This window comes from Streptomyces sp. NPDC088252 (assembly GCF_044740965.1).
Lineage (GTDB): Bacteria > Actinomycetota > Actinomycetes > Streptomycetales > Streptomycetaceae > Streptomyces.
This window is the reverse complement of record NZ_JBIURS010000026.1, coordinates 54,948-107,309: the sequence shown is the minus strand read 5'-3', so window position 1 is coordinate 107,309 and position 52,362 is coordinate 54,948. Positions and strand designations below refer to the sequence as shown.

Below are 52,362 nucleotides of genomic sequence, written 5' to 3'. Positions count from 1 at the left end.
ACCGCGCCCTGGCCGGGCTGGACCTCACCGGTATCGAGATTGGTGCGCTCCATCCAGAACATGATTGCGATGCCGTCGCGGTCCGGGTTTGTGGTGTTGCAGAAGGCGTCTCCGGTGTAGCCGGTGACGAAGAAGGCCCGCACTTCCCCCCGAACATTGCTGCTGGGGTCGGTGACCGGCCAGGGATCCGGGATGACGACCATGGGGTTGATATGTGGGAGCCGGTCGAACAGACTCCCCGGCATTTTGCCGATTTTGGATTTGTAGAGTGCTGCGGCGAGTTCTTCGTTGAGGTCGTACGCGACTCGGCCGTTCCGCTTCCACAATTCAACCGCCGCGATCTCACCGACACGGTCAGCCACACTGATGAGATCGGCCTGAGAGAGCTGGTTGCGGTAATCCGGTGGCCAGCTGAACGGAATTCCTCGCGTCATTCCTTCAATGCCACGGGCGACATGTGGAATCGTTTTGAGATTACTAGCGTCCTGCTGGACAAGTTCGAGAATCTCCTCGACGGTCGCGCTGGCTTTTTCACCACGGCGTACACGCTCGGACGTCATGGGTTCCACCCCCTTCTACCCACGAAAGGCCCGCCCCAATGGGGCGGGCCTCAGGCGGAGTCTAGGAATTTTGAGCAGCCGCGAAGGCTTCGCGGACCAGGGCAGGAACTCGGCCCCGGTCGCTGACCTCGTGGCCGTTGTCCTTGGCCCACTTGCGGATTTCAACGCTGTCCTTGCTGCGAGCAGGCGCGGACGCTGCACCGGTACGTGACCGCTTGATCCGGCGCCCGGCCTTCATGAACGGTGCGAGGGCCTTCAGCAGCTGGTCGTGACTGCCGTCGCCGAGGTCGATCTCGTATGTAGTGCCGTCGAGGGCGAACGTGTGGGTAGCGACATTGTCACCCTCCGTACCTGTCAGGTCATCGGTGTAGGTGATATGCACTCGCTGTGCCATGTGCTTAAGCTCCCGAGTTGGTCCAATAAAAGGTGCGGGCGATGGGCAAACCTTACTCGTCGAGCAGGTAGACCTTTTCCGCGTTGCTGATCGGGGCACCCTCAGGTCCCGCGATATACGGCTCGATCAGCTTGGGCTTGTGCGTCCCCTGCGACGGGTACCACTGCCGCCGGGTGAACGGACCGACGATACGCCGCTTCTTCCAGCGGTAGGCAGGCTCCTCGGCCTTGGGCTTTTGAGACCGGATCTTCTGCCCGAGCTTGATGATCTGTACCCCGGCAGAGCTGGCCGCCGGGCTGACACCGTTACGGCGCTCAGCCTTCCGAGTCCGAGGGGGTGTGGGCAGCTCTTGCGGGGCAGCCATCCTGGACGCCATGAGGTGCCAGGTGGCGACGAGCGTCTTCGTCATCTGCTCGACCATGGGGAGGACTTTCTGATCCCGCAGGACGGCACTCTCCTGGCCTTGGCGAGCACCGCTGTTGGACTGCGCGGTCATCTCCAGGCGGTCGTCGCTATCGGAAGTAAACCAGTCGATCTCCCGGTCCAGCGGGATCAGTTGCTCCCGCTCGTACATGAGCGGGGGAGCGAACTGTGACCACTCCTCGTATTGCTCCGGCGTGAACATCTGTTTACGCGCCAGGTCCAGCCGATTAGTATGGAACCAGACAAAGACGTCGCCCCCCTGCACTTCCCAGGAGGCCGCAATGACTGGAATTACAGCCTCCCGGTCCATCTTGAGATACCACTCGTCGAGTACCTCGCCGATGACCTCTCCATCGAGCGAGATGGTCGGCGGGTAGAACTGTTCGGCAGCCCCAATGGGCTTGCTCCAGACGATGAGTCCCCGGTCCGACGGGATAACCTCCCTCGGGAGATGACATTTGGGCATACCTGTTTTGGCCGCCAGATATGTCATCTCGTTCGACACCGCATAGAGCCGGGCGTTCGCCAGCTTCCGCGCCTCCCGCTCTGTCATTTCAGCGAAAGCCATAGGCAGAGGCATTTCCTGAAGATCCGGCGGGATATAGTAATGAGTTCCACTCGTGTGGGCGGTGTACCAGATTTTGGCGGCGTACTCATTCACCCAGTGGAGCAGTTTCCTCCTCGCGTCAGGAAGCTCGCGAGGCTTTACCGTGGTCATACATTCCCCTTTCCTACGCACCCGGCTGAGGAATTGAACCTCACGCGCCCCCTATTTCGGGGCCGGGTTTTCGTTCAGTGCCTCGGATAATCCGTAGGGTGCTGAATTCCGAGACGGTGGTAGTCGTAGATCTCGTTCTGGTTCCTGAAGAATTCACGGGCGCTCTGGTCCGCCTGATACCGGTCGTGCTCTTCCCCGACGGAGACGGCGAGCATGAACAGATTTCCTATGAGTCTGAGAAGTGCCATTATCCCTCCCTCCGTGCCCGGCCCAGGATTCGCACCTGTGCACCCCTGACTTCTCGGGGCCGGGCGGACACGCTACTTCACGTCACCCTTGACGGAGTCGCCGATCAGGCCGTCCGTGTAGGTCACGTACGCGGCGTCGAACTTCCCCTTGCCGGTGATGACGCCGGTGATGTTCTCGCCGGATGCGAGGTCCGTGGTGTCCATCTGGTTCTCGTCCACGGCGAGCTCGGCGGTGTGCTTCGAGCCGCTCTTGTCCGTGATTGCGAAGTACAGCGGGTTGACGCCGATCTTCTTCCCAGAGTTGTTCGTGATCGTCACCTTGACGCTGGTGTACTCGCCACCGCCGTGGAAGACGCCGGGGCTGAACTTCGTCGGTGTCGCCGTGATCTCGATGGGGGAGTCGGCCGGAGCCTTCTCCTCCTTCTTCCCCTGCGGCTTCTCGTCCTTCTGCGCGGTGCTGGACGAGTTGCCCGACTTGGTGTTCTCGTCCTTGGAGTCGCCACCCCCGATGACTGCGGCGATGATCCCGATCAGGATGAACAGGACGATGATGCCGAGGCATCCGAGGCCGAAGATCTTGCCCTTGCTGGACTTCTTCGGCTGTTGCGGCGGCATGCCATACGCCTGCGGCTGCTGCGGTCCCCACTGCGGCTGCCCAGGATTGTGCTGAGACATGAACCCCCCTAGGTTCACTACTGCGAGCAACATGCCCGCATGGCGCCTGCCCTGGGAGTTGATCCCACCGCCGACTACGCGGGGCAGACTAGGCTACTGAGCCCCTAAAAACGCCCGAAGGCCACCGGGCCCGTCACGCGGCGAAAGGGGGATAACTCCGCGTGACGAACCTGATGACCTTCGGGAGTGTAGGCGGCTACGCAGCCCTATGCTTTTTTAGCGCGATCTCGGTGAGTGCTGTTTCCAGATCACCATGTGTCTCCACATATTTGTTCAACGTGGTTACCGTAGTCGAAAAAGTGCGCGCCCACGCCGAGAGCGGCTGAGAACGCCCAAACGCAGCATACCGCGCCGCGTTCTCAGCCACGTGACGTTCGCGCTCAATCCGGTCCTGCTCCCTGCGCTCAATGCGCTCACGCGCCTGAGCGATGTCCAGCGCGCAAATGTCCGGCGGAGGAAGATGCGGGGTACGGTCCCGGATCCGCGCCTCGAAGTAGATCTGAGCCACACCCGTGAACCGGCCTCGCTTCTGCCGCTCCATTACACGAGCGGGCGCGGAAAGTACAGCGAACCTGCGGCCGAGCCCAAGCTCCACGAGGATCTCAGGAAGAGCTCTGATCAAATCCATCGCGTCCTCTGCCGTGTCGAATACACCGGCTGCGCGAATAGCAGAAGCCATCCGTAACCCCCTCCTAGTCTCACCCCGCCCTTCGCGGGCCCCTATTACAGGCAGATACCCAGCAAGTCCTCCAGGTCGGCAGCGGTCGTACTCTCCGCGATCTGGAGGGCGTGCACGTACCTCATGGTGTGGTTGATGTCCGTGTGACCACCACGGGTCTTAGCCTCCCTCACGCTACCGGTAAGGATCAAGACCGCTGAGATAAACGAATGCCGCAGATCGTGCGGGTGGAGCCGCCCCGCCAGGTGCGGGAGCGCAGCATCACCACATCGACGCACCATACGCCATACCACATGCCGACTGATGGCCGCACCACGCTCCCCGAGAACAAGCGGACCAGCCGACCGTCCATCAAGGTACGTGAGGAGAGTACCCAGGGCTCGGGAGGGGATCTCCACGGTGTCCCGCTTGCCCCCCTTACGGACGATCTGAAGACGCACCTTCGTGCCGTCCGGAACGAGTCCCGCGACATGCGCCTTGCACAGTTCCGAGACACGCATGCCCGTCGTCATGAGCAGAGCGAAGACGACTCGGGTCAATATGTCCTGCCCCTGCACATGGGCGGCCAGGCGCTTGAGGTCTTCCACAACCAGGCCTGTGTACTGGACGTTGTCACCGACGGACGGCCGGTCAACGGCGTACTCGGGGTTACGGTCGTGGAGCTTGGACCGGAGTGCCCACTCGTACATGCTGCCGACTGCCGACATGCGCCTGCGAACCGTGGAGTGCTCCCAGTCCTTGATCTCCAGCATGTACGTCTTCCAGTCCCCCACGTGCCACTCCTCGGCCTCATAGAGGTCAAGTCCGTGACCGCTCTCATCGCGCAACCACTTCCGGAAGTACGCGATGTCCCGCCGGTAGTCGTCGACCGTGGTCCCGCTCTTCAGAGCCAGGAACCGCCGGACGAGCTCGTCCTCGGAGCACTGCCGCGAGACACCCGGGTCCGACACCAGCGCCAGCCGGTCCGGAACTCGGCGGGAGAACAGGTCAATCACCTGCGCAGTCATACTGCTTCCCCTTCTTGAGTTGTAGTACTGCGTGCCCACTGAGGATTCGAACCTCGTACCCCCGAATTCGGGGCGGGCTGGGTGCTACGTGTTACTCGCGTCGTTCTCCTGCTTGGGTCGTTTATCTCTACAGGTCCAATACGCGGACCACTTTAGTCGCGGCAGGAAGACTCAGCGGGTAGTCCCCTGTACCGGTTCCGATTTGCCACACGCACAACCCTACGGAGTGAGCCCGTACCACGGGGGGAGGCATCACACGCAGCCTTTTACCTGCATGAAGAAACTCGTCTTCAGGTTGCAGTTCCCTTGGCAAGACCGCATGGGACGTAGCCTCTTTCGGGGCGGCTTCCTGCTGGCAAGCGGCAAGCAACTCTCTAGCAGCTTGCTTACGCGTGAACGCTTCTCCCGGATGTTGCTCCGTGAGCCGCCCCTCATGGTGCCAGTAGAACCAGCGGCGCGCTTGACCATCCGAACCTTGGGCTTTGCCCGACTCGATAGGTTTCCACGCGCTTTCAACGAACCCGATGGAGCGCGATATGAAATTCTCCATAAATCGCACTTCGTATCGCGCCAAAACCCGCCCGGGGCGCGTAGTAGGGTGCGTTTGCCGTTTCCATACCAGTACATAGGTGAATGGCTCAACGGTTACCTTGGTGGCCGCTCCTATTTCCACTACTTCCCCTTCCGTGGTTACTACGTGCCCAGCCGGGAATCGAACCCGCGAGCCCCCAAAATCGGGGCTGGGCTGTTCATCACGCCAAGAACAAATAGCGCTCACTTCGGGGCAGCATGTGCCGAATTTCATCGGCGATGATCTTCGCGCTCCCGAGCTTTGCCGCTTCGTCCAGCCCGTGCCCACTGGGGGCCATATTCTGGGCAATGACGCTGCGCGTTTGCAGGTTGCAGTCCTCGACCAGGCCTCGGATTACGGTGGCGAACGGTGTGTCGTTCTCGATCATTCGCAGAGCCTTCTTGGCCAGACGCGAGGCACCGGCCAAGTTCATGATGCTTCCGGCGTGGAACCGAAGTTCACTTACCAGTGAATGAACATCTTTGGCCCGAGACATGAGCTGCTCGTACGCCTCGTCCGCCCCGGCAACGATTCTCTGGAGCACCTTCGGCAGATCCTGAACCTCGTCGGCCCAGCCCTGAAGCTGTTCGTTGGCCTTCCGTACCTTGCCGAAGGCCTGGAACGTCTCCGTCTTCTGCCACTTGAGGCGGACCAGCTCGGTAATCAGATCAGCCTTCGCGGTTGATGCCCTGGCTTCACCGCCCGCCCGCTTGATCATCTCCAGCAGAGACGTCTTCGGGTAGGACCCGTAACTGTCCGCACCCTCACGTGCTGACCAGGACGCCAACTCGTCCTCGTAGCTGGTGGACAGTTCCTGGAACCGGGCAGCGAAGCGCGGAGCCTTGTCCAGGATCTCGTCCAGAGTGACGACCTTGGCTTGCAGCTCGAACAGCTCCGCACCCGAGAAATTGAACCTTTCCACTTTCTCCCCTTTCCTTGGTATTGCGTGCCTGCCGTGGCTTTGAACCCACCCCCGAAATCGGGACGGCAGACTGACCGTCATCGGTTCTTCCAAGACTCCGTCTCGAAGTCAGTGAGAATGAGGTAGCTCATGTCCGGGTTCTCAGCCATGTCCCAGACAACCTCGAAGTCCGCCCCCATAGCCTTGAGGAAAGAGCGAACCAGCATCACATTGGCCCAGTCCTCGCCGACCCAATAGGCCATCTTCCAGTCCCACGACGGCGCGGTGTCGAAGCTCTTCGTGGTGTGCTCGAATCGGCCAGCTTGCACGGCCCAGCTACGCCCCCACCGCATGGAGGTGCGTGTCAGCCGCTGGAAATCGTGCTCATCCATCTCGATGCTGATCAGTGGCATTAGCTCCCCTTACTATTGATTGCGTGCCCGCCTGCGGATTCGAACCTCGTACCCCCGAATTCGGGGTGGGCGTACTATCTATTTGAACTCGACTCCGCGACCGGTCATCTCCCACCAGAGCTGTCCGGCGTACCGGCCCAGTTCTGCGAGACCTGTCGTGTTATTGGTCCGGGTCATGTTGTCCATGACCGAGCAGAACGTCAGAACGAGCTCTGCGGTACCTGCCGTGGTGATGTCACTGTCGTCAGGGAGTACGCGACCGCTGTACTCCGGCCGCTCGTACACCCCAGCACCTGTGAAGCGTTCCGTAGGCTTGCCGCTCGGGAATCCGCCGACCATGTTTCCTCCCCTTTCTCTGCTGCCCCGATCTTGCCGGAGGCATGGTGCCCACCTGTGGGTTCGAACCACTACACCCCAGAACTCTCGGGGCGGGCTGCATGTTTATTCTTCTCTTAGAGGAGTGCTCTACTCCTCCGTGATCTGCACTCGATGCACTCGCGGCGTCCCTGCCGGATCAGGGGCGGTCACCTTCAACTCAACCGCCTCACCGGGCACAGGTGGGATCGGCTCCACAGTAAGGACGTCCCCGTACTGTGTGCCCGCCTTCGCGTTGAGCGCCGCGTGAATGATCGTGCGGAGTTCGACTGCGTTCACGAATTCTGCCCCTTTCCAGACGCCCCCCAAAATTGGGGGCTCGCACCCAGTGCGGACCTCGCATCCGCAGACCCTAACGGGCCGGTCTGACACCCTGGGCTGTTCTTCAGTTGTCTGTACGCATGTCCGCCACGAGAGCGGCGGCTGTGGTGTACACGATCCGACTGGTGGTCCCGCCCTTCGTCGCCGGGACATTGGGGCTGTTGGCAGCCCGATCCAGAAGCATGTTCTCCACCTGGGACAGCACCCCGTTCCGTGCCTCCTCGGCCTCGCCGGAAACCGGCGCCAAGACGAACTTCGCTGCGGGGTCTACCCGGAGGATGATCTCCATCGATACCCGCTCACGGACGTGCCGCTCGTGCGTATCGAAGAAGCGCTGCACCTCCTCGGCGGGATACCGCGCGCACAGATCCTTGTAAATGGACTCGTAGTCGGCCATCTGTTCCCTACCTCAGCCGCGACGCGGACCGTTGCCGTTCGACGAGCCCTTCTGCGACCCGCCGTTCTTGATCTTCTTGCCGCTGCCGTTGCTGGCCATATGGTCTCCCCTTTCCAACTGCCCTCGAATTTCGGAGGCATGGTGCCCGCCTGCGGATTCGAACCGCTGAACCCCAGAATTCGGGGCGGGCTGTCTATCAGTGGTCACCCTCGGACTTAAGGGGGACTCCAAGCATGCTGAGCTCGTCCAAGCCAGTGACGACGCCCTCCAGAGCCTCGATGATCTCGTCCCACTTCGAATTGCGTTCGTCCGCCGCGTACTCCCGGTCTTCGAGCATGGACTCCAGCTCATCGAGCTCCGACTTCACGGTCTCGATGTTCTCAGGCAGGGATACGAGTGCGCTGTCCGGCTCCGGGACGAATTGCTGCATCGCCTCCGTCAGAGCCAGCATCTTCTCCTGCACTCCCTCGCCGAAGAGGGCGGCATCGAGTGCACCAGACTTCTCTTCGAAATTCGCGAGGGCATCGCGGACTTCGCCCGCCGTCTCCAGCCACTCCTCAAGCGCCTCGCGGTACTCGTCGACCTCCTCGATTGCCGTCTGGATCTTCTCCATGTTGCGACGGCTACGCGAGGTCTGCACAAGCTTCTCAAGACCAGCGATGTAAACCATTTCTTATCCCCTTTCCTCAACTGCCCGCTTGGGCATGGTGCCCACTGAGGATTCGAACCTCGCACCCCCAAAATCGGGGTGGGCGTATAACCGCCGGAACCTATCCGACGTCTTCTCGGGGCGGCAGCCCAAGGTGAGCCCGAACCAGAGCAGCGGCATCGCCGTCCTCGTTGAACGGGTACTTCGGGTTGAACAGGTCGTCGTGCACCCGGACCTTGGCAAGGCCTTCCCACGCGAGCTGATCCGCCCGGTTCTCGTCCACCAGCCTGGCGATGTCCTTCCGGGCCTCAGCAGGCCACTTCTGGGCCTCCAGACCGGCTGCGAACTGCCTGGTGGCGTCCGGCATGGCAGCACAGGCCTTCCGGATCTTCGGGAAGTCGTCCGGCGAGGAGGCCATGGACTCCATGATCGGACCCACGAGGCCCATGCACTTGTCGAGAGCGTCGTTGTACGGCTTGACGAGCTCCAGATACTTCTGGCCCCCCTCCTTCCGCGTGAGACTCTTGGCGTCGGCTGACACCGAAGGCGTCGTACTGACCAGGCTCGGGCTGGACGGAGCGGACTCGCCAGACTCCTTGCCCGAACAGGCCGAAAGCCCCAAAACGGCCGCCACTAGGGCAGCCGCCACCATCTTGTTGGACACTAGGTCCCCCCAATCTGCTGATGCAGTTGTACTGCGCGCCCACCCCCGGTCGTGAACCGGTGCCCGCCCGAAGCGGGGGAGTGGACTGCACTTCAGACGTGCAAAGAGACCGGCTTGGTGTCGCCGTCCGGCAGGTCCGCGTAGAGCTGCTCCAGGTCGTGACTCATCTGCTTGAGCACGCTCTCCTCGAACGGCGATCCCGCGCCACGCCAGAAGGTCGCGGGGCAGTTCCTCTCATCGAGGCCCCGAACCTCCAGGACGATCCACGGCTCGCCGCGCCGGGCGGACGGCCTGAACGTAACGAGCGTGGCCTCCGGGAACTTCACCTTGACGGCGAGCCGGATCCGCGCCCTGTACAGGTCGGTGTAGTAGAAGCCGGTGCGGATCCTGGGCCCCTCCTTCTCGTAGGTGTCCAGGAAATCCGCCAGCTTCTCGGAACTGGTCACCCGCTGCCACGAGATGTCGTGGGCGCGAGAGCCTTCCTCGGTGGGAGTTCCGACATGAGCGGTGCCACCGTCGTCGTCGGACCCGTCCACCAGCGTCACCACAGAGGGACCGTAATCACCGGTCAGCTCGGCGTAGCTGTAGACGACTTCGGTCGGCCGTTCCACCGCCATGAACTCACGACGGTCGTAGTGACTGCCGTCGCAATCCGTGCCGTGGTAGTCGACCTCGTAACTCCACAAGTTCAGGTACTTGATGTCCATTCTTCCTCCCCTTTCCAGTCCCTCCGAATTCTGGGGACTTCGTGCCTCTCTCCGCCACGACGCGGATGCCCTACCGAATAGGGGGAGAGGCAGTGGTGCTGCAAGAGGCAATTTCAGGCGCCGAGCCACACCCGGTTCTCATCAGCCCAGTTGTAGAGATGCTGAAGCTCCTGGTTGTACTGCTTCGGTGTCACGGCACCTTCGAGCCACTCGATGATGTTCGCAAGCACCAGCGCCGGACCGCGCTCGGCGGCACTACGCGGCAGCAGGGCCAACTGCTCCGGGGAACGGTAGAACATGGACTCTTGCAGGGCCGCCGTGACCTGGTTCTTGATCTCCTCGAATTTGGACACCCCCGCATCTGTGGAGGTGTCGATGTCATGATCGAGCGTGATGAACTTCTTGATGTCGATCTCTTCGTGCCAGACATTGACCGGCATTGCCTCACCTTTCCGGCACCCGAATTCCAGGCGCCTCGTGCGCCGGGCGGAGTCGAACCGCCCCTACGACCATCGGCGCTGTCTACTACTTGCTGTGCTGCTCCAACCGGTACTTACGCAGAAGCTCCTGTGCTTGCTCCTGCACCTGCGTATCCATGTCCGCGTCCATGGCGGACTCGAAGTACTGGACGTGCAGCGGGACACCGGACCGGTCAAGGGTGTCGACCGTCTCCGTGACGGTCTTGCCAGAGTCGATGTACTCGATGGCGATCCGCAGCCGGACAGGCTCGTTGGCGTTTTGCGAACCGTCCGGCACCACCGTGAACCGCGTCATACGCGGAGCCATGAAGGTGCACCAGGCATGCCACTTGCCAAACTGGTCCGGACCGGCGATGTGGTCGGCGACGTCACCGGCACACTCGGGGCACAGCTCAGACTCGAACAGATCCTCTAGGAACTGCCTGCCGGTCTGCCCGTCGATGATGTGCGTGTCCTGGAAGTGCTGCATGACCTCCGGACTACCGAGATTCGACCTGTCCATCAGCCGGTCGAGTTCATCGCTCATGTTTTCCCCTTTTCTACACTCCGAATTAACGGGCCGGAGTGTGCCCAGTGCCCACCGTGGCGTCGAACCTACCCGCAATTTCCGGGCGGTGGGCGGTTGTTCAGCGTTGTGCGATCAGCTCGGCGATCAGCTTCTCGCGCTCGGCCGGGGTGAGTACGACGTGCGCGGCCTGAACCCATCCGCTCTCGCCGGACGTGTGGTTGCCGACACGAAGCACCGTGTTGCCCGCGTTGGACTTTTCGATCGCACCGATGACCCCGAGGGTGACGCTGTATGCCTTGCTGAATCCGACCGCGAGACCCAGCGGCATGGTGACCACCTGCTCGGCGTGCTCGATGATGGCGGCGTCCCACATCTCCTGGACGAAGCCCCGGAGTCCTTCGTTGGCGATCTCCGCCGGAGACGAGTACGTACCTGTGAAGCCACCGGCATGGACGCTGGAGCCGAGCGAATCGACGCTCTCCCAGCCACCCGCGACCGCACGCTCCACGAAGATCAGGTAGCACTCCCACTCACCGGAGTGAGTCTTCTCCTTGGTCTCGTCCGAGATGGCCTTGACGTCGGAGTAGCTGCCTCTGTCGATTTTCATCTGGCCGTCCTTATCGAGAACGAGCCGGATGCGAAATTCCTGTGCTCCCTGCATTTCATATCCCCTTTCTAACTGCCTCCCAATTTCGGAAAGCATGGCACTCCGACCCGGAATCGAACCGGCTAAAGACTCCCTGTTGAGCCCTCGGAGCTGACGTTCAGATGTTCAGTTCCGCGATCTGCTTGAGAACCGCTTCGGCGCCTGCGACTTCACTTACGACGGAATCGTCAGTGTTCGCGATGATGCAGTAATTCGCATATTCGCGAAGGAGCCGCATGACTGTGGCAGAGCCCGTCACGGCGAGGTAGTACTCACCATCGACTTCCTGGGATTCTCCGGCCTTATAGGCGAGCCGCGTCTCCTTGCACTCCGGATCGCTGTCATCCGTACCCTGCGCCAGTCCCGTTCCCGCGAACCAGTTCACGAAACCGTCAGGCAGTGCGACCGTGTATTGCACTTTCTTCTCCCCTTTCCAGGTCCTTACGAACCAGCACCCCGAGCCGGATTCGAACCGGAAAGACTCCCTGTTGAGTCCTCGGGGCTGCCAAACTACAGCTCGTCGTCCGCGTCGTCCCTAGGGAACTCAACGCTGGGGTCGAACTGCTCGACCTTGTACTCCAGCTCCCGCGCCTTGCCGCCGAAGATTCGGAGAAGCCACTCGTTACGCTCCTCGTTCTTGCTTCGGACCGGCATGCCGATGTGCTCCTTGGCCATTTCCGGCGTCACGAGAACGTCCTCGCCGGTCTCCGAGTCTTTGAAGAAAGCGCCACCGCATTTGAGCTCCATGATCTTGACACGGACGTAGAACTCGCCCCAGTTCTCCTTCGTGATCTCCCACATCCCAAGGGACGCGGAGATCAGCTGGAGCGGGAACTCCGGGTTGACGTGCGGCGTGATATCAATCGTCTGCGCCATTTCCTTATCCCCTTTTCTCGGGCCCGGAAATCGGGCCGCGTGCGCTGGGAGGAGTCGAACCTCCCTGCGACCATCAGCGCGGTTTGTTGAAGACGTAGATGCCAGAGAGGGAGTCTTCCTCTACCCAGATTTCGGACTCGCGTGTGACGCCGTCCTCCAACGCCTTGCGGCCCTCATCGTTGAGCCACCTCACTTGGATGCCGTCGTAGTGGTCGTCCAAGTAGTTCTGGAACGCCTCATCGAAGTCGTCGTAGCGGACGACTCCGCCTTCCACGAGCTTCGTGAACCAGTCGACGTCCCAGGAGTCCAGCTCCTTAGAACCAGCCTCGATGGCCGCCGTGACCGCTTCCTCGTCGTGGCCGAACTTGTCCCACGCGTGCACCAATGCAGTGCCGATGGGACCAACATTCTCAGCAACGTCCACGTCGTCGAAGGAGTGCCCAGAGGCCTCCTCCAGCGCCTCACGCCATTGGTCAGCCGTGTACGTCATTCCATCCCCTTTCAACTCCACACCGAATTTCGGGGGAGTGAGCGCCCCGGAGCGCATTTGCAACGCTCCTACCGCACCTAGCGGGGCTTTCTCTACCGCTTTTCCCTGACGCCGTCGTAACTCACGATGAACGTCTTTCCTTCGATGTACAGGGCTTGCCCTTCGCCGTTGGTCAGGTCCTCACCCAGGTTGTCCAGCGCACTGAGCGTCTCAAAGAGGGTGGTGTAGAGCTCGCTAATCTTCATGCGCGTCGGGTCTTCGAGTTCCGCTTCGCGACGCTCGCGCTTCGCCTGAAGCTCCGCGATCTCCTTGTCGATCTCCGACAGGACCGGATCCATACTTCTCATCCCCTTTCAGCATCCGATTTTCGGGGCAATCGGATCAGCCCAGCCCCCGCCCATGCATTGCACATGGGAGCCGCTTGATTACGGCCGGGGTTCTTGCATCAGTAGTACTGACCCTCACTGCGAATCCAGCCCCGCAGTTCGGTGCGCACGTAGTCTTCCGGGTCCTCGGTCTCGGGGTCGAACTCGTCGCCCGTCGTGTTGATCGGGGCGACAGCGTTGTGTCCGTCGGGCGGGTTTTCGCCCCGGGCGTCCGCTTGGGCCCCAGTCTCGCTGCGGTAAACATCGATGTACTCGCCGCCGTGCCACGTCGCCCAGAAGCCGTCGACCTCGACGACAACGGGCTTTTCCAGCTTCGGCCAGTCCGGCATACCGATTTTCATGCTTTCCCCTTTCCATCTGCGGATGGCTCCGCATGGCGAGTGTCCGGGAATCGAACCCGGAACCGCGTGAGCGGTCTACCTAGCCCCCTTACGGCGTCGTATCCGTCTGCACTCCATACACCGAATACGTCCGTTCTTCTCGAATGTGGCGCCTGTCGCCTTGTAGTCATGTCCCTTCTTGCAAGTGACACGGCGACGAAGCTTTGTGCCTTGCTCGACCGCACTCTTGGCCTTGTGACACTCCGTGCAGAGCGGCTGGCACTTCGCGAGTTCCTCGGCCCGCCGGACTTCGGACCAGCTCCATATGTTGGCCGTCACCTTAGTCCTGGGGTCGATATGGTCCAGCTCTAGGTCTTCCCAGGACCCGCACCATATGCACGGGCCGTGGGCTTCGAACCATTCACGACGTCTACGGGCGAACCACTCGCGTTGGTATCTGCGCTTCTCTTCCAGGGTGTATGCCATAGCTCCGTTCGTAGCAGGCGCCCTGGGAAGAGTGTTAGCTCCCGGACTCCGCCGCGTTCTTCTCCGCCTCGGCAAGCCGCTGCCTCATGAGCATGATGGCGTTGTCGATGCCCGACACCTTCTTGTCGTGCTCCGGCAGCGGACCCGAGAATACGAAGTACTCGGCGCCCTCACCCGGCGACGTGGCGTACAGGTACGCCACGTCGCCGACGATCGCCTTGTATTCGGCGTTCAGGGTGTGCAGCTCGTGGAGCTTGTCATCCCGGATCGTCATATTTCTATCCCCTTTTCCAGCGGCCCGAAATTTGGGGGTCGGACCATCCCCCTCGCACCCCATCCGGGGATCGAACCCGGATGAAGGTCACCAGACCTGGGGTTGTTACGCCTCAGCCAAGAACCTCGCCGACCGCGCACGGTTTGCGGGAGACATGTACTTCTCGTAGTTCTCCCTGTTCGGACTGCGGCGCCACTGCTCCCGCGCACGCGGAACGTAGTCGGACCAGGTGTACTCACACCACTCGGTCGCGATCACGTCCACGATCAGCTCGGGCGGAAGACTGGCCTCGAACAGGACCAGCGCCTCCACGGCATCCTCGCCGGACAGATCCGGCGGCGTGAGGTCACCGAAGAGCTGCACGGCGTGCAGACCCTTGACGATGTGCGGGTCCATCGTGAGCTTGGGCCGGACCACCGGCACGCCGCGCTTGTCGTACTGGCTGGCCACCGGCTTCGAACCTCGGACGTAGCCGAGCTCCTTGCTGATGTACGGGAGCCCGCCCAGACGGACCGGGTACCGCTCCCGAGGCCTGCTGTAGACGTCGTGGAACCAGTACCACTCATCAGTACTGAGAACCTGCGCCGGAGGCAGGAAGACCATGTGGTGGTCGCGGAAGGCGTACATACCGCCCTGCTCTACCTGCATCTCTCTCCCCTTTCCAAACCTAGGCACGCAGCCTAGTGGGAGGCTGTGACAGCCTCTCGCGCCCTGGGTGGGAGTCGAACCCACCGCCCCGGATTCGGGGCCCCAGCAGGGCTGTGTGTCAGCCGTAGACGAGCTCACCGAAGAGACCCGCCTGAACGATGTTGTCGGCATCGCCCGCGTCGTAGTCGTAGTCCTCCTCGGTGAGGATCCCGACCGCCAGGTTCTGCACGGCCTCGTCCTCGCCCACGTTGTACTTCACCTCGTGGGAGACGATCTTGCGGAGGCCCTGGCGGATCGTCTCGATCGTGATCCGGTACTCCTTGTCATCGTCCTCCGAGTCGTGGATGACGGCGTACACCTCGGACGGCGCCAGGCCCTCCCGCTTGTACTCGGAGCACGTCGACCAGTAGCCGATGCCGCCCTCCAGAGCGGTGTGGAAGATGTCCTGGAGGCACTTATCGGACGGCGTCACGGTCAGTTCGAACGTGATCGACTTGTCCTGAGCCTCGGTGTTCTCGCTCACTACTCTCCCCTTTCCTACTGCACCCGAATTTCCGGGGGCATGGCGCCCTGTACCGGTCTCGCTCCGGCTGTCCGACCGTGTCGGATCAGGGCTGAATGTTCAGGCACCACGGCATGACTTCTGGTGGTCGGCCCACCAGTCCTTTCGCTGTTTGTCGGCCATGCGCCATGTCGTACCGCCGGATACCCGGGCAATCTCGTTGGGCACCCATACGATTTCGACGGTTTCGTTGCACACGCCGCATGTCCTGGTGAGGAGCCTCACCTTGACCGCAAGGTCAGTGAACATGTTCTCCCCTTTCCGGTATCTGAAATACCGAGCGCCCTGCCGGGAGTCGAACCCGGCAAGATCACCAAATGATCAGGGCTTATGGGGGCTGAAGACTCGGTCCCACGGGACGTCCTCGTTGCTCTTCATGCGCTCGCCGAATACTTCCAGAGCGCGGGACCACGTAAGGCCGTAGCGTCCGTTCATTGCCTGCCACGCGCCGCACTCGACGTTTGGATTCGACGCAATGTACCAGACGATGAACTGGTTTTTGGTCCCGGCGTTGAACTCTCCATCGTGATCAACCACGATGACCACGCCCTGATCGACGTGCTCACCTTTACCGGACGGAGTGCGCACGGCAGCCATAACCGGGTACCCATTGATTTTGGAAGGAAGCTCCTTCACGACATCCCCTTTCCACTCCACACCGTATTTCGGGGGGAGTGAGTGCCTGCCTCCGGTCACGAACCGGCGGAGTCATACTCAGACAGGCTGACGGACGTCAGATACTCAACGGATCGCCCTTGTAGGTGCCGATGAGCGTGTACCGCCAGTTGATGGTGCCGCCGACTCCATCGGGCAGGATCTCCGGCGGAGTGCTGGCCACCAACTGAGCGTCGGTGGACCCGAAAGAAGTGAACTTCTTGTCACCCAGCTCGGAGTGGCAGAGATCCTGATTTTCATAGATCGCGATGCCATCGCCTCGCTGGAGCCACATGTTCATCTTCTTCGTGGTCTCCCACAACCAAGCAAACGCTTCCGGGGAGTCGTCCGTACCACCCCATTCGCGCAGGGTGGCGATGACTTCTTCGGCACTGAATTCTTTCGCCATCTCATATCCCCTTTCCAACTGCGGATCGTTCATCCGCATGGTCCCACTCTCGGACTCGAACCGAGTGCCCCGCCCGAAAATGCAAGGGAGTGGGTGAGGATCAGCCGTATACGCTGCTGAAAGTCTCATCGCTTGCATTCAGCTTGTCGGCAATTCGCTGAGCGTCTGCCTCAGTAATATTGCCGTCTTCGTCGTAGTCATCCTCGTCCACCAGATCAGCCACGATGCTGCACGCTACGAGGACACACCCTTCCGGATCCAGCTTGCTGCGGATGAACAATTCCTGACGCTCGGGGTAGAGCACGATATTCGAGCTCCAGAATCCACCGTTCACCAGGTCTTGGACGAGCTCAGCCGTGATATCCGGGATGTTGTCGCGGATCCACTCTTTGCACTTGGCTTTGAAAGCCTCGTACGTGGACTCCAGCGTGATCTTCCCGGAGGCGTGGTCGTAGACGCCGATCGACTGATCCCAGACCCGACGCTCCGCAAAGTCTTCGTAACGACCGACTTCAATGCAGGAGCCACCGGACCACTTGAAGATCAGGTTGAGCGGCTTGCAGATCCATTCCATCGGAGCCATATCCGGCTGCAACGGCATGTGATTATCCCCTTTCCACTCACCCGAAATTCGGGGGAGTTTGTGTCCTGCCGGGGGATCGAACCCCGGCGAGATCACCGAACTGATCAGGACTGATCGAGCTTGACACCGAGAGTTTCGAGCTCCCGGACAAGCCGCTGATGCTCCGGGCCATCCACGGCGCGGATCTTCGTGACGAACTGCAAGCAGCCGCCCATGCCGCACTCGATGTATTCGAGCACGCACGCCACGCACCACGTAGAAGCGACAGACGATTCCTCGGTGTTCACCGAATAGTCGGCATCCCGCATGTCGTCGTGTCGCGCTGCACCAGTGGAGCTGTGCATACACATTGGCATTCCTTTTCCCCTTTCCACTCCGCCCGAAATTCGGGGGAGTTTGTGCCCTAGCCCGGAGTTGCACCGGGCAAGGAGATCTAACGTCTCTAGGGCTGTAGCGGAGCTACGTAAATCGGGCTGATGTTGACTGTGTGGTCCCAGCCGTCGGGCTTGACGCAGACACGTCCGTCGGCCATTCGGCCAACCGTCACGGTGCCTTCGCTACCTTCCTTACCGGTGACGGCTTCGAAGACCTTGACGCGATCGAGCGCGTAGTAGTCGCGGAACGTGTCGCCGTTCTCCTCGCACTCGCCCGGGTATGTGCAGCCGGAGCCGTCACAGTGAGCGGTGAAGCAGTGCCAGGTGGTGGTCATGTCGCAGCCTTCACCGGCACCCTCACCGTCGCCGTTCTTGCACCCGCCGCACTTGTCGCCGGACACACCGATGATGTCGACCCCACAGCACGCACACGCGATGTATCCCGGTGTGGTGGTGAGTCGGACTGCATCGTTCATTTCCATTCCCCTTTCCACTCACCCCGAAATTTGGGGGAGTTTGTACCCTAGGCCGGAATCGAACCGGCCCGTGGACCATCTAGGGCTGCGTGCTTCCTTGGATTCGGTCCAGCTCCTTGATTACGTCCTCAAGAACCCGGATCTTTGCCTCCTGTACAGCGACACCCTGGCGCTCACCGCGCGCCTGCCACGAATCCCGCAACTCGGCTTCCCGCACAATGCGGAAATCCAGACGTTCGCGAAGATGCGCGTGCGCATCGGTGTACTGCACCTCGACGGTGTCGCCAGGCGCGAGCGTGATCACCCTTTTAGCCATTCCATCTCCCCTTTCCACTCCACCCCGAATTTCGGGGGAGTGAGCGCCCTAGCCCGGAATCGAACCGGGCCGGAGGCCACCAGGCCTAGGGATGTTGCGGATGGCACGGAGCCGACAGCTCCTGGTCGCAGTAGAAGCACGCTTCACCGTCGCCATAGTCCCACCTGTCGTAGGGGTGGGGGACGGTTCGGATGGCTTCCTTGATCATTGCCTGATCGACGTCGTCGACCCTGCTCACGCTGTGGGCTTCGAACAGGTACTGCTTGACCTGCGCGCAGTACTCGTCATCATCGTCGCCGGGGTAGCCTCCGAGCTGGCTGCTGATGTACTCCTTCAGCTCCTTGGTCTCCGCCTCGGAGTACCGTTCGTCATCAAGCACGCCAGAGTCAGAAAGCGCACCGATGAAGTTCTGAACCTCCCGGAGTGCCACGGCGTCGTCGATGCGGACGTAAATCCGCTCGTACCATCCGTGCCCCCAGTCACCGAAACGCATTTCTTTGACGGTGCTGGGGAATTTTACCGAAAGGTTCTCACTGAGTACCTCCCAGTTGCACTCATCGAGCAACTCGGAATCCCGGTGATGCGAGAACGGCGTAGCCAGCCAGAGCGGAGTTGCGTCCCAGCCCTCTTGAGAGGTGAAGAGATCATCAGCGTAAACCTGCTGCGTGTACTCTTCGAGCTCTTCGAGGATGGGCAGTTCCCGCCGAATGCGCTTGATACGCCGAGCGCGCGTTCCCAATGCCATATCCATTCCCCTTTCCACTCCGCCCGGAAATCGGGGGAGCGAGCACCCTGCGCCGGATTCGAACCGGTCACTATCTCCACACAGGGTTGACGGCTAGCGTGCCTGGCATGCCGGACATTCGCCCGTTTCCTTATGCCAGGCGCATGCGCCGTGCCGATGGTTCCAGTCGTGTCGGATCTCATCGACGACGTGCAGGACCCACCAGTGCTTGAACTTGTTTTTCCGCCAATACTTCCGAGCCAGATACGCGTATCGCCTCGGGCGGAGCCACATTTCTTTCCCCTTTCCACTCCACACCGAATTTCGGGGAGTGAGTACCCTGCCCGGACTCGAACCGGGGCGGAGGCCTTAACCTCCAGGGCCGTTGATGCTACCGAATCACCTTCGGGCCGGTCGGCGTCCGCTTCACCGAGGCGTACCACTTGCGCGACGTGTACGGGTCCGGGCCGGTCACCGTGAGCGTGTCCGTCTCCGGGATGGCGTCACCGGCAATCGCCTTGCCGTCGCTTCCGTCCAGCGGGGACGTACGATCGAACCGAACCGACCCGGGGTTGTTCGCCAGAGCGTCCGTAAGCGCCTTCTTGGTCTTCGGCCGCTCGCCATCGATGTACGCACCGACGTTGATGTATCCCATGATTCTCTCCCCTTTCACGTCTCCCGTAATTCGGGAAACGTTGCGTGCACCGGAGGAATCGAACCTCCCCCTTTCGGGAACCGTTGTGCACCGCCGGACTATGCGGGCAACCGTGCGGGAAGCGGAGGAACCAGCGGAATGCCGTTGGTGCAGTGTCCGCAGAAACCTCGCGTGTCCATACCACATGCGATGCGCTTGATATTTTCGTTCAACTCCGCATTGCCAGGTGCAGCCGCCCACCAGGAAACAGCCTTTGAGTTGGTGTGGAAGGTGACGGGGTTTGCCACGTCGTCACGCTTCACAGTCCAAGAAGTGTAAAGGTGTTCCATCGCTTCATTCCCCTTTCCAACTCACCCCGAATTTCGGGGGAGTGAGTGCCCGACAGTGGCTTTGCGCCGTACGTCTATGGAAACCGTCTGTCGGACACACCATCACGCGTTCCAAAGCATCTGCAATGATGATTCGACGTGCCCGGGGATCACGTGTTCAGCGATGGACCAGCCGATATCACTCACGCACGGACCACCGATCACGGGGCATTCTCGTGGATCACCCCAGTAAGAGTCATCCGGATTGGGTTGCGTACCGGGTGCGTAGTGAATAACGACACACGCCGGATCATCGGAAACATCCAAGCCCGCCGGAGCGGGACGCGCAGGGATGTACTCATACGCTTTACGGTCGTTGCCGTACACGTATGAGGTTTCCCCACGGTTGTTGACGAGCTCTCGGAACGTAGGTTCCATTCTTCATCCCCTTTCCACTCCACCCGAATTTCGGGGGAGTGAGTGCACCCGCTCCGGACTCGACCGGAGTAGTACCGCCTTGACGGATTTCGGGTGCCTCAGCGTACTAGCTACGCAAGCTCGGGTGAGTGTGAGCAAGCGAATACCGGATGAGCCAGTTCTCCAGGCTCATGGCGTACGTGCGCTGCTCTCGGGTGTAGAACTCAGTGAAGTTCCGTACCTTGCCCGCCACATCTCGCGCCGAGTAGACATATTCGTCCGTGCCCTGAACCGGGACATGGTCCCAAGGGATCTCTGAGACGTCATGCCACATCAGATCGCGACTCACGGACAGTGCGCGGAAGTCGAGACGCTTTTTGTCATCCATTGAAGCTTCCCCTTTCCACTCGCCCCGGATTATTGGGCGAGTGCGCATCCGTGGTCGGAATCGAACCGATGTTGAACCCTCCCCGGAATTCGGGGCACGGACTTACCTAACAAACACCGTCAACGCTGTACGACATCACAGCCGCACGGACTATCCAGCGGGAGCGGGCAAACTTGCCTCTCGGATTCCGAGAGACCCCAGAGCCCAGCGGCTGACGTCCAGCCAATCTCTGCGACTGTGTGCTGATTAACAACGCGATACCGATTGTTGGGGTGAAACCCCTTGACGGTTGCGTGTACGTACACGTTTTGCGCTGTCATGTGATCGGATCCCCTTTCATGCCTTGCGTCGGATTGACGCATGCACCCTAGGCGCGAACCCATGGCGGATCCGCGCCTAACGCATAGGGCCTAAGTGCCTGTTTATAGTCGCCCTATCGACTTGTCCGGACTCCGAAAGGAGTCGGAAGCTCTGCGCAGGATTCCAGACCGATCAGTGAGCAGTCGCCGGTGTAGTAGATGCCATCGGCCACACCGGAGAGGTACACGAGGTCACTGGACGCAGCAATCACGCGAACTGCACGGGGTCCGCTGTACAGGACCACGGCATACGCCTTTGCGCCGAGAATTTCGCGCCCCGCACACGAACCGACACACTCTCGGTGCATGATGCGCACGCTTTCCCGGATGGTCCGGCGCACTTCTCTTTCAGCGGTCTGGAATGACTCACTGATGCCCATGATCTTTACCCCTTTCAAGGCATGCCCGAAATTGGGCACGCCAGTGCCCCGGTAAGGCTTGACCCTTACCGGGGCTGGGCGCCTAGCTCACTCGCCCTGGAATGCTTCCTGCAATGCCGCTGTCATGGCATCGGCGTTCGCCTTAGCAGTCTCCGCGCGGTCGGTTGCGCTCAGTTCCGCGCGCATTTCCTTGACAGCCTCACTAACCGGCGCGGCGACACAACGCGCATTCTTGACGCGCGCTGTCTTCGTACCCTCACACGCGGGACACCGACCATCCGTCTGAATCGAGCGCGCGTGATCATGCTGGGCACGCTCCGCGTCCGTCATGACCCGCGAATAAACCTTGCCAGCACTGCGCGTAAGGTCGACGCGCTTAGGCGCACGATTACGCTTGGGTCCGGGGTAAATGCCCGTCCGGTCAATGACCTTGACCGGGGGAAGAGCCTTACCGATTACCGCGCCACCGCGTGCGGCGGTCCGCAGAATTTCGCGATTGAGCCACGCGTGAACCTTACGGGCGGCGGCGGCAGCAATGGCTTGCGCTTGCGCGTAGTCATCCGTTCCACCGTGCACACGAACGCACTTACGTCCGGCGAATTCGACGATGCCGAAAGCGCGGGACATACGCGGGTTACGCACACCCTTAGTGCCCCCCTTGAAACCGGGGGCAATGAGCGCGCGCCTGTCACCCATGAGCGGATACGGGACCTTGTGGCCGATCATGATCACGATTTCTCGCTTTTCGCCAAGATCAGCCGTTCCCTTGCCACGCTTACGAGCGGCAGGGGCAATGTCCTTTGCCTGCTCTCCGTGGCGGTCCGTAGACACACCCTTAGGCGCCTTGCCCGCTTGACCAATGACGTTAGTCACGATCGTTTCCCTTCACTCTGTCCAGTACCCCCCGCGCGTTTGACCACGCGGGGGGTTAGGGGATTGGGGACACCCCCCGAAAATCGGGGGATGCATAGCGAACGCTGCTAGCCACTTACACCCATATGCCTATGGGGCGGACTAGGTCTTAGCGTCCCTACGTGTGACCGACTTGAGTACGGCGCCTGCATAAGCGCCCCAACGGGGTGACCAATGGCTATGCACGGCTTATCCACGCTTGCGCGCGGTGCGGGCAGTCTGCGCCATTGATCGCTAACCCGTGGCTATCCCTTGCCCTTTGAAAGCGACTCCCCTTGTTCCCCCCTGTGAAAGCGGGAGGGGCGATAGTCCCTAGTCGATCTCCACCCGGTACCGGCTTTCGCCGCTGTCCCGAGACCCCGTGTTTGGGCGGGTGGTTCGTGCTGTCGTGCTGTCGTTCGGTGTTGCGTGTCCCTTTGTGTCACGCCCCCCGCGTAGGTGCAACAACCCCTGAAGAATGATCATGAAGTTCGTAAGTGATCAAGCCCTCTGACCTGCGGTTATGTAGCTCTCAAAAGATCTTGAAATTCTTTCTGACGACACGTCAAGTTACTGCTCATTAGTGTCCGTTTCGCCCTGGAAAATAAGGACAAACGCCTAGGTCACCGGGGCAAGTCCTATCGTGTCCCGCTATAGGGGTGGTCTGGGCTTTATGTCCGTTCTTTGAATCCATGGTCAGTTATGGTGTTGGGGCATGGATGTGAAGGTAAGTACGCCTGAAGTCCAGCGTTTGCATGGTTGGTGCGCTCACCCCGTGGCGGGCAACTCAAGATCGCCGCCATGGTGTCCGTTATGTGCATGCGAGCGGCTGCGCGCCGTTCTGAGACGCCTAATCCTCTGCCCCGGTACCTAGTGCCAATCGGGGGCTGAAAGCGGCCCACAGGGCCACGGGGCCCATTTTTCGGGGGAAGGGTGAGCGGTGCCATCACTCCCCTAGAGAGAGGGGGAGGGGTAAGGGTGTCGTCCTCGGTGCTGTCCAGGGTGCTGGCTACTGGTGCCTGGTGCTGTCTGCCGGTGCTGCGTGGCCCGTGCTCGCCGGGCGAGCGGTCGGCCCTCCGGTCGGCGTGATTTATTACCACGTCTAAATATTCAATTAGGCGCTGTAATTAGTTGCTAAGTCTCGCTAACTATGTGGTGTTTTCCGGGTGGCGCGAGTGCATTTACGTGTGGGCAAGTGATCATGTAACGCGGGTGTTGGGTTTTGATGCGTCAGTTTGCTTGACTTTACTCATGTCCGTGTGATCGTTGGCAGCTAGCTTGGTTGGCCATGGTATTTAAGGGTCCTCGGCACCATAACGAGTGTTATGGTTCACCCTCTGCCCGGCATGTCCGGTGTGTCCGTGGTGTAAGGCACACGAAATAATCTGCAAATTTACTTGACAAAGAAGCGCCCCCCACCCTTAAAAAGTTTTTTGTAATTAATCCGCCCTGATGTCCCACGTAGCTACATATCGGGCATACCGGGACAGTAACGCAGGGGGACTTAATCAGTTGGTCGAAGGTGACTGCGAGTGGTCAGACCGGCATACTCTGCGCATGACAGATGACAGGAAGAACATGTCCCCGGAGCAGCGTGCAAAGTTCGAAGAATTGCTCCGTTCGTCCCGGAGGGAAGCATCCACGGTGGCGGCCCATGCGGACCGGCTGCGCGCGGCGATGGGACAGGACACCGTGCCGCCGATGTCTGACGAGCAGCGGGCCGAGGCTGAGCGCGAGTACCAAAGGGCCGCAGACCTGCACCGCACGGTGCTCGAAGACATTCGCCAGGTAGAGGAGATGTTGAAGGGGGCAGAGGGGGATGGCGCGGGCCACGAGTGACAGCACAGTGTCGGGCCACGAGCTCAAGGAACTGGTAGCACGCTGGCAGGAGTTGGAGGTCGGTGTCGACTACCCGGTGATCAACAACTTCTGCAAGTACTGCCAGAGCACCCAGTTGGTCTTCGTGGTGAAGCTCGTCGCGGTACCGGGGGCGCTGGCGGGCATGCAGGTGAAGGCGTCGGGACAGGCCTGGCCCTATCTGCGCTGCACGGGCTGTGGGCACGAGAGTAAGGGGAAATAGGGGATGGCAGACAGGAAGAAGACGGCTCGATCGAGCATCAAGATCGTCACTGTGCCGGACAGGCCGGACTGGTGGGACTACGGTCCGAAGCAGGCGACCGATCCGCACAAGCGTCAGGCCATGGAGGACACCGGCCGGTACCTCGGGGAGAGGCGGGACGTGTGAGCAACTTCGAGTTCCAGCAGCTTGGGCCTGACACCGCTGAGCTGATCACCATGAACGCAGACGGCGTGACCCGTACCATCTGGGAATTCGAACTGGTGGTCCCGACGAGCTTCAAGTTCACAGACCTGAGTACGCACATCTGCATGCGCTATGGCAGCGGCTGAGCACCAGCGACGGCTTCGGGGGTGTACTGGAGTCGGCGTTCCTCCAGTTCGACATGAACCCGGGGAGCGAGACCATCCTTGCGAAGCTTTGCGCCGTCGCAGCCGACGCTGGCTGGTAGCGTGGTGCTTGGTCGGTGTGGCCTTTTCTCACCTTCACGTGAGCGGCGTGTCTTACCGGGCATGAGACCCACCACGACCCCCGGGGAGTCCTCCCGCCGCACCTGGCCCTAGGAAGCATTGGTGCGGCGGGAGGACTCCCCAAAGTCGTTCTGAGGCACCTTCAAAGAGACTACGTAGACACCCGCTCCACCGACGTGTACCGGTCCGTCGTTCGCACTGTTCGGCTGGCGGGTGACGTGACTGAGGCAAACACAATGACCCTCAATGACGAAAATCGAGATTAGGGGAGAGGCGGGACGTGTGACGCCGGAAGAGCGGGCAGCCGCCATCGCAACACTGGACCGGGCCTCTGAGTTCCGCTTCGTGTACTGGGCAGGCGACGGCAAGGCGCAGCGGTACACGGTGAAGCGGGACTTGGACCACAGGAGCAGTAAGTGGGGGATCTTCGAGGGGGAGTGGCTTACGTGGACAGGGGAGCGGTGGGAGGAACTGGGCCCGAAGCCGGAGGCCTTCCACTGGCCCCTCGATGAAGCGCTCAAGATCGCGGAGAAGCTGGCGTACAAGGAGAACCAGTACATCGTCGAGACCATGGAGCGAAGGTTCCCGGGACGATTCAGGGGTGGTGAGTATGACTTCGCAAGGACGTGGACCGGCGCCAGCTGAAGAAGCCGAATGCGGCGTCTGTCGCGGCGGAGAGATCTTCGACCTCCTGGGACACGACGGTTCGGGACACCGAGCCTCCTACCCTCTCGTGCGCGCAAACATCTGGACCATTGATGCGCTGGCCAGTACCTCCGAAGAAGAGCTTTCCAATATCCGGGGGCTGGGAGCGGGCGGGATCAGGCTGATCAGGGAGCGGCTGGCCGCTTTGCACGGTGAGAGGAGAGACGAAATGAATGCGTCGTGCGGGAGTAACCGGCACTGCGTCGAGCACGGGTGGTGTCACCGATGCGACCCGGAGCTGGCCGAGTTAGGCAGTCGTCTGAACGTGAAGCTCGATGAGTACGGGCTCTCTACCGAGCTTCGGGGCCGCCTCTACACAGAGCTCATGCAGATGGTTCACGAGTGGGACTCTGACTGGTCTCGGGCTGCGGCCCCGAGCAACCCACCAGAAAACATGGGAGAGTTGGCCAGGCTTCAGCTCATGCGGCTCGGCCAGAAAGTCGCCGCGAACGAGGCGAAGCGTGTGGAGGTAAATCCCGAGCCGCTCAAGGGCGTTGCGGTCAGTGCAGGAGTCACGGGCCCGGAGCAGAAGTTCCTCTTCGCGCGGCGCTGGCGCGGGGAGCGGCTGGTGGCTGCGAGCATCCATCGCGATGGCTGTAAGCGGGCGCCGGAGGACGGTCATGTGCTGCGGGACAGCTCGAACTGGACCGTTGAGAAGATCCCACGGGACCAGGTGAATCAATCCGTCTTCTGGGTGGCCGATCAGCACGTTAGGGCATGGGTCTGGTGCCCGACATGCGGAGGGTGGCGGGTGTCATGACGAATGAACAAGTCGCGTGCGAACTCTGCCGAGGCGGAGAAATCTTCGACCTCCTGGGACATGATGCTGAGGGGCACCGTACTGCCTATCCCCTCGTGCGCACGGACATCTGGACCGTTGCTGAGCTGGCCAGTATGTCCGATGAGGAGCTCTGTGAAATCCGGGGGCTTGGCGTCGGCAGGCTCAAGTTGATCCGGTCCGCACTGGCCAGGGCGCAGGGACATGAGGCGATGCGGCAGAGCAGGGGGAAAGCATGAGCCGGAGGAAAGATCCGCCAGATGCTGCGGCGGAGGCAGTCGTGGTCCTGAAGTTGTTATCCGAGGCCACTGAGGAGCTTGGGACTCTCGACATGACGAAGCTGTTGGGGAGGGAGAACATTGTCGGAGTGATGGCGGGCGAGGATGAGCTCCTGCGACGCGGACTTGTCTCCCGACGGTGGGTGGATGACGAGGTGAGGTCTCCCTTGATGCTCATGGGCACGGAGATCAAGTTCGGCGCCCACCTTTACCGGCTGACGGCCGCTGGGTGGGATGAAATGAAGGTAATCGAGAAAGGGGAGGGCAAATGAGCTGGGGCATAAGCGGTTTACATGGCAAGGCGGCCGAAGAGGAGGGTATTGAGCTCACCGAACTGCTGGCACTTATCCAGCAGTCCGAAGTGATCAAGGACGGCAGGGTCGAGTGGGATGCCTAGGAAGGCTCGTACTCTGTCCAGCTGACGACGACGAGGCTGGGGCTCCACCTGTACTTCAGTGCGGAGGAGTTCCGGGCGTTGGCCCAGGGGCTTGCAGTTATGGAGCGGCACGTGTCAGGGGAGAAGGGGAGGGGATCTGATGGAGCGAATTGAGCAGTACGTCGCAGGTGGGCTGAGGGCGGTGTCACCTGCGTTGTACGGGGAGATCGTAGCCAGCATTACCGCAGCGGGAGCCTCGGCGAACGACGCGGAGATTATGGCGGATGCGGTTCTTGGGCCGCTGCGTCTTGTGCCTCCGCCGGATGAAGTGCCGCAGTGGCTATGGGAAGACCGGGACGACGAGAAGAGCGAGGATGATTTCTGTTTGGCTCGTTACTTCACGTCACAGGGGGAGTGGAAGTGGTGTGGAGAGGAGCCGGGCCACGAAGAGGTGAAGAAGCACTATGCCTTCAATCCGGATGACCGTCTGAGCTGGGACGATCACGACCTGCGTGCAATTCCGAGGGACTACGCATGAGCTACTACGACAAGAACGGCAGCCCCATCGACAGGGGCGAGTTCGAGCGGCTGTCGGACGACCGCGTGTATGTGCGTGTCGGGGCCACCGAGCTGAAGAGCGCGGGTCCGCCGGAGAAGCACTTTGTGGTTTCGACGGTGTGGACGGGTGCAGACACGGGAGGCCGGGAGGTCTTCGAGACCCTCGTGGCCAAGAACGGCGAGAACGACTCCGAGGTGACGAAGTACCACACCTGGGATGAGGCAGTCGAGGGCCACAACGCCCGCGTGGGGCAGTGCATGGTCGAGCTCGGGAATGGTCCCAAGATGGTGCGCGAGATTCCGGCGGAAGAAACGTGAGGGAATTTGTGGAACAGATCCCGGACGATGCCCTGGAAACGCGCCAGAGGTTTGAAGCTTGGCTGAAGGACGCTGTGGCGATGGGCGTTGTCCAGCCGGGGTGGGATATCCGGTGGGAGGCGCAGGAAGAGGAATTCTGGGTGCGGTTCACGACCGCGACTGGAACTGTGCGAGATCTGGTGGACGTCAAGTTCGTCGGGTATCTGGAAGGGATGGCGGATATGGCCGCACACTTCGCGAAAAAGCGAGGTCGGTGAGATGACATTCTTTGTGCGATGGCCGGAAGGGTTCATCCCCGAGGACCACGGGTGGATCAAGGACGAAGCCAACAGCAGCGTGGGCGGCGGTTCGGTATGGGCCCGGTGGGAGATCCCATTCCGGCATCCGGCGGTGCTGACGGAGACGCTTCATGACGAGGCGACAGGTGCGATCGGCGGTTGGTACAACGGGCCGGTCAATGGCGTTTTCCCGGATCCGGTGACGGGCCAGGCGTCACTTGGGAACATCCATGCAGAACTGTTGCGAACCGATCTGAGAGGAGCAGCTGGTGGCCAGTGAGCGTAGTTTGGAGGAGGTCACGGCGATGGTCGAGACCCTGCTGGCGACGGCGGTGGCAAAGGGGGCTCATGTGCACAGTGGGCCGACGTGTCTCAGTGGCCACTGCGCGGCGCCGGAGCGGATGCCGGAGGAGCAGGTGCTGTCGGCTCAGGTGCTGGCTGTCCTTCGGGGCGGGGGCAGTCAGGCCGAGCAGGCGGCGGCGATCGTTCAGATGGTCGAGCAGAAGCACCACTGTCAGTCCTGTGACGGCCACTCATGTCCTGACCTGGGTACAAATGTTGAGGTTATACATCCGGCATAGTCCACTTTCTCCGGCGGCGTAGGTTTCTCGGGAGAAACGTTGCGGGCGGGGGGTGGAGGCTGCTGTCATGTGAGTGCCCCGGCCGGGAACCATGCAGGGAACCCAACCGGGGCGAGTCCGGGCCAATGGCCCGGCACGTGCACAACGGTGTGAGGGAAGGCCTCACGCCGAAGTACCCGAGGAGATGCCATGACGGCAACCACGCCCAACAGTAGCCTCTACAGCCGCCCTGTCGAGGGGGAGTTCTCCTACCTCTGCAACGGCAACGGCACCGAGGAGAACATGGAGTCCTGCCTCTCCCTCGCTCAGCTGAACGGTGGCGGCTACGCCATCCGTGACACCAAGGCGGAGGGCGCCGGACGCGAGCTGCGGGGCACCAGCACCGAGCTGCTGAACTTCGCGCAGCACATCCTCGACACCGTCACGCCGCCGACCAACGCGTGACACCACTTCGCTGAACGCGGGTGTCCCAGGGCTGAATCTCAGTCTTGGGGCACCCGCTCCGTCATCTCAACAGCAGGAGTGCCCCATGCAGTTGCATGACCTGGTCGGTTCCCTCGACAGTATCCGGACGAGCTGGCCCGACCAGCCACAGGTTTTCCCGCACGACCCCGTCGCCTTCCGGGACCTTCTCACAATGAAGGAGGTCGACGAGCTCATCGATACCGGCTGCATCGCCGCCCGCAACATTGTCCTTCTCCGCGACGGCGCCGTGGTCGAGCCCTACGAGTACACGGACGGCGACATGCCCAATCCAGGGGCTGTCCGTGCGCACCTTGACGAGGGAGGCTCGATTTCCCTGCGTCTGCTGCACACGCTCTACCCCAATCTCGCCCATCTCAAGGATGACATCCAGAACGAGACCGGCTGCCGGGCGCACGTCAACGCCTACCTCACGCCGGGCGACCGACAGGGCCTGCGCTACCACTACGACCCGTATGTGACCCTCATCGTGCAACTGCACGGCCGCAAGGTCTGGCACCTGCACCCGCCGATCGTCGAGCGCCCCACTGAGGAGCACGACAACTTCCGCCTGCGTGGCTGGACGGACGAGGAATACCGCTACCTCAGCACCACCTCGCCCCGCGATGTCGTCCTGGAGCCCGGCGATGTTTTCTGGCTGCCTCGCGGCTGGGTTCACTCTCCGGAGACGAAGGGCGCGGTCCCCTCGCTGCATCTGACGTTCGCGCTCAAGGAGCGTACCCACGCCTGGCTTGTCGAGCACCTCGTCGAGATCCTCATACGTCACGTGCGCGCCGACTTCGACGCACGCGAGGTAATCACCCCAGCTGATCTTTTTGACGGCACTGACGCGCTGGAGTGGGCCCGCAAGGTCGCAATCGGGGCCCTGGCGGCAGTCGACGGCGAGGCAGCCATCAACTCGGCGCGCCACAAGGCACGCACCACGTAACCCACTGCACCACCCCGCAACTGCGCTACCTTCGTCTTCTTCCGATCTGCCAGCCGGAGGCCACCATTTCTGCCACGCACTTCCATGCCTACGCGTACACCGGTAGGGGGTTCTCCGATACTCAGATCCGTAGAGGGCAGGCGCCTGGAAACTATCCGCCGATCGAAATCCGTGACCGGGCGAAGCCGGTGGCCCGACTGGAGAGTCTCGATGAGTCCATGGCGTGGCTGGACAAGGAGTTGACCGGGCACGTGCCGGTCGACGCGGCATCCTTTCCGGTGGCTACCCGGTTGGAGTACTCCAGGGCCCAGTTGCAGCAGACGGCAGCCCGCGAGGTGATCTACGGCTACTGGTCCGTCTCCGGCCAGTACGTCTCCCGGCAGGTGTTCCCGTGTGAGGATCGCGCCTGCCGCGTGTAGCCGACGCGAAAGACCCCGCCCACGTGTCTCCCCCGAGGCATATGGGCGGGGTTCTTCCGTGCCACCTCCTGTGCAGCGAAGGAGTATGCGCCTGGCATAGTCCATTTCTCCTCGAAGGTGGAGTTTCTCTGGGGAAACGTTGCGGGCTGGGTGTGTTGCCTGATGTCATGTGTGAACCCGCTCGCGGAGACATTCTGCGCCTTCTCCGCGAGCGGGAGTCAGCCCCGGTTCGGGTGAACCTTCCTGGCGATTTGGCCATGGCCAGGGCGTGGCAAAGGCCGACTGTGCTGTTGCCACCGCCGGGGCTGCGATGCACTCCTTGTGAGGGACCGTTCCCCCCTCTTGCAAGGGGGCCCCGTTCGCCTGTTGGTACGCGGCAGGCGGGCGGGGCTTTTCGTGATCACGAAAACTAACACTCAATGCTGTAAGTCTTATTGGCTTGGAGCATGACTACTTTCAATCCTCGGCCCGGGGATTTTGGGCTCACGCAGATTGACGGCACTGTCGGGCGACTGGTGAAGATCGGGCAGTGGCTGAATGGTGACGGCTTTCATGAGTGGCAGCATGTCTTCGTCTATATCGGTGACGATCGCCTGATCGAGGCGGCGCCTGGCGGAGCTCGTGTTGCTCCGCTCTCTCGGTACATGACCGAGGACACTCTCGCCTGGTCGTCTGACGCTCTCAGCCTGACTGACGAACAGCGTCAGAGCATTGTCTTCGCGGCGATCCACTATCTGGGTACTCCGTACTCGGCCGCGACCTATTTCTCCCTCGCAACCGCGCGACTGGGAATTCGCCCACGCTGGCTGAAGAGGCTGGTCTCGGACACGGGTGCGATGATCTGCTCGCAGTACGTCGACCAGTGCTACCAGGATGCCGGAGTGCACCTGTTCACCGACGGCCGGATACCCGGTGACGTCACCCCCGGAGACCTTGCCCGCCGGATCGGGGCTGCGTGATGGGGCATGTTGTGAAAGTCGAGCTGCTTCAGACCGCCGGTCGAACGCTGGAGATCACTCCGGCCGAGGGGATTCGAACGTCGGCGCCGGTCCTGCCTCGCGGGGAGATTCTCGTGCTCGGGGGCGCTGCCTACGTGGTCGTGGCGCTTCGTCAGGAATTGTTCTGCTGGGGCGAGTTGACCGAGGGCGACGCGGTGACGACCTACCTCGTTGACGAGGCGGTGGATGACGGGGAGGGGCAGCTTGTTGGTGCGCCTGAAGACCCCGAGTTCGTGGAGCTGATGTCACAGGTCTGGCCGGAGCAGCCGGGGGAGGCGGCATGAGCGACCGTGTGCTGGCGCCGGGTGGCTTCTTCCCTGAGTAGCCGAGACAGGCACTGAGGATGCGTCAGATTTCGATGCGGCGTGGGTAGTTCATGGCGGAACCCATGTGGAGTGGGTGACGCGGGCTGTCTTCTGGGTATCGAGTGGTGGACGGGACTCAGGGCAAGTCATGGCCGGATCATTACGGTGCGTCATATGGCAATGTGACGTTGGTCACACCGCTTGAGTGCAACCGTTTTGTGTGATGCGCATGACCTGGTCTGCTCCGGCAACTAAAGGAACCTCTACGTCCGTTTGCGGTTGTTCGCCACCTTGACAGTTTCGAATGGGCGACCGGAATATGCAGACGTTGCGTGAGGCCTTGCGGGGAACTCGTGAAGGTTCTGCCTCGTTCTTGCCCTGACCTCGGGATAGACGTCGGCTCGTAGAGCTAGTCGGCCGTGGCTGGCTGTAGTAGGTTGATCACACAATCAAGGGAACAAGTGTTCGAGTGCGTGGGTCGACGCCTGCGCCAAGGGGGCGTTCATGGGTTCAAGTTGGGACCAGCGGCTGGCGGATCGAGTCATCGCGGTCTCGAAGGCAGCAGGTGAACTTGTCGAAGTTGTTGACCCTCATACGGGGGAGTCCTACTACGCCCCTGTCGACCGGTATCCCACTGTTCTAGTCGCATCTGCGGCGGACGAAACTAAGACAGTGGCGGCAGAGCCGCCTAGTCGGGAGAAGCCGCCAGTTCGCAGGCACGCCGCCCGGAAGGCGCCCACCCGGCTTCCTGGGGGCACCCTTGCAGCAAGCGTTGTCGGGGTCGTCACCCTGGCGCTCGGTATAAGCGTCGAGGGCGGAGTCCGCCCGGCCGCATCTGTCACGGAGCCGTTCCTCCCGGAGGGGGATGCCGCCGACGAACACCCGGAGAGCCCGTCCTCTGAGTACTTCCCCCTCATGGCTCCCACTTCTGTACCGGTGGCGAGACCGGGCCCCACCTCGGCGCCGGGAGGCGTGGCCAAGCCGTCGGCGCGTCCCAGCGCATCCTCACGAGCCAACGTTGCTCCTGAGCAAGCGAGTCGGCGCGCACCGGAGAAGGAGGCGAAGGGGAAGCGGGGGCGTCATCGCAAGGTGAAGGTGCGGCGTCCCGGGCGAGAGGGGGACCGGCGCTCCGAGGGGGAGTGGGAGCAGGTAGGTGTGCGGGTGCCCCCCCTGGTGCCCGTCTTCTGACGTACAGTCACTGACCACATAGTTGCCAACTATGTGGTCAGTCGTTATCTTGGTGGCACCCGCCCCAAGGAGGACTGTTGTGCGAAGATTCGGAAGACCCAAAGAGCGGCCTGGCTATGCACTTGCCGGGCAGTTTACCTGTAAACGGAATTGGCAGGACCCCGACACGGAAGATATTACCGTGTGCGGTAGGCTGGTGCCTGAGGGGGAACTTTCCCACCTCGCCCTGAATTCCAGGAGTGGTTCGTATCTGGCGCTCTGCGCGGACTGCCGGACCGACCTGGAGGAGGAACTGCTTCCCTGGCTTGCCGCTCGGGTGGGAGTCGGCCGCCTGCTGTCCGACCTGCTGGAGCTCCCGAATAAGGAGCTCGTGTCGCACACCGATCTGCGGAAGGTGCTGATCGAGCAGGATGGGGCTGTGATGAAGCCCGGCCCGATGACCACGGAGCAGCAGTTGCGCGCGGTTGAGCTGCGTGACGGCCGCGAGGCGCGGGAGTGGGTCGAGAACGGAGGGTGACCACTTAGTTGACATCTAAGTGGTCGCCCTCGTAGGGTTGGCGCGCACCCAGTGCCTTCCCTGAGGAGCCCCATGCAACGCCAGCACTACCGTGCCACCCTTGCGCAGTTTCACCGGGCCTTCGGGGTGGAACCCTTCGCTCGACTGACCCCCGTCGAGCAGCTCGCTCTGATCCCCCTGCGCGCCACCCTTATCGCCGAGGAAACGCGCGAGCTCTTCGAAGCAATCAGCGATACGCAGCAGGATCCGACAGAGCAGAACCGGGCGCATCTCGCCAAAGAGGCAGCCGACCTGCTTTATGTCACTGCGGGAACGGCGCATCTTCTCGGGCTTCCCTTTGTCGACCCCGCCCCCGACCCTTTTTTCGCCAGCAGTGGCGCATTCGTGCACGACCTGGTGATCGGGCAGTTCAGCCGGGACGCGCAGAGCGAACTCGACTGGCTCTTCCGAGCCATGGATCACGGGTACTCGCAGGAACACCTCACCCTCGCTCGGGGAGAGCTGGCTCCCACACTTCAGTCACTGGCACGGGCTCTCGATGCCTTCTGCGTATCGCGGGGAATTCCGCTGAGAGAAGTGTTCGACGCCGTTCATGCCAGCAACATGTCCAAGCTTGATCCCGTGACGAAGAAGCCCGTGCTGCGCGAGGACGGAAAAGTGCTCAAGGGCGCCGGGTATTTCGAGCCGGACGTGCATCAGGTACTGCGCCAGGCAGCATGAGCTAACTCCAGAAATACGCCCAACCGTAGGATTGATTACGATCGCCACGGTTGGGCGTATTTCTGCTTTCTGGAGGGTGCATGTCCACAGTCAAGAAGCCGGTTCCGCGCAGGGAATCGACTGAAGAGAAGGACCCGATCATGTGCGACAACCACCCTGACGTTGCGGCGGTCCACACGACAGGCAGCCAGCTGCACCAGCCCATTTCACTCTGCGCTCCCTGCCTGAGCCGGGTCGAACACCTGAGGCACCGATGACGGCCGACGTTCCGATGCCCGAGGAATTCCGCCCCCGCGCCGACACGTACTCCGGCATCGTCCCTATGCACGTGGACGGCGACTACTACAAGGACGGTGTTCTCGTCCAGGCAGCTCTCCGCACGAGCCCGACTGACGCTCCCGAGGACGAGCCCGGCTGGACTGTGCAGGGAAGGTAGAGCATGGCCAATCCCCGGCGGCGAAAGCGCCCCACGTTGGCCTCACGCATGGCCGAGGTCAAGCCGATTCCGAAGGTGAAGACCGTCAGGTCGGCAGGCTCCGCCCGGGACGTCTACGTAATGCGTCAGACGACCCTCCAGACGCCTTCTGGGCCCCGCGACGCCGGGTCGGGCAACGGCAAGGGCGCCTATGGCCCCAACCGCCTCCACGGCCAGGCGCAGGCCAAGGCCATCGCCGACGCGAAGAAGAACTCGTGGCCGCGTACCCAGCGAGCCATGGACGAGTTCCTTGCCTCCGGCGGCGCCGATACCTCGAAGCTGATGCCTTTCCGGCCCACCAACACCATCGGACCGGAGATCGGAAGGCGGCGTCGAACCCAGGCAGCCGGATACGACGGAAAGTCCAAGACGGTGAGGATCCTCTTCTCTGAAGGGGAGAGCGCCACCTCTCTGAACGGCCCCATATACGAGTACTACGACGTTCCGTACCGAATCTGGCGCATGGTAAAACGAAACGTCTCCACCGGCCGGACCATCAACCGGACGCTCAACTCGTACCGATACGCCCGAATCCGCTGACTACAACCGTTCTCCCGACCCCTCTTAGGATTCGGAATATGAGGACAATGGACATCTTCGGCAGCTACATCGGATGCACCTGGGTCAAGCCGCGTACCCCGCTATTCCACCGCTTCGAGCTCAATGAGATCGACGGGGAGTGCCGGACATCGCAGGCCACATTCGTGCGTATATGGCCCCTCCGTGTAGCTTTGCTGTTCGGCCGGTGGCAGGCCACTGGAATGACGCCAGGCGAAATGTTCGCTCATGTCTTTACATCCCGGGAAGTTGCCATCCATGACGAGGACGGAGAACTTGATCCTCGGTACGTAAGGGCTGCGCGTGAAAGGATCGCCGAAAATGCGCAGGATCCCGATGAGGAATGGGAAATTCTGCGCATGATGGGATTGGACTCGTGAAACTCGCCCAGCGCCTGACTGGCCTCGTCTCCCCGCTGCGCCGTCGAGTACGCAGTATGCCTGCCGAGCAGATGGGAGTGTGGCTCGACGTCGCCGGATCGGAGATGAGCCGCGCCTTCACCGACTATCTACGAACCCGCGAGGCCAGCGCGCTTGCCGAGTTCGACCGGGGTGTAGCCACGCTGGTGGCCATGAGCGACGAGCTCCACCGCCGCAGGAACGTTTGACACTTCAGCTGGTGTGCACAGACACTGAAGGCATGGAACAAGTGCCGACGGAAGTCCGTGACCGCGTGTTCGGTCGATACAAGGTGTCTGACGAGCTGGAACTTCACCTGCGGGTCAGGGAGGCCGACGATCTCCCTCGGACCCTGGACCTCAGCGGGTACAACACCCGGGAAGGAGCCTACCGCATGGCCTGCTTCTTCCCCGATGACCCCAGGCTCGTACGCAGCCTCATCCGGGGCCTGAGCCGCTATCTGGAGCAGGAGCACGGAGAAGACGGCAATGCCGATGTATGAGCACTGCTGCGCCGTCTGCGGCACGCTCCTCTTCCTCACCCCCCACAATCGCCGCGTAGGCACCGTGTACTGCCCGGACCGTCCCTGCCGTCTTTATCCGCCCCAGACGGCCAAGGACGCTTCCCTGGGGCCCTGGGCGGTCGCCCTGCATGAGGGCTGCGGCGTCAGCGCAACCGCCGTCGGACGGGCAATCGGAAGAAGCGCGGGATACGGGGCCTACCTGGTGTCCACCCAGAATGAGCGATGGAAGAAGACGGCCTGACGCCTCCCGCCGCGCCTCCGGACTAACACTCCGGGGGCTTTTCTTTTTAGCCTCAAGGATGCGGAATGCATCGATTGGGGCAATATGCAGGAGATAGTCGACGACAAGATTCTCGTGGACGCCGTCGCGTCGGACGAGACTGAAGCGGAACGTCAGGCGAGGATCGATACCGAAGTTGTCCTGGACGAGCTCTCCCGGGAGTTCGTGGATGACATCACGGAGAAGATCCTGATCCTTGTCGATGAGATCTCTGGCCACCCGCTTCGGCCCTACCAGACGCCTATCGCCCGTCGCATTATCGAGTCACTCATCATCGGCGACGGCGCCACCATCACCGCGCTCATCAGCCGCCAGGCCGGAAAATCCGAACTCGTCGCCAACGTCACCGCCGCCTGCATGATTCTGCTGCCCCGCCTTGCCGTGATGTTCCCGGACCTGCTCGGTAAATTCGCCGAGGGAGTGTGGGTAGGAGCCTTCGCGCCGGTTGACGAACAGGCGGACAATCTTTATGGGCGCATAGTGTCCCGGCTGACGTCGGACGCGGCACTAGAATTCATGTCCGACCCTGAAATCGGCGAAGAAGTCATCGGACGGGGAAAAGAACTCAAGCTGAAGAACTGTGGAAGCCTCGTCCGTAAGACCACCTGCCATCCCCGGGCCAAGATCGAAGGCCGCACCTATCACCTGATCCTGGTCGACGAATGCCAGGGCGCTGACGAAAAAGTCATCAACAAGTCCGTGGCCCCGATGGGAGCCTCGACCAACGCCACAATGGTGTTCACGGGAACCCCGACGTACACCAAGGGCGTCTTTTACAAGACCATTCAGATCAACAAGCGCGCGGGAACGAAACGCGGAGCACGGCAGGACCACTACGAGGCCGACTGGAAGACGGTCGCCAAATACAACGTAAACTACAAGAAATTCGTCTCCAAGGAAATCCTCCGCATTGGCCAGGAGTCCGACGAATTCAAACTGAGCTACAGGCTGATATGGCTGCTGGACCGAGGCATGTTCACGACCGCCGAAAAGCTCGACACCCTCGGCGACAAGAGCATGCAGATACAGCACGCATGGATGAAGTCACCCGTCATCGTAGGTATCGACCCGGCCCGGAAGATTGACTCCACCATCGTCACGGTCTGCTGGGTCGGATGGGATTACCCAGATCAGTTCGGCCGCTTCGAGCATCGCGTGCTCAGCTGGCTGGACCTTACCGGCGTCGAATGGGAGGAGCAGTACTTCCGTATCGTGGAGTACCTCTCCAACTTCCATGTCTTCGCTATCGGAGTCGACCAGGGCGGTGTCGGCGACACCGTCATATCCCGCCTCCGCGTTCTCATGCCGGGCGTTGAAATCGTTGCCGTTCCAGCGGACCGAGGCGCCCAGTCGAAGCGCTGGCGCTATCTGATGGACCTCATGCGCGACGGAAAGATCGGCTGGCCCGCACACGCGAAAACCCGGGCTCTGCGGGTATGGCGCAAATTCCGGCAGCAGATGGAAGACGCAGAGATCCGATACGAAGGTCCCAATGTAATTGTGGAAGCCCCGGACGAGACCGGCGCGCATGACGACTTCGTGGACAGCCTCGCGATCTGCACCAGCATCTCGGAGCAATTCGCCGTTGCCGAGGTCGAATCCTCTGAGAACGTGTTCTACGCCGCTTAGGAGCGATCATGGAAGGCTACAACCCCAACGACGCCTGGTGGCGCCCCGGTTGGACAGTCCAGAACCACACCTTCATCCCGCCGGAGGGAGAGGAGCCGGACCCGCCGTACCCGGCAACCATCCCTGTGGTGAACGTTGTTGCCACCTATCTCGACGACGAGGGCGCGCCTCTCAGCTCTCGCCTCCTGATCCGGCCTAACGCGACCTACCGCGATGACGCTACGGGAACCACCATCATGCCTCGCGTACGCGCCTACAACATCAAACACGGAAGGCTCGATATCAACCTGCCGTCGTCCGACTCCGCCGCTATTGAGAAGCCCTTCACATACACGGTCCGAGAGGCATTTCCCGGCGGGCGGCAATTCGCCATCAACGTCCCTTCGGCCAAGGCTGATACCGGCCCGGTACCCCTGCATACGCTCAAAGTCGACGACGCGAACATCATCCCGATCGACTCCATGCCGCCCACGTACGGCTGGCAAACCCCGACTGCCTACTAACAGCCATATAAGCCGCGTCTCTACCCTGATAGAGACGACGTCATCGAAGGAGCTACCCCATGGCTGGAAATCTGGCCCCCTCTCCGGGTTTCCCGGAGCAGGCGGGCGTCCACTACGAGAGCGAGCACGCCACCCCCACTCCAGGACGGCGCGGACCGCTGCGCTTCCAGGAGGGCCTCGTCACCGACCCGAACGTCCCCTCCGGCTTCATGACCGGCGCGATGCAGGGATACGAGACCGGCCCGCACGACACCAACCGGTCCGTCTACATCAAGACGGCTGCCGAGACCATGAGCGAGCGATCCCACCCGGGCTCCGCCGCATGGACCGAAAGCCCCACGTTCCTCGGGGAGTTCGGTCACGGAGTCTCCCCGGCGGCTGAGGTCAGGTACGAGACCGTTCAGCGCGACGGCGGGCACTACGAGCGCATTGCGCCGACCGTCATTCGCGACTGACGCTGACAGCACGAGGCCCCCTACCCAAGCTTGGGTAGGGGGCCTCGTTGCTTAGATCAGACAGCAGGCGCCAGCTTTGCGTTGTCGACAAACGCCTGCCAGGCCGTGGGCCCGACAATGAAGGCACCCAGCTCGCGGTCCTTGGTGTCGCGCACCGCGTGCGCGCCGGTCGAAAGCTGCGCGTGCTCGACGCAGTTGTCCCCGGAGCCGTTGCTGTAGCTGCTCTTGTGCCAGTTGGCGTCACTGAGGGCGTGGGTCATGATTGGTCCTTGATTATCTCGCGGATGAACAGTCGGGACTTGTCCACGTCGAGAGCCTCGGCGCGGAGGTGGTTGAACGCAGTCTCATAGAGTTCCACGTCCTTCTCCTCTTCAAGGTACAGAGAAGAAGTCATCGGCTCTACAACGACAAGTGGCGGTCCCGCCGGGAAGTAAAGGACATGGAACGGTCCGTCGATTCCGGCATTTGGCCCGACGCTGAACGGTAGCACCTGTATTGCCACGTTCGGCGCGTCTTCCGTCACGCTGGCCAGTTTCTCCAACTGTGCGCGCATTACACCAGATCCGCCGACTTGCCTGCGAAGGGCAGCCTCGTCGAGAACGCACCAGACTTGAAGGGGAGCGTCGCGCCGGAGCGCGTCCTGACGAGCCATCCGCAGCTCTACCAGGTCACTCACCTCCTTCTTCGTCCGCCACCTGTGGCTTCGGCCGACCAGAGCGCGGGCGTAGTCCTCGGTCTGCAACAGTCCGGGGACAACCAGGCTGTACGTGTCGTTCTTGGAAGCCAGCTCTTCCATGTTCAGGTACTGGGCAAAGGGGCCGGGGACCACGTTGCCGTACTGGTCGAGAAGGTTCGACCGTTTGCCGCTCGACGCCATGGTGGCCAGCTGTCGGATCTGGTTGGCGCGTGGTGACCCGGTGCACTCGTAAGCCTCAAAGTATCCAGCAAGCGAGATCGGCGGAACTCTCTGCTTACCGTTTTCGATCTTGCTGAGCGCGCTCTTGTTGATCCCGAGCATTTCAGCGGCTTCGGTCAGGCTCAGACTCTTGGCCTCCCGTAGGCCTCGAAGAGCCGCGCCGAGCCTGCGTCTGTGCAGGTTGGGCTGGGCGTCAGTCATCGATCTACCTCCCTTCGCGGCAGGGTACACGGCGACAGGTTCCACCAGGCTTGTCATATGCCAACTCTCTTCAGCGATACCCCCTTTGGGGCCACATCGCTTGCGCGAAACGTTTCTAGCGAGCAACATGACACTACATCAACGCAGGCGCCCCCAGCAGACGTTGCGGGCCGCTTCATCGACCCCCACTGTCTGGAGGAGCCATGACCCCCATGGCGCAGCACCAGTACGTCGAGATGGTCACAGCAACCCCTGATGCCTTACAGGGGGTGCGTAGAAACGTCGCCAAGTACCTCGCCGGACACCTCGCCGGAGCGGCCCTGGTCTCCGTAACGGGCGACGTTCTGCTGGTCGTTCAGGAACTGCTGAGCAACGTGTACAAGCACGTCGCGTGTCACGAAGCTGAGATCCGGCTCGTTCCCCAAGACGCCGCCTTCCACGTCTGCGTCAGCGATCAGTCCTGGGACCTCCCCTCTGTCCGGGAACCCGACTGGGACAGCACCGACGGCCGGGGCATGTTTCTCATCTCGCAGATCGACCCCGACTGGCAGACCACCATCACCGGCACCGGCAAGAAGATCAGCTGCACCGTCCGCGTGCCGGGTGCGCCGCCGAGCCTGCGGTGATCACGTCTACGCGCCTGCGCTGGTGGGTGGACGCCGAAGTGCCCAAGTTCCTTACCTACGCCTGCACTTCGGTGGCGGTCATCCGGATGGGGACGCCGTCGAGGCGGAGGGTCAGTACATGGTGTCTTGGGCGGTACCAGGCGCCGACCTCGCACGACGCCGTCCGCTGGCTGCTTGACCACATCGAGATGCACGAGCTCAATGCGGAGATCGAAGCGGCGTCCGTCGCATCCTGGTGGCTGAACAACCCGGACGCCCAGGAGCACGCCGCACACCGGCTGGCGGCGGGGGAGCTGCTCTTCCTGCGTTTCCCGTCGCCTGGGGTCGACTATCAACTCCGGATACGTCCCCGGTATCGGAGCTCCCCTGATGCTGGAGAGGATGTCCGTGATCACTGATCAGTTTCAGCTGCTGACCCCGCCGATCCGAGTGACGTTCACCTGCTACCTGAACGGGACTGGCGGGGCGGAGGCTGTCGAGTCGAGTGCCCAACTTCCGCACCACGGAGTCGCCATTCGGTGGATCCGAAAACGGCTCCGCAGCTCGCTCCCCTTCCTGGAGGAAAGTGATCGGGAGGAACTCCAGAACTGGCTCGATGATGGGGCCCGCACCCTCAGTGCTCGTGCAGAAATAGCAGGAGGGAAACACTTTGAGTACCTCTCAAACCACGAGGGCGTGTGCGTCCGGGCTACCGCTCAGCGAATGAACCTGCGCTGACAAAGACCGCCCCCAGGCGTTCGGTGATGTTCAACCCGAACCCTGGGGGCTTCCATATGCCTCACGCACATATTGCCGTTATTCTGGAGAGAGTGTGACTTTCTGAAACGAGGGGCTAATGTCGACTCCGATCGAATGGCCGGGGTACACGCCCCCGGAAGAGGGATCCAGTACCAACTCCGGTACTCACCCGCTCAGTTCCTACGTAGACCTGGAAGCTGCCATCCAGGAGCAGTACGCCACGGACGGCGCGGACGTCTCCCAGATGCCTCCGCAGTACTACGAGGGCGGCTGGACCGCGCAGAGGCGCAACGAGGAGGAGAAGCACAGCTACGGCTCCTCCGGCGGCGGACCGATCACCTCGGACCAGATCGCCGATGCCACGGCCACGGGACGAACGCTCCTGACCGCTGCCACTCAGGCCGCTGCCCGAACTGCTATCGGGGCGGGGACTTCCAGCCTTGCCCTCGGCGCTACCTCGTCCACCGCCGCAGCGGGCGACCACACCCACACTGCTGCCGCGATCTCCGATGCTTCGGCTACCGGGCGAAGTGTTCTTCAGGCCGCCGACGCAGCGGCTGCCCGAACCGTGCTCGGCGCTGGAACCTCCAGCCTGGCCCTAGGAGCCACCGCGACGACCGCAGCGGCTGGCAACCACGCCCACGCCTTCAGCGCCATCACAGGGACAGCCACGGCTGCTCAGCTGCCCAAGGGGACCGCCGTCACCACCACGGCGGCGACCGCAACCAATGCCACTGGTGGAACAGCGGGCAGCGGCACCATCACCGACGCGCAGTACAACGCACTGCTGACCGACGTGAATAACCTGCGTACCAGCCTCAACAACCTTCTTGCACAGCTGAAGGTTGGCATTCAGCCCTAATTACCCCAATTTCATAGGTACTCCCTATTCTGGCATTACTACGCGTAGGCCAATGTGATGAGGTAACGATGACTGAGTGGCCCGGCTACACCCCGCCCGCAACCGGATCGAGCAAGAACAGCGGCACGCACCCCCTGAGCAGCTACACCAACCTCGAAGCCGACGTGAGGGCCCAGTACGCGGCCGACGGCGCCGACACCACCCAGGAGCCGCCGCAGTACTACGGTGCCTGGACGTCCCAGAAGCGCAACGAGCCGGAAAAGCACTCGACCCCGGCGCAGTAAGGAAACTGACGGAGCAATGGGCCCCCAATCTTGCGGGGCCCATTGGCATGTCCGGCCCTTACCAGCGCCATCAGCACCTATGCGAGGATTGGCGATAGCGCATTCGTGAACACCCCTTGTATTCAGCGCCCACGTAGCGAACCCCCGCCGGGGCTGAATCGAGGGGCATAATGTCGATCTCCTTTGCGCCGCCCGCCATGCGTGCAGCAGCGAGCGACCTCGCAGTATCAGTAAGCCCCCTGGGCCTAATCGAGCTCTCGGATGAAGAATTTGAAGTCCACGGACAGCGCATGTCCCGCTACGCCTCCTACTGGGCCGCCTACCTCGGCTACATGTGGGCGTATCGCGCCGCACCCGGCGAAACTCAGGTCACCGCGAACTACGCGCGAGCCCTTACCGAATACGCCGTCAACTTCTCCTTCGGTCGCGGCGTCCACTTCGGTGCCGAATCCAAGAAGCATGAGCACGTCATCCCTGCCCTGCTGAAGCGTATTTGGGAGATCGACAACAACAAGAAGGCGCTGATCTGGGAAATGGGGCTTCAAGGCTCCGTTTCCGGGGACGCCTTCATCAAGGTGGCCTATGACCCGGGGTACAAGGATCCGGCTGGAAATGACCACCCGGCTCGCGTTCGAATTCTCCCTCTGAACTCGGCACACTGCTTTCCCGAATGGCACCCACACGACCGTGAGCGGCTGATCAGGTTCAAGCTGAAGTACCGCTTCTGGGGAATCGGGAGCGATGGGACGCGGCAGGCGTTCACCTACACGGAAGTGATCACAGACGACACGATCAGCGAGTTCATAAACGACCAGCTGATCGAAGGCGAGGGAATCCAGAATCCCCGGCCCAACCCACTCGGCCAGATCCCTATTGTGCATATCCCGAATATGCCGGTACCCGGATCGCCGTGGGGCCTGTCCGACATGCAGGACATTCTTGCACTGAACCGGCAGTACAACGAAACCGCGACGCAGATCTCGGAGATCGTGGCGTATCACGCAGAGCCCGTAACTGTCGTGCTGGGCGCGAAAGCAAGCAACCTGGAGCGTGGAGCCAAGAAAGTTTGGTCCATACCCAACAAGGATGCGTCCATCAGTAATCTGGACGGCCTTGTAGACCTCGATGGCCCCATTGCCCTGCTCGACCAGCTAAAGCGCATGATGCACGAGATGACTGGTGTTCCGGAAACGGCACTCGGACAGGTTCAAGCTGTGTCGAATACGGCCGGGGTGGCCTTGGCCATTCAGTACCAGCCGATGATGCACCGGTACAACATCAAGAAGATGGTCTACGAGACCGGTTTGAAGCGGATCAATGAAATCGCCCTGCGTACTCTATTCCTCTTCGAGCCCGAGATGCTCCGGTACGACCCAGACACCGAAGGGATCCGCCACACCGATCAGGACGCGGAGATAGATCCCGCAGATTTCGAAGTCTACCTGACCACCTGCGAATGGCCTGAGCCGCTCCCGGTCGACGTACTCGTCAAACTCAACGAAATCCAGATCATGATGGAACTCGGCCTGGAATCCAAGCGGGGCGCTCTCAAGGCACTCGGTGAGGAATTCCCCGACGAGAAGATGCAGGAGATCTACCAGGAGCTGGTCCAGGACGTCGAGGAGCAGGGCGCCCTCGATATGCTAAGGGCACAGATCAACTCTGTTATTCTCCAGGAGACGGGAATTCCGCCGGAAGGCGTAACCCCGCCACCGCCTGCCACTCCCGCGAGTGAAGGGCAACCGGCAACCAGCCCCATGAACTTGGGGCTCGCGCCACAGAATGACGCACACAAAGTCCTTACAGAACTCGTGACACAGGCCCACGGGACTCGAACCCTGCCGCGCCGAAATTCGGAGAATAACCCGGCACAGGAGTCGAGATAATGACCGTTCCCACCCCTCCGGCTGAGAACACTTCCACCGCCCCCCAGACCGCTCCTTCGACCGCAGCGACCTATACCGAGGCAGACCTCGCCCGGGTGCGCCAGCAGGAGAAGGACAAGCTCTACGCGGAGCTGGAGCGCCTGCGCGAGCAGACCAGCACTCTCCCGACCATGGCATCCGAGCTGGAAGCCCTGCGCAAGGAGCGTGAGGACCGAGAGGCCGCCACTCTGGCCGCACAGACCAAGGCGGAGGAAGAAGCCCGCGCCAAGGCCGAGGCGGAGCTCTCCGCCAAGGAGCTCCTCGACAAGAGGAACGCGGAATGGGAAGCCAAGCTTGCCGACTTGGTCAAGGAGCGCGAGACCGACCGTCAGCTCCTCGCGAAGGAGAAGGAGTTCGCGCAGCTCCGTGACTACACCCAGCGGCGAATCCAGGAAGAGAGCAGCAACATCGCTCCTGAGCTCCTGGACCTGGTGGACGGAAATACCGCTGAGGAGGTCGATGCCTCCATTGAGCGTCTCAAGGCGAAGAGCGCAGCAATCGCAGAAAAGGTTCGTGGCACACAGCAGCAGCTCGGCGCACAGCAGCAGGGTGTCTCCCCGTCCGGCTTCAACACGGCCGGACCCATGGACATGCTCCCGAACACGCAGAACTACTCCGCGCAGGACATCGCCAATATGTCGATGAAGGAATACGCGGAGAAGATCCGGGGCCAGTTCATGGGACAGGGTGACGCACGCAACCGAGGCCTGTACGGCTAATCGTCACGAACCCCTAAGGACCTGAAATGGCAAACGCCATCACCGGTACGCCGTTCCTCTCGGCGAACCCCACCAACTACTCCGGCGCCAACTCCCAGCTCAGCCCGGTCATCCAGACCGTGTGGAGCAAGGAGATCCTCTTTCAGTCGATGCCGATCCTTCGCTTCGAACAGTTTGCAATTAAGAAGACGGAGCTCGGCGTCCAGCCCGGCCTGACGGTCAACTTCGCTCGGTACAACAACCTCCCGGCTGCACGACAGCTCGTTGAAGGTGTGCGGATGGAGACAAACGCGCTGGCAGCGTCCATGTTCTCCGTTACTGTCGCGGAGCATGGCATGGCAATCGCCGTGTCTGAGCTCCTGCTCAACTCGTCGTTTGACGACGTGATGGCGACGGCTTCACGCCTTCTCGGACGCAACATGGCAATGTACCTCGACGCTCAGGCCCGGGACACCCTGCTCCAGGCCTCCAGCGTCCTGTACGGCTACGACAAGTTCGCCCTCACCGAGGCGCAGCGGTCCCCGCTCTCGCCGTATGACCGAGGTACTGCGGCTCCGAACCGGGCTGGCCTGACCGGCACGCATGACTTCACTGCCGCCCTGACCAAGGACGTTACCGAAACTCTCGCAACCAAAAATGTCCCGAGGCTAGGGGACAGCTACGTGACGTTCGTGCACCCGCATCAGTCGCGGCGCCTGCGTGATGATCCCGAATGGATTGAGGTCACAAAGTATGCTCAGCCGGGGAATTTCATGCTCGGCGAGATCGGCCGGATCAATGACAACGTGTTCATTGAAACTACCCAGGTGACGCAGGTCGCCAACGGTAACTCGACGACTCCGGCGCCGGTTTATCAGGCCATTACCGTGGGCGACAATGCGTTCGGCCACGCGATCTCCCTTCCGGTGGAATTGCGAGACGGCGGAGTTCTCGATTTCGGCCGCGAGCACGCCTTGGCTTGGTATTCCATCTGGGGCCTCGGCTTGATCACCGACCAGGCGGTGGTTATCTCGGAGACGAATTAACCCAGTTGTAGGGGCCTTGCAGGGGCACGACTGTGAGGCCCAGCGCTGGTTACCACTGTTTCCCCAGCTCCTGCCAGGCTTGACCTGGAATACCCCTTCATGCAAAGAACCGGAGTACCTCATGCCTCCTCGTAAGCGCGCTGGTGATCTGACCGGAAACAAGTCCGCCGAGCTTCAGGCGAAGCATGCCGACGAGCTTGCCGAGAAGTCGCGGCAGCTCACCATGCTTCAGGCGTCCAGTGATGCCGACAAGCTTCAGCCGATCGACCTTTCGGGACCGGAAAAGGAGACCGTCGAGAAGGACGGGGTCACCGTCGAGGTCAAGCGCTCCAAGATGCGCGTGAAGGCAACGGCAGACGTTGAGGCCACGATCGGCGTAGGTAACTACTACAACCTTGAGGAGGGCCGCACGTACGACCTGCCGACGCACGTGGCTGAGCACCTCCTGGAGAAGGGTCTGGTCTGGGCCTAATGTCTACTCCGCCGCCCTCGGAAATTGTCGTCGGGGATACCTGGGAACTGATCAGCGATCTCGGCGTCGGTCTCGGCGCTATTCCTGCGGGTTCCCAGGTCAAGATCTATCTCTACCTGTCTCCAGACGATTACTACTCTCCGACCGACGATTACACGGTCGTCTCCCGGTATACGTACACGGACTGGGGCTACGATGAGACCGGCAACTGGGCCCAGATCGAGCAGAATCGCCTGCTCGCCTATCCGGAGCCCGACTTTCGGCTCATGTTCGTTTTTGCCGGGGGCGCTGAATAGTGGCGGGCGGAATTTCATCCAAGGCTGCCAAGGCTGCATTGAACTACATGACCGGACGCTCATTGGACCTGAGCCCGGTGCCGCAGACGGTGTCGTTGGCCCTGCTGACCACGGCGCCAACTGCGGGATCCCACGCCACTGACCTCACCGAGGAGGCAGCTGCCGCAGGCTACTTCCGGCAGTCGGTGGCATTCTCGGCTGCAACAGCCCCCGTCGCCGGTCAGCCAGCGCGGATCGAGAACTCGGGAAACGTTCTGTTTGGCCCCTTCACGGCCAGCGGCGGCCTGGGCTTTCCGGTGACACACTGCGCCCTGATCGGCACCGGAGCTCCCGTCACTACTGCCAATATCATGCCCGTTAATACGGCGGGAAGTGAGACGAGTACCTCTGGCTGGGAAGTACTCACTTCGAACGGCACCCAGTCCAGGTCGACTACACAGGCCAAGGCTGGTGCTGCATCCATGGCCGTCCAGTCCACCGCGTCGGGCGACATTCGGATTCGCTCGACGGAATTCTTCCCGGTGCAGGTAGATCATCTCTACAAAGCCGGAATCTGGGTCTACACGTCAGTCGCCAGCACTCCGGTTCTTGTCGAGATCGAGTGGTACGACGCAGCGGGTGCTCTTATTACAACGACCACAGGGGCACCCACATCCGTGGCAGCCAACACCTGGGTCGAAGTGACGCGAAATGCCACGCTGCGCCGAGTCAATGCCACGAAGGCGAAGGTCGCCTACCGCATAACGGCGAGCGCGGCAGCCCAGACTGTCTACTGCGATGAAATGTCGCTGCTTGATCAGAAGAGCGACGAGATCCTGATGACGTGGCAGTTCGACGTCGCTGGGCAGGCAGCGCAGAACGAGTCGCTCCAGATCCCTGCTGGCGCCCTTTCTATGTCTCTGGGGTAATCCCTCTACAACGGCCCCTCGCACTCCTTACTCATTCTCAGCCAATGCGTAAGGAGTGGTTTGGGTGGCTGACCGGGCCAGCATTCTGCGGCGGACTCGCACCGAGCTGGGCGATTTCGGGTCCAAGTTTCGGGACGTGTTCATCGGAACTGGGGAGCTGGACCAGTACGACCTGTCTGCAATCAACGTCAGCGACCTCCTGGTCTCGATCACGGATGCCAGCGGAACGACGGAGCTCACCGCGCCCGGGGACTACACACTGGACGCCCGCATCGGTCGAATCCTCCTCGGTACCTCCTACGCTCCGCTTCCCGACGGGATGACACTGACGATCACGGGATCCGGCGGCGGCATGTTCTCGGACGAGGACTTGGAGCAGCTGCTCACTGAAGCCCTGCTTCAGCACACGAAGGGTCGCACCATCCGGTCGCGGTACCGAGACGAGCACGGGTTCATCCGGTACCGCGACGAGGCCGTGACATTGGAGACGCTGCCTCCTGTCGAAGAGTTGCCGGTCGCCCTGCTTGTGACGCTCAACGCTCTGTGGGTCCTGGCGACGGACGCGGCGGGCGATGTGGACGTGTCGACCCCTGACGGCACCCAGATTTCGCGGCGCCAGCGGTACGAACAGATCATCAGCCAGATTTCGCTGGTGGAGGAGCGCTATCGGGATCTCTGTGCCCAGCTGAATGTCGGCTTGGGGCGGATCGAAATGTTCGATCTCCGGCGTGTATCGCGGACGACAGGGCGCCTGGTGCCTCTCTTCAAGGCCAAGGAGTACGACGACCACTCACTTCCGACGCGCAAGGTGCCATCAGTGGATTCCCAGGACGAGGACGCGTCCGGGATTCCGTCGATTGCCTACTGGGGGTGGTGGTGAAATGTCACGCCTCGACTGGAAGAGGGGACGCTGGTCGGCGGAAGTCGAGACGCAGCAGATCGGTGACGGTCTGAGAGGCTATCAGCCCGCGTATGGCGACCAGGTGACCTACTGGCGCTTCGACTACAAGAAGTCCCAGCGGCACCCTGTCTATGACGAGGCGTCGGAGGTGGGAAGGCAGTTCATTGGGCCGCATGAAATCCCGGTGTTGGATGTCATCCACGGGTACGGAGGGGACGAGCTGCACGAGGGTGGGTTCTACACCAACGACTCCTTGCGCGTCACGTGTGGATTCCGTCAGATCTCCCGCGTCGGACTCACACATGCTGACCTGAGAACGGCGGCCTATCTGCGGGATCGAGTTGCTTATGACGGAAAGCTGTTCCGTGTCCTGTCCATGAAAATTCAGGGGCAAATCCAGCGTTCTGACGTCGTCGTTGAAATCAATGCCGCACAGCTGAAGTCGGACGAGGTCGCAAACGATCCTCTCTTTGCTCAATACGCAGTTGACCCGCAGGCCATCGCTCGTTTTCGGCGGTAAGGGACGGGTGGTTCCGCGTAGGTTCTCTCGAAATGTTGAGCAGGGGTCTGCTGGCTGGTTGTCCTTATAAGTGTTCACCTGGTTCGTGTCATTCTTGGGGTGACAATCGTTTCTGGTGCCTTGAGAGGGATAATGCCGGGGTCAGCAGCAGCAGCAGGTGTGCGAGTTCTCTTGTGGTCAGAGGGAGATCTCTAATGCCCTGGTTGCTGAATGAGGATGGCGCACTGAAGTCGAAGCTGTCCGGGCTGAAGGTGGATGTCTCTACCGTAACCAGACCGATTCTTGTTGACGTGCGATTCACGGTTCCTGAGGACGAGTTCGAGGACGTGACGTACCCGCTGATTCTGCTAACGCAGATTGCAGTGGAGCGCGCTCAGGAACGAGAGCATCGAGGGTACGTTGAAGTCGGCACATTGCCGGAGGGATTTGACCCTTCAGTAGGTCCTTATTTCGCCGAGTTTCCCGTCCCGCACGACATTGACTATCAGGTGCAGCTGTACTGCCGGTCCTTGCAGCATCGCACCGAATTGGTTTCGCGACTGGCCCGGTTTGAGTACCTGCCAGAACGTTTCGGATTTCTGGCTGTCCCGCAGGACAACACGGTACGCAGGCTCGATCTCATGGGTGGACCGGAAATGGGGGCGGGGCGAGATTCGGACGGGAAGCGTCTCTTTACCGCCACGTACCGTATTCGGGTATCGACCGAGCTGTTCCTTCTGGGCGACCCGGAGATCCTGCCGACCGTGGAGAAGGTCGACCTGGAAGTAGATCCCTACGTACCCGGTCAGCCGGGCTGATTGAGGAGTTCAAATGGCTGTACTTACTACCGGGCGTCCGGGCGTCTTCGTCTCCGAAACGCTTTCCCCGCTCGTGAATACACCGAACGTGCCGGGACAGGCAGTAGCCGCTTTCGTCGGCGAGTTCTCGGCTGGTCCGGTGGGACCGACGCTGATTACGTCCTGGGCGGACTGGAAGGCACGCTTCGGTGGCTTCGGCAGCGGCGCCGACCTGCTTCCCTACGCGGTGTTCTCGTACCTGTCGAACGGCGGTGGGCAGGCCTATGTGGTTCGGGCGGTGGCGGCCGACGCGGTCGTAGCCTCCGTCTCGCTGAAGGACGTGCAGGCCACTCCGGCCAACGTGCTGACGCTGAGTGCTCTGGCACCTGGTGCGTCGGGCAACCAGCTGCTGATCAGTGTGACCGTGAGCGACGTTACTGCGGGTCGGTTCAACCTCTACGTCCGTGAGGGGTCGGCGACGTCCGCTCCTGTCGAGAGCTACGTAGACGTGTCGCTGAATCCGGCGGACCCCCGCAACCTGGTAGCGATGGTGGGGGCTACAGCAGAGCAGGGCAGCCGCTACATAGCCGCCAAGTACACGGGGCCTGCGGCGTGGACGAGCAAGCAGACCCCTGGTGACCAGGTGGCGACCCCGCTGGCCGGAGGGCTGGACGGCACGGCCACGCCGGACCTGCTTGCGGCCACACAGCTCCTGGACGCAGTAGAGCCGCTGCTGAATGTCAACCTTCCGGGGGTCACTGACCCGCTGATCATCAACCCCGTGATCTCGTGGGCGCAGAGCTCGGGGTCGCGGTTCGTCGTGGTCGACAGCCCGCAGGCCGCAGTCACCTATGCGGACACAGTCACAAACTTCAAGAATGTCTCCCCGTTGGGCACGAGCACCGGCACGCCCTACACCTCGTCGAGCTACGCAGCAGTCTACGGCCCCTGGCTCCATTTCCGGGATCCGAGTGCGCAGGCGGTAGGGGCGACGAGGCTGCTGCCTCCTGGCGGCGCCATACTGGGGCTGTTCAGCCAGGCCGATGCGGACGCCGGTACCCAGCAGTCGGCAGCTGGCGTCTCGTACCCGATTCAGGGCGCGGTGGCCCCTGAGGTCCGATTCCAGAATGCTGACCTGGACACGCTGAACGAGGTCGGGATCAACGTGATCCGGGCGGTTCCCGGCGCTTCGGGTCTCGTGCCGATGGGGTCTCGCACGCTCAAGGGCGGCATGCCGGACCGGTACGTCGCCATTCGACGCACGCTGATGTATGTAACGCGGCTGTGCATCGAGACGACGAACTTCGCCGTGTTCCGGCCGAACTCCGAGGATCTGTGGAGCCAGTTGACGAGCCTTCTCACTGACCAGCTGGCGGCGCTTCAGCAGGCGAGGGTTCTTCGGGGAGCAACGGCGGGGGAGGCGTTTTACGTTCTGTGCGACGCCACGAACAACACCGAAAACAGCGTGGCAAACGGCATCGTCAACATTGAGGTAGGGGTGGCGCTCAACACGCCTGCCGAATTCATTGTCATCAAGATCGGCCAGATCGCCTCTGGTGCCACTTCTGGCGACAGCCTGACGAGCTAAAGGAGCTACGCACATGGCAACTGGAATGGTTACGCAGTCCGACTCCCGATCGACATTGGAATCGGATCCCCTCCGGAATTTCAAGTTTCGGGTGTTCTTCGATAACCCGCATCTGAGTGACCTGAGCCCGCAGTTCGGGTTCATGTCGGTGGACGGACTTTCGGTCACCACTGACGTCATTTCATACCGTCAAGGCGGGCACAATACTACTACGCAAAAGCTTCCTGGCCAGAGTGACTTCGCCCCTATTACCCTGAGTAAGGGAGTCGTTGCTTCGAAGAACGATCAGGGCATGGTGAAGTGGCTAAATGACATCTTTGTGGCCGTCCAGGGAACCGGCTCCAACGACGGATCGAAGAACTTCCGGTCCACGGTCACGATTTACCTGATCGACCACCCGGTGACAACGTCGAAGGCGGCCGTCAAGGCGGCGTGGAGGATCTACCGTGCTTGGCCCACCAGCTGTGCCTTTGGGTCGCTAGACGCGGGAGCTAAC

The 52,362-nt window shown here is 61.6% G+C and carries 81 protein-coding genes (2 of these 81 running past the window's edge); 43 read left to right on the top strand and 38 right to left on the bottom strand.

Annotated features, from left to right (window positions below; genetic code table 11):
* From ACIOHC_RS36395 to ACIOHC_RS36220, 36 genes are all read right to left on the bottom strand, one after another.
* Positions 1-560, bottom strand: the 5' portion of a protein-coding gene (locus tag ACIOHC_RS36395) for a hypothetical protein (RefSeq protein WP_401845882.1). 544 nt of this gene lie to the left of the window's left edge; only the first 560 of its 1,104 coding nucleotides appear in the window; its start codon is at positions 558-560; the stop codon falls past the left edge of the window.
* 61 nt (positions 561-621) lie between these two features.
* Positions 622-954, bottom strand: coding sequence for an Lsr2 family protein (locus tag ACIOHC_RS36390; protein ID WP_401845881.1), 333 nt, complete (start codon positions 952-954; stop codon positions 622-624).
* Between the two features lie 52 nt (positions 955-1,006).
* Complete coding sequence (locus ACIOHC_RS36385; protein ID WP_401845880.1) at positions 1,007-2,095, bottom strand: hypothetical protein; 1,089 nt, start codon at positions 2,093-2,095, stop codon at positions 1,007-1,009.
* 74 nt (positions 2,096-2,169) lie between these two features.
* Positions 2,170-2,343, bottom strand: coding sequence for a hypothetical protein (locus tag ACIOHC_RS36380; RefSeq protein ID WP_401845878.1), 174 nt, complete (start codon positions 2,341-2,343; stop codon positions 2,170-2,172).
* Positions 2,344-2,415: 72 nt separating this feature from the next.
* Positions 2,416-3,018, bottom strand: a complete 603-nt coding sequence (locus ACIOHC_RS36375; RefSeq protein ID WP_401845877.1) for a DUF4352 domain-containing protein — start codon at positions 3,016-3,018, stop codon at positions 2,416-2,418.
* A 196-nt stretch (positions 3,019-3,214) separates the two neighbouring features.
* Positions 3,215-3,697: a hypothetical protein gene (locus ACIOHC_RS36370; protein ID WP_401845875.1), complete on the bottom strand. Its 483-nt coding sequence runs from the start codon at positions 3,695-3,697 to the stop codon at positions 3,215-3,217.
* A gap of 44 nt (positions 3,698-3,741) precedes the next feature.
* Positions 3,742-4,704, bottom strand: a complete 963-nt coding sequence (locus ACIOHC_RS36365; RefSeq protein ID WP_401845874.1) for a tyrosine-type recombinase/integrase — start codon at positions 4,702-4,704, stop codon at positions 3,742-3,744.
* Positions 4,705-5,456: 752 nt separating this feature from the next.
* Positions 5,457-6,197, bottom strand: coding sequence for a hypothetical protein (locus tag ACIOHC_RS36360; RefSeq protein ID WP_401845873.1), 741 nt, complete (start codon positions 6,195-6,197; stop codon positions 5,457-5,459).
* Between the two features lie 77 nt (positions 6,198-6,274).
* The gene (locus ACIOHC_RS36355; protein ID WP_401845872.1) at positions 6,275-6,589 is read right to left on the bottom strand and encodes a hypothetical protein; all 315 of its coding nucleotides are present in this window, start codon (positions 6,587-6,589) and stop codon (positions 6,275-6,277) included.
* 78 nt (positions 6,590-6,667) lie between these two features.
* A complete protein-coding gene (locus ACIOHC_RS36350) occupies positions 6,668-6,874 on the bottom strand; it encodes a hypothetical protein (protein WP_401845871.1) in 207 nt (68 codons plus the stop codon).
* A gap of 475 nt (positions 6,875-7,349) precedes the next feature.
* Complete coding sequence (locus tag ACIOHC_RS36345) at positions 7,350-7,682, bottom strand: hypothetical protein (protein WP_401845869.1); 333 nt, start codon at positions 7,680-7,682, stop codon at positions 7,350-7,352.
* Positions 7,683-7,878: 196 nt separating this feature from the next.
* The gene (locus ACIOHC_RS36340; protein ID WP_401845868.1) at positions 7,879-8,352 is read right to left on the bottom strand and encodes a hypothetical protein; all 474 of its coding nucleotides are present in this window, start codon (positions 8,350-8,352) and stop codon (positions 7,879-7,881) included.
* 100 nt (positions 8,353-8,452) lie between these two features.
* Entirely contained in the window at positions 8,453-8,872 is a 420-nt protein-coding gene (locus tag ACIOHC_RS36335) for a hypothetical protein (protein ID WP_401845867.1), read from the bottom strand.
* Between the two features lie 215 nt (positions 8,873-9,087).
* Entirely contained in the window at positions 9,088-9,702 is a 615-nt protein-coding gene (locus tag ACIOHC_RS36330) for a hypothetical protein (RefSeq protein ID WP_401845866.1), read from the bottom strand.
* Between the two features lie 113 nt (positions 9,703-9,815).
* Positions 9,816-10,142, bottom strand: a complete 327-nt coding sequence (locus tag ACIOHC_RS36325) for a hypothetical protein (RefSeq protein WP_401845864.1) — start codon at positions 10,140-10,142, stop codon at positions 9,816-9,818.
* Between the two features lie 85 nt (positions 10,143-10,227).
* The gene (locus ACIOHC_RS36320) at positions 10,228-10,707 is read right to left on the bottom strand and encodes a hypothetical protein (RefSeq protein ID WP_401845862.1); all 480 of its coding nucleotides are present in this window, start codon (positions 10,705-10,707) and stop codon (positions 10,228-10,230) included.
* Positions 10,708-10,807: 100 nt separating this feature from the next.
* On the bottom strand, positions 10,808-11,296 hold the full coding sequence (locus ACIOHC_RS36315; RefSeq protein WP_401845860.1) for a hypothetical protein: 489 nt from the start codon (positions 11,294-11,296) through the stop codon (positions 10,808-10,810).
* A gap of 157 nt (positions 11,297-11,453) precedes the next feature.
* Positions 11,454-11,753, bottom strand: a complete 300-nt coding sequence (locus ACIOHC_RS36310) for a hypothetical protein (protein ID WP_401845857.1) — start codon at positions 11,751-11,753, stop codon at positions 11,454-11,456.
* Positions 11,754-11,845: 92 nt separating this feature from the next.
* A complete protein-coding gene (locus tag ACIOHC_RS36305) occupies positions 11,846-12,211 on the bottom strand; it encodes a hypothetical protein (RefSeq protein ID WP_401845854.1) in 366 nt (121 codons plus the stop codon).
* A 73-nt stretch (positions 12,212-12,284) separates the two neighbouring features.
* The gene (locus ACIOHC_RS36300) at positions 12,285-12,701 is read right to left on the bottom strand and encodes a hypothetical protein (protein ID WP_401845851.1); all 417 of its coding nucleotides are present in this window, start codon (positions 12,699-12,701) and stop codon (positions 12,285-12,287) included.
* A 92-nt stretch (positions 12,702-12,793) separates the two neighbouring features.
* The gene (locus ACIOHC_RS36295; RefSeq protein ID WP_401845849.1) at positions 12,794-13,039 is read right to left on the bottom strand and encodes a hypothetical protein; all 246 of its coding nucleotides are present in this window, start codon (positions 13,037-13,039) and stop codon (positions 12,794-12,796) included.
* 107 nt (positions 13,040-13,146) lie between these two features.
* The gene (locus ACIOHC_RS36290; protein ID WP_401845846.1) at positions 13,147-13,428 is read right to left on the bottom strand and encodes a hypothetical protein; all 282 of its coding nucleotides are present in this window, start codon (positions 13,426-13,428) and stop codon (positions 13,147-13,149) included.
* A 499-nt stretch (positions 13,429-13,927) separates the two neighbouring features.
* Complete coding sequence (locus ACIOHC_RS36285; RefSeq protein WP_401845844.1) at positions 13,928-14,167, bottom strand: hypothetical protein; 240 nt, start codon at positions 14,165-14,167, stop codon at positions 13,928-13,930.
* Between the two features lie 105 nt (positions 14,168-14,272).
* Positions 14,273-14,815: a hypothetical protein gene (locus tag ACIOHC_RS36280; RefSeq protein ID WP_401845841.1), complete on the bottom strand. Its 543-nt coding sequence runs from the start codon at positions 14,813-14,815 to the stop codon at positions 14,273-14,275.
* A 118-nt stretch (positions 14,816-14,933) separates the two neighbouring features.
* Positions 14,934-15,338, bottom strand: coding sequence for a hypothetical protein (locus ACIOHC_RS36275; RefSeq protein WP_401845838.1), 405 nt, complete (start codon positions 15,336-15,338; stop codon positions 14,934-14,936).
* A 99-nt stretch (positions 15,339-15,437) separates the two neighbouring features.
* Positions 15,438-15,626 (bottom strand): hypothetical protein, encoded by a 189-nt coding sequence (locus ACIOHC_RS36270; RefSeq protein WP_401845835.1) that lies wholly within the window; start codon positions 15,624-15,626, stop codon positions 15,438-15,440.
* A 72-nt stretch (positions 15,627-15,698) separates the two neighbouring features.
* The gene (locus ACIOHC_RS36265; protein WP_401845833.1) at positions 15,699-16,013 is read right to left on the bottom strand and encodes a hypothetical protein; all 315 of its coding nucleotides are present in this window, start codon (positions 16,011-16,013) and stop codon (positions 15,699-15,701) included.
* 97 nt (positions 16,014-16,110) lie between these two features.
* A complete protein-coding gene (locus ACIOHC_RS36260) occupies positions 16,111-16,479 on the bottom strand; it encodes a hypothetical protein (RefSeq protein ID WP_401845831.1) in 369 nt (122 codons plus the stop codon).
* 61 nt (positions 16,480-16,540) lie between these two features.
* Entirely contained in the window at positions 16,541-17,041 is a 501-nt protein-coding gene (locus ACIOHC_RS36255; RefSeq protein WP_401845829.1) for a hypothetical protein, read from the bottom strand.
* A gap of 86 nt (positions 17,042-17,127) precedes the next feature.
* Positions 17,128-17,367: a hypothetical protein gene (locus ACIOHC_RS36250; protein ID WP_401845826.1), complete on the bottom strand. Its 240-nt coding sequence runs from the start codon at positions 17,365-17,367 to the stop codon at positions 17,128-17,130.
* A gap of 98 nt (positions 17,368-17,465) precedes the next feature.
* Positions 17,466-17,873, bottom strand: coding sequence for a hypothetical protein (locus tag ACIOHC_RS36245; RefSeq protein ID WP_401845823.1), 408 nt, complete (start codon positions 17,871-17,873; stop codon positions 17,466-17,468).
* Between the two features lie 79 nt (positions 17,874-17,952).
* The gene (locus ACIOHC_RS36240) at positions 17,953-18,177 is read right to left on the bottom strand and encodes a hypothetical protein (RefSeq protein WP_401845820.1); all 225 of its coding nucleotides are present in this window, start codon (positions 18,175-18,177) and stop codon (positions 17,953-17,955) included.
* A 97-nt stretch (positions 18,178-18,274) separates the two neighbouring features.
* Positions 18,275-18,934, bottom strand: a complete 660-nt coding sequence (locus tag ACIOHC_RS36235; protein ID WP_401845818.1) for a hypothetical protein — start codon at positions 18,932-18,934, stop codon at positions 18,275-18,277.
* A 370-nt stretch (positions 18,935-19,304) separates the two neighbouring features.
* A complete protein-coding gene (locus ACIOHC_RS36230) occupies positions 19,305-19,568 on the bottom strand; it encodes a hypothetical protein (protein ID WP_401845816.1) in 264 nt (87 codons plus the stop codon).
* An 852-nt stretch (positions 19,569-20,420) separates the two neighbouring features.
* Positions 20,421-20,681 carry a hypothetical protein gene (locus ACIOHC_RS36225; protein WP_401845814.1) on the bottom strand — a complete coding sequence of 87 codons (261 nt, stop codon included), beginning with the start codon at positions 20,679-20,681 and terminating at the stop codon, positions 20,421-20,423.
* An 826-nt stretch (positions 20,682-21,507) separates the two neighbouring features.
* Positions 21,508-22,293, bottom strand: coding sequence for a hypothetical protein (locus ACIOHC_RS36220; protein ID WP_401845811.1), 786 nt, complete (start codon positions 22,291-22,293; stop codon positions 21,508-21,510).
* A 1,575-nt stretch (positions 22,294-23,868) separates the two neighbouring features.
* On the opposite strand from ACIOHC_RS36220, the gene ACIOHC_RS36215 reads away from it, so the two are divergent.
* The 28 genes from ACIOHC_RS36215 (at position 23,869) to ACIOHC_RS36080 (ending at position 39,109) form a co-directional block, all read left to right on the top strand.
* Complete coding sequence (locus ACIOHC_RS36215; RefSeq protein ID WP_401845808.1) at positions 23,869-24,150, top strand: hypothetical protein; 282 nt, start codon at positions 23,869-23,871, stop codon at positions 24,148-24,150.
* Positions 24,131-24,391, top strand: a complete 261-nt coding sequence (locus tag ACIOHC_RS36210) for a hypothetical protein (RefSeq protein ID WP_401845807.1) — start codon at positions 24,131-24,133, stop codon at positions 24,389-24,391. Before ACIOHC_RS36215 ends, ACIOHC_RS36210 begins: the two co-directional genes overlap by 20 nt.
* Before the next feature lie 3 nt (positions 24,392-24,394).
* A complete protein-coding gene (locus tag ACIOHC_RS36205; protein WP_401845804.1) occupies positions 24,395-24,556 on the top strand; it encodes a hypothetical protein in 162 nt (53 codons plus the stop codon).
* The gene (locus tag ACIOHC_RS36200) at positions 24,553-24,720 is read left to right on the top strand and encodes a hypothetical protein (protein ID WP_401845801.1); all 168 of its coding nucleotides are present in this window, start codon (positions 24,553-24,555) and stop codon (positions 24,718-24,720) included. Before ACIOHC_RS36205 ends, ACIOHC_RS36200 begins: the two co-directional genes overlap by 4 nt.
* A 384-nt stretch (positions 24,721-25,104) precedes the next feature.
* A complete protein-coding gene (locus tag ACIOHC_RS36195; RefSeq protein WP_401845799.1) occupies positions 25,105-25,503 on the top strand; it encodes a hypothetical protein in 399 nt (132 codons plus the stop codon).
* Positions 25,504-25,591: 88 nt separating this feature from the next.
* On the top strand, positions 25,592-26,323 hold the full coding sequence (locus ACIOHC_RS36190; RefSeq protein WP_401845798.1) for a hypothetical protein: 732 nt from the start codon (positions 25,592-25,594) through the stop codon (positions 26,321-26,323).
* Between the two features lie 253 nt (positions 26,324-26,576).
* The gene (locus tag ACIOHC_RS36185) at positions 26,577-26,891 is read left to right on the top strand and encodes a hypothetical protein (protein ID WP_401845796.1); all 315 of its coding nucleotides are present in this window, start codon (positions 26,577-26,579) and stop codon (positions 26,889-26,891) included.
* Positions 26,888-27,016, top strand: coding sequence for a hypothetical protein (locus ACIOHC_RS36180; protein WP_401845794.1), 129 nt, complete (start codon positions 26,888-26,890; stop codon positions 27,014-27,016). Before ACIOHC_RS36185 ends, ACIOHC_RS36180 begins: the two co-directional genes overlap by 4 nt.
* Positions 27,017-27,155: 139 nt before the next feature.
* The gene (locus ACIOHC_RS36175) at positions 27,156-27,533 is read left to right on the top strand and encodes a hypothetical protein (RefSeq protein ID WP_401845792.1); all 378 of its coding nucleotides are present in this window, start codon (positions 27,156-27,158) and stop codon (positions 27,531-27,533) included.
* Positions 27,530-27,871 carry a hypothetical protein gene (locus tag ACIOHC_RS36170; protein ID WP_401845790.1) on the top strand — a complete coding sequence of 114 codons (342 nt, stop codon included), beginning with the start codon at positions 27,530-27,532 and terminating at the stop codon, positions 27,869-27,871. The genes ACIOHC_RS36175 and ACIOHC_RS36170 overlap by 4 nt, the downstream gene beginning before the upstream one ends.
* 8 nt (positions 27,872-27,879) lie before the next feature.
* Complete coding sequence (locus ACIOHC_RS36165; RefSeq protein ID WP_401845788.1) at positions 27,880-28,128, top strand: hypothetical protein; 249 nt, start codon at positions 27,880-27,882, stop codon at positions 28,126-28,128.
* A gap of 1 nt (position 28,129) precedes the next feature.
* Complete coding sequence (locus ACIOHC_RS36160; protein ID WP_401845785.1) at positions 28,130-28,429, top strand: hypothetical protein; 300 nt, start codon at positions 28,130-28,132, stop codon at positions 28,427-28,429.
* A complete protein-coding gene (locus ACIOHC_RS36155) occupies positions 28,419-28,730 on the top strand; it encodes a hypothetical protein (RefSeq protein WP_401845783.1) in 312 nt (103 codons plus the stop codon). Before ACIOHC_RS36160 ends, ACIOHC_RS36155 begins: the two co-directional genes overlap by 11 nt.
* A 189-nt stretch (positions 28,731-28,919) precedes the next feature.
* Entirely contained in the window at positions 28,920-29,174 is a 255-nt protein-coding gene (locus ACIOHC_RS36150; RefSeq protein WP_401845780.1) for a DUF397 domain-containing protein, read from the top strand.
* Between the two features lie 85 nt (positions 29,175-29,259).
* A complete protein-coding gene (locus ACIOHC_RS36145; RefSeq protein WP_401845778.1) occupies positions 29,260-30,141 on the top strand; it encodes a JmjC domain-containing protein in 882 nt (293 codons plus the stop codon).
* A gap of 218 nt (positions 30,142-30,359) precedes the next feature.
* Positions 30,360-30,560, top strand: a complete 201-nt coding sequence (locus ACIOHC_RS36140; RefSeq protein WP_401845775.1) for a hypothetical protein — start codon at positions 30,360-30,362, stop codon at positions 30,558-30,560.
* A 446-nt stretch (positions 30,561-31,006) separates the two neighbouring features.
* Positions 31,007-31,519, top strand: a complete 513-nt coding sequence (locus ACIOHC_RS36135; protein WP_401845774.1) for a hypothetical protein — start codon at positions 31,007-31,009, stop codon at positions 31,517-31,519.
* An 11-nt stretch (positions 31,520-31,530) separates the two neighbouring features.
* Positions 31,531-31,842: a hypothetical protein gene (locus ACIOHC_RS36130; protein ID WP_401845772.1), complete on the top strand. Its 312-nt coding sequence runs from the start codon at positions 31,531-31,533 to the stop codon at positions 31,840-31,842.
* 1,405 nt (positions 31,843-33,247) lie between these two features.
* Entirely contained in the window at positions 33,248-33,568 is a 321-nt protein-coding gene (locus ACIOHC_RS36125) for a hypothetical protein (protein ID WP_401845770.1), read from the top strand.
* Between the two features lie 72 nt (positions 33,569-33,640).
* Positions 33,641-34,288 carry a hypothetical protein gene (locus ACIOHC_RS36120; protein WP_401845769.1) on the top strand — a complete coding sequence of 216 codons (648 nt, stop codon included), beginning with the start codon at positions 33,641-33,643 and terminating at the stop codon, positions 34,286-34,288.
* Between the two features lie 253 nt (positions 34,289-34,541).
* Complete coding sequence (locus tag ACIOHC_RS36115) at positions 34,542-34,724, top strand: hypothetical protein (RefSeq protein ID WP_401845767.1); 183 nt, start codon at positions 34,542-34,544, stop codon at positions 34,722-34,724.
* A 120-nt stretch (positions 34,725-34,844) separates the two neighbouring features.
* On the top strand, positions 34,845-35,303 hold the full coding sequence (locus tag ACIOHC_RS36110) for a KTSC domain-containing protein (RefSeq protein WP_401845764.1): 459 nt from the start codon (positions 34,845-34,847) through the stop codon (positions 35,301-35,303).
* Between the two features lie 47 nt (positions 35,304-35,350).
* Positions 35,351-35,701, top strand: coding sequence for a hypothetical protein (locus tag ACIOHC_RS36105; RefSeq protein ID WP_401845761.1), 351 nt, complete (start codon positions 35,351-35,353; stop codon positions 35,699-35,701).
* On the top strand, positions 35,698-35,928 hold the full coding sequence (locus ACIOHC_RS36100; RefSeq protein ID WP_401845759.1) for a hypothetical protein: 231 nt from the start codon (positions 35,698-35,700) through the stop codon (positions 35,926-35,928). The genes ACIOHC_RS36105 and ACIOHC_RS36100 overlap by 4 nt, the downstream gene beginning before the upstream one ends.
* A 32-nt stretch (positions 35,929-35,960) precedes the next feature.
* Positions 35,961-36,221 (top strand): hypothetical protein, encoded by a 261-nt coding sequence (locus ACIOHC_RS36095; protein ID WP_401845757.1) that lies wholly within the window; start codon positions 35,961-35,963, stop codon positions 36,219-36,221.
* A 346-nt stretch (positions 36,222-36,567) separates the two neighbouring features.
* Entirely contained in the window at positions 36,568-38,151 is a 1,584-nt protein-coding gene (locus tag ACIOHC_RS36090; RefSeq protein ID WP_401845756.1) for a hypothetical protein, read from the top strand.
* 8 nt (positions 38,152-38,159) lie between these two features.
* Entirely contained in the window at positions 38,160-38,654 is a 495-nt protein-coding gene (locus tag ACIOHC_RS36085; RefSeq protein ID WP_401845754.1) for a hypothetical protein, read from the top strand.
* 59 nt (positions 38,655-38,713) lie between these two features.
* Positions 38,714-39,109: a hypothetical protein gene (locus tag ACIOHC_RS36080; protein ID WP_401845752.1), complete on the top strand. Its 396-nt coding sequence runs from the start codon at positions 38,714-38,716 to the stop codon at positions 39,107-39,109.
* A gap of 56 nt (positions 39,110-39,165) precedes the next feature.
* On the opposite strand, the gene ACIOHC_RS36075 is transcribed toward ACIOHC_RS36080, so the two are convergent.
* The gene (locus ACIOHC_RS36075; RefSeq protein ID WP_401845750.1) at positions 39,166-39,369 is read right to left on the bottom strand and encodes a DUF397 domain-containing protein; all 204 of its coding nucleotides are present in this window, start codon (positions 39,367-39,369) and stop codon (positions 39,166-39,168) included.
* Positions 39,366-40,226, bottom strand: coding sequence for a helix-turn-helix domain-containing protein (locus tag ACIOHC_RS36070; protein ID WP_401845749.1), 861 nt, complete (start codon positions 40,224-40,226; stop codon positions 39,366-39,368). The genes ACIOHC_RS36075 and ACIOHC_RS36070 overlap by 4 nt, the downstream gene beginning before the upstream one ends.
* A 212-nt stretch (positions 40,227-40,438) precedes the next feature.
* On the opposite strand from ACIOHC_RS36070, the gene ACIOHC_RS36065 reads away from it, so the two are divergent.
* From ACIOHC_RS36065 to ACIOHC_RS35995, 15 genes are all read left to right on the top strand, one after another.
* Positions 40,439-40,852, top strand: coding sequence for an ATP-binding protein (locus tag ACIOHC_RS36065; protein ID WP_401845747.1), 414 nt, complete (start codon positions 40,439-40,441; stop codon positions 40,850-40,852).
* Between the two features lie 188 nt (positions 40,853-41,040).
* Positions 41,041-41,250, top strand: coding sequence for a hypothetical protein (locus ACIOHC_RS36060; RefSeq protein ID WP_401845745.1), 210 nt, complete (start codon positions 41,041-41,043; stop codon positions 41,248-41,250).
* Between the two features lie 437 nt (positions 41,251-41,687).
* Positions 41,688-42,452 (top strand): hypothetical protein, encoded by a 765-nt coding sequence (locus ACIOHC_RS36055; protein WP_401845744.1) that lies wholly within the window; start codon positions 41,688-41,690, stop codon positions 42,450-42,452.
* A 68-nt stretch (positions 42,453-42,520) separates the two neighbouring features.
* A complete protein-coding gene (locus ACIOHC_RS36050) occupies positions 42,521-42,736 on the top strand; it encodes a hypothetical protein (RefSeq protein WP_401845742.1) in 216 nt (71 codons plus the stop codon).
* Positions 42,737-42,906: 170 nt separating this feature from the next.
* The gene (locus ACIOHC_RS36045; protein WP_401845740.1) at positions 42,907-44,622 is read left to right on the top strand and encodes a phage portal protein; all 1,716 of its coding nucleotides are present in this window, start codon (positions 42,907-42,909) and stop codon (positions 44,620-44,622) included.
* Positions 44,622-45,380: a hypothetical protein gene (locus ACIOHC_RS36040; RefSeq protein WP_401845739.1), complete on the top strand. Its 759-nt coding sequence runs from the start codon at positions 44,622-44,624 to the stop codon at positions 45,378-45,380. The genes ACIOHC_RS36045 and ACIOHC_RS36040 overlap by 1 nt, the downstream gene beginning before the upstream one ends.
* Positions 45,381-45,406: 26 nt before the next feature.
* Positions 45,407-46,405, top strand: coding sequence for a N4-gp56 family major capsid protein (locus tag ACIOHC_RS36035; RefSeq protein ID WP_401845737.1), 999 nt, complete (start codon positions 45,407-45,409; stop codon positions 46,403-46,405).
* 121 nt (positions 46,406-46,526) lie between these two features.
* Complete coding sequence (locus tag ACIOHC_RS36030) at positions 46,527-46,877, top strand: hypothetical protein (RefSeq protein WP_401845735.1); 351 nt, start codon at positions 46,527-46,529, stop codon at positions 46,875-46,877.
* Positions 46,877-47,173 carry a hypothetical protein gene (locus ACIOHC_RS36025; protein WP_401845733.1) on the top strand — a complete coding sequence of 99 codons (297 nt, stop codon included), beginning with the start codon at positions 46,877-46,879 and terminating at the stop codon, positions 47,171-47,173. Before ACIOHC_RS36030 ends, ACIOHC_RS36025 begins: the two co-directional genes overlap by 1 nt.
* 47 nt (positions 47,174-47,220) lie before the next feature.
* A complete protein-coding gene (locus tag ACIOHC_RS36020; RefSeq protein ID WP_401845730.1) occupies positions 47,221-48,081 on the top strand; it encodes a hypothetical protein in 861 nt (286 codons plus the stop codon).
* 64 nt (positions 48,082-48,145) lie between these two features.
* On the top strand, positions 48,146-48,961 hold the full coding sequence (locus tag ACIOHC_RS36015; RefSeq protein ID WP_401845728.1) for a hypothetical protein: 816 nt from the start codon (positions 48,146-48,148) through the stop codon (positions 48,959-48,961).
* Between the two features lies 1 nt (position 48,962).
* Complete coding sequence (locus ACIOHC_RS36010) at positions 48,963-49,502, top strand: hypothetical protein (protein WP_401845725.1); 540 nt, start codon at positions 48,963-48,965, stop codon at positions 49,500-49,502.
* Between the two features lie 194 nt (positions 49,503-49,696).
* Positions 49,697-50,299 carry a hypothetical protein gene (locus ACIOHC_RS36005; RefSeq protein WP_401845723.1) on the top strand — a complete coding sequence of 201 codons (603 nt, stop codon included), beginning with the start codon at positions 49,697-49,699 and terminating at the stop codon, positions 50,297-50,299.
* A gap of 13 nt (positions 50,300-50,312) precedes the next feature.
* Positions 50,313-51,866: a hypothetical protein gene (locus ACIOHC_RS36000; RefSeq protein WP_401845720.1), complete on the top strand. Its 1,554-nt coding sequence runs from the start codon at positions 50,313-50,315 to the stop codon at positions 51,864-51,866.
* Between the two features lie 13 nt (positions 51,867-51,879).
* A protein-coding gene (locus ACIOHC_RS35995; RefSeq protein ID WP_401845718.1) for a phage tail protein crosses the window boundary here: on the top strand, positions 51,880-52,362 show its 5' portion. It continues 96 nt past the right edge of the window; only the first 483 of its 579 coding nucleotides appear in the window; the start codon lies at positions 51,880-51,882; the stop codon falls past the right edge of the window.

Coding starts and splice junctions, on each gene's coding strand:
- ACIOHC_RS36390 (WP_401845881.1), bottom strand. CDS start 954: ATGGCACAGCGAGTGCATATCACCTACACCGATGACCTGACAGGTACG.
- ACIOHC_RS36385 (WP_401845880.1), bottom strand. CDS start 2,095: ATGACCACGGTAAAGCCTCGCGAGCTTCCTGACGCGAGGAGGAAACTG.
- ACIOHC_RS36380 (WP_401845878.1), bottom strand. CDS start 2,343: ATGGCACTTCTCAGACTCATAGGAAATCTGTTCATGCTCGCCGTCTCC.
- ACIOHC_RS36375 (WP_401845877.1), bottom strand. CDS start 3,018: ATGTCTCAGCACAATCCTGGGCAGCCGCAGTGGGGACCGCAGCAGCCG.
- ACIOHC_RS36370 (WP_401845875.1), bottom strand. CDS start 3,697: ATGGCTTCTGCTATTCGCGCAGCCGGTGTATTCGACACGGCAGAGGAC.
- ACIOHC_RS36365 (WP_401845874.1), bottom strand. CDS start 4,704: ATGACTGCGCAGGTGATTGACCTGTTCTCCCGCCGAGTTCCGGACCGG.
- ACIOHC_RS36355 (WP_401845872.1), bottom strand. CDS start 6,589: ATGCCACTGATCAGCATCGAGATGGATGAGCACGATTTCCAGCGGCTG.
- ACIOHC_RS36345 (WP_401845869.1), bottom strand. CDS start 7,682: ATGGCCGACTACGAGTCCATTTACAAGGATCTGTGCGCGCGGTATCCC.
- ACIOHC_RS36340 (WP_401845868.1), bottom strand. CDS start 8,352: ATGGTTTACATCGCTGGTCTTGAGAAGCTTGTGCAGACCTCGCGTAGC.
- ACIOHC_RS36330 (WP_401845866.1), bottom strand. CDS start 9,702: ATGGACATCAAGTACCTGAACTTGTGGAGTTACGAGGTCGACTACCAC.
- ACIOHC_RS36325 (WP_401845864.1), bottom strand. CDS start 10,142: ATGCCGGTCAATGTCTGGCACGAAGAGATCGACATCAAGAAGTTCATC.
- ACIOHC_RS36320 (WP_401845862.1), bottom strand. CDS start 10,707: ATGAGCGATGAACTCGACCGGCTGATGGACAGGTCGAATCTCGGTAGT.
- ACIOHC_RS36315 (WP_401845860.1), bottom strand. CDS start 11,296: ATGAAAATCGACAGAGGCAGCTACTCCGACGTCAAGGCCATCTCGGAC.
- ACIOHC_RS36305 (WP_401845854.1), bottom strand. CDS start 12,211: ATGGCGCAGACGATTGATATCACGCCGCACGTCAACCCGGAGTTCCCG.
- ACIOHC_RS36300 (WP_401845851.1), bottom strand. CDS start 12,701: ATGACGTACACGGCTGACCAATGGCGTGAGGCGCTGGAGGAGGCCTCT.
- ACIOHC_RS36295 (WP_401845849.1), bottom strand. CDS start 13,039: ATGGATCCGGTCCTGTCGGAGATCGACAAGGAGATCGCGGAGCTTCAG.
- ACIOHC_RS36290 (WP_401845846.1), bottom strand. CDS start 13,428: ATGAAAATCGGTATGCCGGACTGGCCGAAGCTGGAAAAGCCCGTTGTC.
- ACIOHC_RS36285 (WP_401845844.1), bottom strand. CDS start 14,167: ATGACGATCCGGGATGACAAGCTCCACGAGCTGCACACCCTGAACGCC.
- ACIOHC_RS36280 (WP_401845841.1), bottom strand. CDS start 14,815: ATGCAGGTAGAGCAGGGCGGTATGTACGCCTTCCGCGACCACCACATG.
- ACIOHC_RS36270 (WP_401845835.1), bottom strand. CDS start 15,626: ATGTTCACTGACCTTGCGGTCAAGGTGAGGCTCCTCACCAGGACATGC.
- ACIOHC_RS36260 (WP_401845831.1), bottom strand. CDS start 16,479: ATGCGGATGAACGATCCGCAGTTGGAAAGGGGATATGAGATGGCGAAA.
- ACIOHC_RS36255 (WP_401845829.1), bottom strand. CDS start 17,041: ATGCCGTTGCAGCCGGATATGGCTCCGATGGAATGGATCTGCAAGCCG.
- ACIOHC_RS36250 (WP_401845826.1), bottom strand. CDS start 17,367: ATGCACAGCTCCACTGGTGCAGCGCGACACGACGACATGCGGGATGCC.
- ACIOHC_RS36245 (WP_401845823.1), bottom strand. CDS start 17,873: ATGAACGATGCAGTCCGACTCACCACCACACCGGGATACATCGCGTGT.
- ACIOHC_RS36235 (WP_401845818.1), bottom strand. CDS start 18,934: ATGGCATTGGGAACGCGCGCTCGGCGTATCAAGCGCATTCGGCGGGAA.
- ACIOHC_RS36230 (WP_401845816.1), bottom strand. CDS start 19,568: ATGGGATACATCAACGTCGGTGCGTACATCGATGGCGAGCGGCCGAAG.
- ACIOHC_RS36225 (WP_401845814.1), bottom strand. CDS start 20,681: ATGGATGACAAAAAGCGTCTCGACTTCCGCGCACTGTCCGTGAGTCGC.
- ACIOHC_RS36215 (WP_401845808.1), top strand. CDS start 23,869: ATGACAGATGACAGGAAGAACATGTCCCCGGAGCAGCGTGCAAAGTTC.
- ACIOHC_RS36210 (WP_401845807.1), top strand. CDS start 24,131: ATGGCGCGGGCCACGAGTGACAGCACAGTGTCGGGCCACGAGCTCAAG.
- ACIOHC_RS36205 (WP_401845804.1), top strand. CDS start 24,395: ATGGCAGACAGGAAGAAGACGGCTCGATCGAGCATCAAGATCGTCACT.
- ACIOHC_RS36195 (WP_401845799.1), top strand. CDS start 25,105: ATGACGAAAATCGAGATTAGGGGAGAGGCGGGACGTGTGACGCCGGAA.
- ACIOHC_RS36185 (WP_401845796.1), top strand. CDS start 26,577: ATGAGCCGGAGGAAAGATCCGCCAGATGCTGCGGCGGAGGCAGTCGTG.
- ACIOHC_RS36180 (WP_401845794.1), top strand. CDS start 26,888: ATGAGCTGGGGCATAAGCGGTTTACATGGCAAGGCGGCCGAAGAGGAG.
- ACIOHC_RS36175 (WP_401845792.1), top strand. CDS start 27,156: ATGGAGCGAATTGAGCAGTACGTCGCAGGTGGGCTGAGGGCGGTGTCA.
- ACIOHC_RS36170 (WP_401845790.1), top strand. CDS start 27,530: ATGAGCTACTACGACAAGAACGGCAGCCCCATCGACAGGGGCGAGTTC.
- ACIOHC_RS36160 (WP_401845785.1), top strand. CDS start 28,130: ATGACATTCTTTGTGCGATGGCCGGAAGGGTTCATCCCCGAGGACCAC.
- ACIOHC_RS36150 (WP_401845780.1), top strand. CDS start 28,920: ATGACGGCAACCACGCCCAACAGTAGCCTCTACAGCCGCCCTGTCGAG.
- ACIOHC_RS36145 (WP_401845778.1), top strand. CDS start 29,260: ATGCAGTTGCATGACCTGGTCGGTTCCCTCGACAGTATCCGGACGAGC.
- ACIOHC_RS36140 (WP_401845775.1), top strand. CDS start 30,360: ATGGCGTGGCTGGACAAGGAGTTGACCGGGCACGTGCCGGTCGACGCG.
- ACIOHC_RS36135 (WP_401845774.1), top strand. CDS start 31,007: ATGACTACTTTCAATCCTCGGCCCGGGGATTTTGGGCTCACGCAGATT.
- ACIOHC_RS36120 (WP_401845769.1), top strand. CDS start 33,641: ATGCAACGCCAGCACTACCGTGCCACCCTTGCGCAGTTTCACCGGGCC.
- ACIOHC_RS36115 (WP_401845767.1), top strand. CDS start 34,542: ATGACGGCCGACGTTCCGATGCCCGAGGAATTCCGCCCCCGCGCCGAC.
- ACIOHC_RS36110 (WP_401845764.1), top strand. CDS start 34,845: ATGCGTCAGACGACCCTCCAGACGCCTTCTGGGCCCCGCGACGCCGGG.
- ACIOHC_RS36105 (WP_401845761.1), top strand. CDS start 35,351: ATGGACATCTTCGGCAGCTACATCGGATGCACCTGGGTCAAGCCGCGT.
- ACIOHC_RS36095 (WP_401845757.1), top strand. CDS start 35,961: ATGGAACAAGTGCCGACGGAAGTCCGTGACCGCGTGTTCGGTCGATAC.
- ACIOHC_RS36090 (WP_401845756.1), top strand. CDS start 36,568: ATGCAGGAGATAGTCGACGACAAGATTCTCGTGGACGCCGTCGCGTCG.
- ACIOHC_RS36085 (WP_401845754.1), top strand. CDS start 38,160: ATGGAAGGCTACAACCCCAACGACGCCTGGTGGCGCCCCGGTTGGACA.
- ACIOHC_RS36080 (WP_401845752.1), top strand. CDS start 38,714: ATGGCTGGAAATCTGGCCCCCTCTCCGGGTTTCCCGGAGCAGGCGGGC.
- ACIOHC_RS36075 (WP_401845750.1), bottom strand. CDS start 39,369: ATGACCCACGCCCTCAGTGACGCCAACTGGCACAAGAGCAGCTACAGC.
- ACIOHC_RS36070 (WP_401845749.1), bottom strand. CDS start 40,226: ATGACTGACGCCCAGCCCAACCTGCACAGACGCAGGCTCGGCGCGGCT.
- ACIOHC_RS36065 (WP_401845747.1), top strand. CDS start 40,439: ATGGCGCAGCACCAGTACGTCGAGATGGTCACAGCAACCCCTGATGCC.
- ACIOHC_RS36060 (WP_401845745.1), top strand. CDS start 41,041: ATGCACGAGCTCAATGCGGAGATCGAAGCGGCGTCCGTCGCATCCTGG.
- ACIOHC_RS36055 (WP_401845744.1), top strand. CDS start 41,688: ATGTCGACTCCGATCGAATGGCCGGGGTACACGCCCCCGGAAGAGGGA.
- ACIOHC_RS36050 (WP_401845742.1), top strand. CDS start 42,521: ATGACTGAGTGGCCCGGCTACACCCCGCCCGCAACCGGATCGAGCAAG.
- ACIOHC_RS36045 (WP_401845740.1), top strand. CDS start 42,907: ATGTCGATCTCCTTTGCGCCGCCCGCCATGCGTGCAGCAGCGAGCGAC.
- ACIOHC_RS36040 (WP_401845739.1), top strand. CDS start 44,622: ATGACCGTTCCCACCCCTCCGGCTGAGAACACTTCCACCGCCCCCCAG.
- ACIOHC_RS36035 (WP_401845737.1), top strand. CDS start 45,407: ATGGCAAACGCCATCACCGGTACGCCGTTCCTCTCGGCGAACCCCACC.
- ACIOHC_RS36030 (WP_401845735.1), top strand. CDS start 46,527: ATGCCTCCTCGTAAGCGCGCTGGTGATCTGACCGGAAACAAGTCCGCC.
- ACIOHC_RS36025 (WP_401845733.1), top strand. CDS start 46,877: ATGTCTACTCCGCCGCCCTCGGAAATTGTCGTCGGGGATACCTGGGAA.
- ACIOHC_RS36020 (WP_401845730.1), top strand. CDS start 47,221: ATGACCGGACGCTCATTGGACCTGAGCCCGGTGCCGCAGACGGTGTCG.
- ACIOHC_RS36010 (WP_401845725.1), top strand. CDS start 48,963: ATGTCACGCCTCGACTGGAAGAGGGGACGCTGGTCGGCGGAAGTCGAG.
- ACIOHC_RS36005 (WP_401845723.1), top strand. CDS start 49,697: ATGCCCTGGTTGCTGAATGAGGATGGCGCACTGAAGTCGAAGCTGTCC.
- ACIOHC_RS36000 (WP_401845720.1), top strand. CDS start 50,313: ATGGCTGTACTTACTACCGGGCGTCCGGGCGTCTTCGTCTCCGAAACG.